Origin of the sequence: Methanosarcina sp. Kolksee (assembly GCF_000969945.1) — an archaeon.
GTDB classification, from domain to species: domain Archaea; phylum Halobacteriota; class Methanosarcinia; order Methanosarcinales; family Methanosarcinaceae; genus Methanosarcina; species Methanosarcina vacuolata.
Window position 1 is genome coordinate 403,700 of record NZ_CP009524.1, and the last position, 57,671, is coordinate 461,370.

General features: G+C 38.2%; 53 protein-coding genes and 2 pseudogenes (2 of these 55 running past the window's edge). 23 read left to right on the forward strand and 32 right to left on the reverse strand.

What is annotated here, in order from left to right:
- Positions 1-182 carry the end of a hypothetical protein gene (locus MSKOL_RS01820; RefSeq protein ID WP_048153372.1) on the forward strand. The gene continues 874 nt to the left of window position 1, outside the view, so 182 of the gene's 1,056 nt are visible here — the last part of the coding sequence; its start codon lies beyond the left edge, outside the window; the stop codon is at positions 180-182.
- Between the two features lie 345 nt (positions 183-527).
- On the opposite strand, the gene MSKOL_RS01825 is transcribed toward MSKOL_RS01820, so the two are convergent.
- Positions 528-1,004, reverse strand: coding sequence for a peroxiredoxin (locus MSKOL_RS01825; RefSeq protein WP_048153373.1), 477 nt, complete (start codon positions 1,002-1,004; stop codon positions 528-530).
- A gap of 902 nt (positions 1,005-1,906) precedes the next feature.
- Entirely contained in the window at positions 1,907-5,443 is a 3,537-nt protein-coding gene (locus MSKOL_RS01830; RefSeq protein ID WP_052725303.1) for a PAS domain S-box protein, read from the reverse strand.
- 366 nt (positions 5,444-5,809) lie between these two features.
- Between MSKOL_RS01830 and MSKOL_RS19700 the strand changes: the two are divergent.
- Positions 5,810-5,953: pseudogene (locus MSKOL_RS19700) on the forward strand (transposase); the annotation flags it as partial.
- Between the two features lie 86 nt (positions 5,954-6,039).
- Here MSKOL_RS19700 and MSKOL_RS01835 read toward each other — a convergent pair.
- The 8 genes from MSKOL_RS01835 to MSKOL_RS01870 all read right to left on the reverse strand — a co-directional run bounded on the left by MSKOL_RS01835 (position 6,040) and on the right by MSKOL_RS01870 (position 12,819).
- Positions 6,040-6,579 carry a flavodoxin family protein gene (locus MSKOL_RS01835; protein ID WP_048158091.1) on the reverse strand — a complete coding sequence of 180 codons (540 nt, stop codon included), beginning with the start codon at positions 6,577-6,579 and terminating at the stop codon, positions 6,040-6,042.
- 99 nt (positions 6,580-6,678) lie between these two features.
- Positions 6,679-7,311 carry a carboxymuconolactone decarboxylase family protein gene (locus tag MSKOL_RS01840; RefSeq protein WP_231592357.1) on the reverse strand — a complete coding sequence of 211 codons (633 nt, stop codon included), beginning with the start codon at positions 7,309-7,311 and terminating at the stop codon, positions 6,679-6,681.
- A 232-nt stretch (positions 7,312-7,543) separates the two neighbouring features.
- The gene (locus tag MSKOL_RS01845) at positions 7,544-8,683 is read right to left on the reverse strand and encodes an aldo/keto reductase (RefSeq protein WP_048153374.1); all 1,140 of its coding nucleotides are present in this window, start codon (positions 8,681-8,683) and stop codon (positions 7,544-7,546) included.
- 51 nt (positions 8,684-8,734) lie between these two features.
- A complete protein-coding gene (locus tag MSKOL_RS01850) occupies positions 8,735-9,274 on the reverse strand; it encodes a flavodoxin (protein WP_048158092.1) in 540 nt (179 codons plus the stop codon).
- A 55-nt stretch (positions 9,275-9,329) separates the two neighbouring features.
- On the reverse strand, positions 9,330-9,965 hold the full coding sequence (locus tag MSKOL_RS01855; protein ID WP_048158093.1) for a flavodoxin family protein: 636 nt from the start codon (positions 9,963-9,965) through the stop codon (positions 9,330-9,332).
- A gap of 82 nt (positions 9,966-10,047) precedes the next feature.
- Positions 10,048-10,467 carry a cupin domain-containing protein gene (locus MSKOL_RS01860; RefSeq protein WP_048158094.1) on the reverse strand — a complete coding sequence of 140 codons (420 nt, stop codon included), beginning with the start codon at positions 10,465-10,467 and terminating at the stop codon, positions 10,048-10,050.
- A gap of 398 nt (positions 10,468-10,865) precedes the next feature.
- Positions 10,866-11,993, reverse strand: a complete 1,128-nt coding sequence (locus tag MSKOL_RS01865) for an MBL fold metallo-hydrolase (RefSeq protein WP_197078808.1) — start codon at positions 11,991-11,993, stop codon at positions 10,866-10,868.
- A gap of 247 nt (positions 11,994-12,240) precedes the next feature.
- Entirely contained in the window at positions 12,241-12,819 is a 579-nt protein-coding gene (locus MSKOL_RS01870) for a TetR/AcrR family transcriptional regulator (protein ID WP_048117371.1), read from the reverse strand.
- 186 nt (positions 12,820-13,005) lie between these two features.
- On the opposite strand from MSKOL_RS01870, the gene pyrH reads away from it, so the two are divergent.
- The 6 genes from pyrH (at position 13,006) to MSKOL_RS01895 (ending at position 20,485) form a co-directional block, all read left to right on the forward strand.
- Positions 13,006-13,707, forward strand: a complete 702-nt coding sequence (gene pyrH, locus MSKOL_RS01875) for a UMP kinase (protein ID WP_048117373.1) — start codon at positions 13,006-13,008, stop codon at positions 13,705-13,707.
- A gap of 294 nt (positions 13,708-14,001) precedes the next feature.
- Positions 14,002-14,715 carry a hypothetical protein gene (locus tag MSKOL_RS20845; RefSeq protein WP_231592360.1) on the forward strand — a complete coding sequence of 238 codons (714 nt, stop codon included), beginning with the start codon at positions 14,002-14,004 and terminating at the stop codon, positions 14,713-14,715.
- Positions 14,712-15,179: a hypothetical protein gene (locus MSKOL_RS20850; protein WP_231592362.1), complete on the forward strand. Its 468-nt coding sequence runs from the start codon at positions 14,712-14,714 to the stop codon at positions 15,177-15,179. Before MSKOL_RS20845 ends, MSKOL_RS20850 begins: the two co-directional genes overlap by 4 nt.
- Before the next feature lie 74 nt (positions 15,180-15,253).
- On the forward strand, positions 15,254-16,438 hold the full coding sequence (locus tag MSKOL_RS01885) for an ABC transporter permease (protein ID WP_231592365.1): 1,185 nt from the start codon (positions 15,254-15,256) through the stop codon (positions 16,436-16,438).
- Positions 16,431-17,198, forward strand: coding sequence for an ABC transporter ATP-binding protein (locus MSKOL_RS01890; protein ID WP_231592367.1), 768 nt, complete (start codon positions 16,431-16,433; stop codon positions 17,196-17,198). Before MSKOL_RS01885 ends, MSKOL_RS01890 begins: the two co-directional genes overlap by 8 nt.
- Before the next feature lie 683 nt (positions 17,199-17,881).
- The gene (locus MSKOL_RS01895; RefSeq protein WP_048153375.1) at positions 17,882-20,485 is read left to right on the forward strand and encodes a nitrous oxide reductase family maturation protein NosD; all 2,604 of its coding nucleotides are present in this window, start codon (positions 17,882-17,884) and stop codon (positions 20,483-20,485) included.
- Between the two features lie 405 nt (positions 20,486-20,890).
- On the opposite strand, the gene MSKOL_RS01900 is transcribed toward MSKOL_RS01895, so the two are convergent.
- Positions 20,891-21,424, reverse strand: a complete 534-nt coding sequence (locus tag MSKOL_RS01900) for a GNAT family N-acetyltransferase (RefSeq protein WP_048153376.1) — start codon at positions 21,422-21,424, stop codon at positions 20,891-20,893.
- 343 nt (positions 21,425-21,767) lie between these two features.
- Between MSKOL_RS01900 and MSKOL_RS01905 the strand changes: the two genes are divergently transcribed.
- The 4 genes from MSKOL_RS01905 to MSKOL_RS01920 all read left to right on the forward strand — a co-directional run bounded on the left by MSKOL_RS01905 (position 21,768) and on the right by MSKOL_RS01920 (position 27,444).
- A complete protein-coding gene (locus MSKOL_RS01905; RefSeq protein ID WP_048153377.1) occupies positions 21,768-22,844 on the forward strand; it encodes a hypothetical protein in 1,077 nt (358 codons plus the stop codon).
- Between the two features lie 663 nt (positions 22,845-23,507).
- The gene (locus tag MSKOL_RS01910) at positions 23,508-25,205 is read left to right on the forward strand and encodes a histidine kinase N-terminal 7TM domain-containing protein (protein WP_048117388.1); all 1,698 of its coding nucleotides are present in this window, start codon (positions 23,508-23,510) and stop codon (positions 25,203-25,205) included.
- A gap of 407 nt (positions 25,206-25,612) precedes the next feature.
- Positions 25,613-26,638, forward strand: coding sequence for a methylcobamide:CoM methyltransferase MtaA (gene mtaA / locus MSKOL_RS01915; protein WP_048153378.1), 1,026 nt, complete (start codon positions 25,613-25,615; stop codon positions 26,636-26,638).
- Between the two features lie 95 nt (positions 26,639-26,733).
- Positions 26,734-27,444 (forward strand): cupin domain-containing protein, encoded by a 711-nt coding sequence (locus MSKOL_RS01920; protein WP_048153379.1) that lies wholly within the window; start codon positions 26,734-26,736, stop codon positions 27,442-27,444.
- Positions 27,445-27,647: 203 nt separating this feature from the next.
- Here MSKOL_RS01920 and MSKOL_RS01925 read toward each other — a convergent pair whose 3' ends face one another.
- On the reverse strand, positions 27,648-28,250 hold the full coding sequence (locus MSKOL_RS01925; protein ID WP_048153380.1) for a YigZ family protein: 603 nt from the start codon (positions 28,248-28,250) through the stop codon (positions 27,648-27,650).
- 425 nt (positions 28,251-28,675) lie between these two features.
- Between MSKOL_RS01925 and MSKOL_RS18585 the strand changes: the two genes are divergently transcribed.
- Entirely contained in the window at positions 28,676-29,008 is a 333-nt protein-coding gene (locus MSKOL_RS18585; RefSeq protein WP_156150932.1) for a hypothetical protein, read from the forward strand.
- A 207-nt stretch (positions 29,009-29,215) separates the two neighbouring features.
- On the opposite strand, the gene MSKOL_RS01935 is transcribed toward MSKOL_RS18585, so the two are convergent.
- From MSKOL_RS01935 to MSKOL_RS01950, 4 genes are all read right to left on the reverse strand, one after another.
- On the reverse strand, positions 29,216-29,551 hold the full coding sequence (locus tag MSKOL_RS01935) for a hypothetical protein (RefSeq protein ID WP_048153381.1): 336 nt from the start codon (positions 29,549-29,551) through the stop codon (positions 29,216-29,218).
- Positions 29,552-29,658: 107 nt separating this feature from the next.
- A complete protein-coding gene (locus MSKOL_RS01940) occupies positions 29,659-30,636 on the reverse strand; it encodes a dimethylarginine dimethylaminohydrolase family protein (protein ID WP_048153382.1) in 978 nt (325 codons plus the stop codon).
- 32 nt (positions 30,637-30,668) lie between these two features.
- A complete protein-coding gene (locus tag MSKOL_RS01945; RefSeq protein ID WP_048153383.1) occupies positions 30,669-31,694 on the reverse strand; it encodes an L-histidine N(alpha)-methyltransferase in 1,026 nt (341 codons plus the stop codon).
- A gap of 251 nt (positions 31,695-31,945) precedes the next feature.
- Entirely contained in the window at positions 31,946-33,088 is a 1,143-nt protein-coding gene (locus MSKOL_RS01950; protein WP_082091008.1) for a radical SAM protein, read from the reverse strand.
- 258 nt (positions 33,089-33,346) lie between these two features.
- On the opposite strand from MSKOL_RS01950, the gene MSKOL_RS01955 reads away from it, so the two are divergent.
- Both MSKOL_RS01955 and MSKOL_RS01960 read left to right on the forward strand, forming a co-directional pair.
- Positions 33,347-34,177 carry a hypothetical protein gene (locus MSKOL_RS01955; RefSeq protein WP_048153384.1) on the forward strand — a complete coding sequence of 277 codons (831 nt, stop codon included), beginning with the start codon at positions 33,347-33,349 and terminating at the stop codon, positions 34,175-34,177.
- Between the two features lie 246 nt (positions 34,178-34,423).
- Positions 34,424-35,404: a radical SAM protein gene (locus MSKOL_RS01960; protein WP_048153386.1), complete on the forward strand. Its 981-nt coding sequence runs from the start codon at positions 34,424-34,426 to the stop codon at positions 35,402-35,404.
- 152 nt (positions 35,405-35,556) lie between these two features.
- On the opposite strand, the gene MSKOL_RS01965 is transcribed toward MSKOL_RS01960, so the two are convergent.
- The 8 genes from MSKOL_RS01965 to MSKOL_RS02000 all read right to left on the reverse strand — a co-directional run bounded on the left by MSKOL_RS01965 (position 35,557) and on the right by MSKOL_RS02000 (position 45,757).
- The gene (locus tag MSKOL_RS01965; protein WP_048153387.1) at positions 35,557-37,026 is read right to left on the reverse strand and encodes a right-handed parallel beta-helix repeat-containing protein; all 1,470 of its coding nucleotides are present in this window, start codon (positions 37,024-37,026) and stop codon (positions 35,557-35,559) included.
- A gap of 105 nt (positions 37,027-37,131) precedes the next feature.
- On the reverse strand, positions 37,132-37,464 hold the full coding sequence (locus tag MSKOL_RS01970) for a carboxymuconolactone decarboxylase family protein (protein ID WP_048117413.1): 333 nt from the start codon (positions 37,462-37,464) through the stop codon (positions 37,132-37,134).
- A 473-nt stretch (positions 37,465-37,937) separates the two neighbouring features.
- Entirely contained in the window at positions 37,938-38,507 is a 570-nt protein-coding gene (locus MSKOL_RS01975) for a GNAT family N-acetyltransferase (RefSeq protein WP_048153388.1), read from the reverse strand.
- A gap of 371 nt (positions 38,508-38,878) precedes the next feature.
- A complete protein-coding gene (locus MSKOL_RS01980; protein WP_231592371.1) occupies positions 38,879-40,621 on the reverse strand; it encodes a hypothetical protein in 1,743 nt (580 codons plus the stop codon).
- 126 nt (positions 40,622-40,747) lie between these two features.
- Positions 40,748-41,452 (reverse strand): class I SAM-dependent methyltransferase, encoded by a 705-nt coding sequence (locus tag MSKOL_RS01985; protein WP_048153390.1) that lies wholly within the window; start codon positions 41,450-41,452, stop codon positions 40,748-40,750.
- A 1,051-nt stretch (positions 41,453-42,503) separates the two neighbouring features.
- Entirely contained in the window at positions 42,504-43,568 is a 1,065-nt protein-coding gene (arsB, locus tag MSKOL_RS01990) for an ACR3 family arsenite efflux transporter (protein ID WP_082091009.1), read from the reverse strand.
- Between the two features lie 249 nt (positions 43,569-43,817).
- Entirely contained in the window at positions 43,818-44,156 is a 339-nt protein-coding gene (locus MSKOL_RS01995; protein ID WP_048153391.1) for a helix-turn-helix transcriptional regulator, read from the reverse strand.
- Between the two features lie 122 nt (positions 44,157-44,278).
- Positions 44,279-45,757 (reverse strand): flippase, encoded by a 1,479-nt coding sequence (locus MSKOL_RS02000; RefSeq protein WP_048153392.1) that lies wholly within the window; start codon positions 45,755-45,757, stop codon positions 44,279-44,281.
- A gap of 436 nt (positions 45,758-46,193) precedes the next feature.
- Here MSKOL_RS02000 and MSKOL_RS02005 point away from each other — a divergent pair, with 436 nt between their 5' ends.
- Positions 46,194-46,340: a DUF6951 family protein gene (locus MSKOL_RS02005; RefSeq protein WP_229397034.1), complete on the forward strand. Its 147-nt coding sequence runs from the start codon at positions 46,194-46,196 to the stop codon at positions 46,338-46,340.
- Between the two features lie 698 nt (positions 46,341-47,038).
- The gene (locus MSKOL_RS02010) at positions 47,039-47,482 is read left to right on the forward strand and encodes a universal stress protein (RefSeq protein ID WP_255351986.1); all 444 of its coding nucleotides are present in this window, start codon (positions 47,039-47,041) and stop codon (positions 47,480-47,482) included.
- Between the two features lie 276 nt (positions 47,483-47,758).
- Here the strand turns inward: MSKOL_RS02010 and MSKOL_RS02015 are convergent, their stop codons facing one another.
- Both MSKOL_RS02015 and MSKOL_RS02020 read right to left on the reverse strand, forming a co-directional pair.
- Positions 47,759-48,394 carry a cytochrome c biogenesis CcdA family protein gene (locus MSKOL_RS02015; protein WP_048153393.1) on the reverse strand — a complete coding sequence of 212 codons (636 nt, stop codon included), beginning with the start codon at positions 48,392-48,394 and terminating at the stop codon, positions 47,759-47,761.
- 3 nt (positions 48,395-48,397) lie between these two features.
- Positions 48,398-48,787: a co-chaperone YbbN gene (locus tag MSKOL_RS02020; RefSeq protein WP_231592373.1), complete on the reverse strand. Its 390-nt coding sequence runs from the start codon at positions 48,785-48,787 to the stop codon at positions 48,398-48,400.
- A gap of 818 nt (positions 48,788-49,605) precedes the next feature.
- Here MSKOL_RS02020 and MSKOL_RS02030 point away from each other — a divergent pair.
- The 6 genes from MSKOL_RS02030 (at position 49,606) to MSKOL_RS02060 (ending at position 53,045) form a co-directional block, all read left to right on the forward strand.
- Complete coding sequence (locus MSKOL_RS02030) at positions 49,606-49,965, forward strand: helix-turn-helix transcriptional regulator (protein WP_052725306.1); 360 nt, start codon at positions 49,606-49,608, stop codon at positions 49,963-49,965.
- Between the two features lie 372 nt (positions 49,966-50,337).
- Entirely contained in the window at positions 50,338-50,637 is a 300-nt protein-coding gene (locus MSKOL_RS02040; protein WP_229393824.1) for a helix-turn-helix transcriptional regulator, read from the forward strand.
- A gap of 250 nt (positions 50,638-50,887) precedes the next feature.
- Positions 50,888-51,859 carry a permease gene (locus MSKOL_RS02045; protein WP_048153394.1) on the forward strand — a complete coding sequence of 324 codons (972 nt, stop codon included), beginning with the start codon at positions 50,888-50,890 and terminating at the stop codon, positions 51,857-51,859.
- Positions 51,860-51,953: 94 nt separating this feature from the next.
- Positions 51,954-52,187, forward strand: a complete 234-nt coding sequence (locus tag MSKOL_RS02050) for a thioredoxin family protein (RefSeq protein ID WP_048117452.1) — start codon at positions 51,954-51,956, stop codon at positions 52,185-52,187.
- A 67-nt stretch (positions 52,188-52,254) separates the two neighbouring features.
- A complete protein-coding gene (locus tag MSKOL_RS02055; RefSeq protein WP_048117456.1) occupies positions 52,255-52,638 on the forward strand; it encodes a putative zinc-binding protein in 384 nt (127 codons plus the stop codon).
- Between the two features lie 86 nt (positions 52,639-52,724).
- Entirely contained in the window at positions 52,725-53,045 is a 321-nt protein-coding gene (locus MSKOL_RS02060) for a DUF6951 family protein (protein WP_048123570.1), read from the forward strand.
- Positions 53,046-53,241: 196 nt separating this feature from the next.
- Here the strand turns inward: MSKOL_RS02060 and MSKOL_RS02065 are convergent, their stop codons facing one another.
- From MSKOL_RS02065 to MSKOL_RS19705, 6 genes and pseudogenes are all read right to left on the reverse strand, one after another.
- The gene (locus MSKOL_RS02065; RefSeq protein ID WP_052725307.1) at positions 53,242-54,267 is read right to left on the reverse strand and encodes a transposase; all 1,026 of its coding nucleotides are present in this window, start codon (positions 54,265-54,267) and stop codon (positions 53,242-53,244) included.
- A 357-nt stretch (positions 54,268-54,624) separates the two neighbouring features.
- Complete coding sequence (locus MSKOL_RS02070; protein WP_048153397.1) at positions 54,625-54,897, reverse strand: hypothetical protein; 273 nt, start codon at positions 54,895-54,897, stop codon at positions 54,625-54,627.
- A 252-nt stretch (positions 54,898-55,149) separates the two neighbouring features.
- Positions 55,150-55,704: pseudogene (locus MSKOL_RS02075) on the reverse strand (tetrahydromethanopterin S-methyltransferase subunit A); the annotation flags it as partial.
- Between the two features lie 81 nt (positions 55,705-55,785).
- Positions 55,786-56,532 (reverse strand): arsenite methyltransferase, encoded by a 747-nt coding sequence (locus MSKOL_RS02080; RefSeq protein WP_048153401.1) that lies wholly within the window; start codon positions 56,530-56,532, stop codon positions 55,786-55,788.
- A 480-nt stretch (positions 56,533-57,012) separates the two neighbouring features.
- Complete coding sequence (locus MSKOL_RS02085) at positions 57,013-57,372, reverse strand: carboxymuconolactone decarboxylase family protein (protein ID WP_048153403.1); 360 nt, start codon at positions 57,370-57,372, stop codon at positions 57,013-57,015.
- A gap of 243 nt (positions 57,373-57,615) precedes the next feature.
- Positions 57,616-57,671 carry the end of a hypothetical protein gene (locus MSKOL_RS19705; protein ID WP_156150933.1) on the reverse strand. Its footprint extends 112 nt past the window's final position, so only the last 56 of its 168 coding nucleotides appear in the window; the start codon falls outside the window, past its right edge; its stop codon occupies positions 57,616-57,618.

Genomic DNA, 57,671 nt, shown 5'->3' on the forward strand with positions numbered 1-57,671 from the left:
CATCAAACAACACAAAAATTGCCAGAAAATACTCCTGGATGGCAGCTGTTAAAGCCGGGGGAGACAAGCAGGTTAGCAAAAGAATCTGGCAGGTAGAGGTCCGCAGGCTCAGGATCGCACTGAGGGAACTCTTTGAGGGGATTGATACGGAATTAAGTAATATGGGATTTACAATGGATTAAATCATATAAATCCTAGGTTCCTCATTTTTAGGCACACAAATGTCTCCTGATATCGGAGTATGCGCTTAAGTTTAAACACATGATCTTTGTAGTAAAATTCTCAAAATCGGGATCTTATGACCTCACCGATTCTTCTTACTACCGATATGCGCTTAAGATTTGGGAACTAAGGATAAATGGATAATTATGGGTAAATTAAATGAAAAAAGTTGAATAATTATAGAACTGATGGATTTTCTGACCTTTTTCTTTTTCCCGCCTTCATTCTATGATTCGTAGTTTACTTTTCCCCTTCTTTCTTCCCGTAATTTTATTACTTACTTTATCTCTCTATTGCTTTGTTTTTTAGAGCTGAACTTTACTACCTTGTTCCAGAACTTTTACAATCTTTTCCATATCGGGAAGTTCATGCACAGGATATTCTTCGAAGAATATAACCTTCTGTTCCTCGTCGATAATTATGTTCGCCCTCTGAGATACCCCTTCTTTTTCTCTGAATATTCCATATGCTCTGGCAACCTCCCCATGAGGCCAGAAGTCTGAAAGAAGCTTGATGTGTGTAATTCCAAGTTCCTTAGCCCAGGCTCTTTTTGAAGGTATAGGGTCCACACTTATGCCAAAAGCCACCGTGTTCAATCTGGAGAACATTTCGTGATTTTCCTCAAGTGATTTCATCTGTTCTGCACACACGCTTGTCCAGGCGAGTGGATGGAATGATAAAAGAATCTTCTTGCCAGCGAAATCATAGAGGTGCACCTCTTTTTGTTTCTGGTCTCTTAGCCTGAAATCCTGAATTTTGTCTCCGATTTTAATCTCGCTCATGATAATTTCCCCAATTTAATAAAATCCCCTATGTTTAATAAATTGTCTGTCTGCTGACCTGTTTAAACTGCTGGCAGTTTGACATTTTTGACAGCGAGAAGTAAAGATTGGAATGCAAAAAAGGTTCAAAGCGGGAGTAACATATAAAAATAACTTGAAGGGCAGTTCATATTAAAAAAATAATGGAAAACAAAAAAAAGTAGTAAAAATAAAAATGACGACGGAATGATTCAATTATAATATCAAAGTATTTATTGCCAAGAATCATTATTGGGATACTGAAATTAAGGGTCAGTTCCTGAACTGCAAATTTGAGGTTATATTTTTATCATTCCTGAATAATCAACAGTCTTTAATTGATTATAAAAACTTTGTTTTTCTTCTCTATATAAAGCGTATCTATATAAAGCGTATAGTGAACTTGAAATCATGGTAAAAGTAATTTTCAATTTTATTTACTTAATTCTCCGAATTTTTTCTCTTGAGAAGGTTCTTGCATTTTTCAATTATACCTTCATTAACTGATTCTGATTTGTTATTATTTACTCTATTGCGTTTCATTTGATCGTGTTCTCTACGAGACATCGGTTTAGAAGTTTTTTTAGACATTGTTAAACACCGTTTAAAAGTAATAAAATCAATCTTTCTTAGGTTATGTCCGTGAATTGTCAATCAATTATAAAAAATGAGTGGATTTGTTGTTTTTGAGTAAACATATGCAAATTTATATATATGTTGTTTTTCGATAACTGACAGACACTGTTATTCTTATTTATACTCGAGTTGGTGCAATAACCCGGTATAATGTTAGTGACTCTAACCTTTTCTTAAGATTGAAATTATACACCCATATTTACTGTAAAACTTAAATATAAGAGTAACGAAAGTCCCTGAGAGAATTCTTATTCCTTCACTGGTATTGCAAACTTTATAGTAAATTCAGTTCCGGAGTCTCTTTTTAGTTCAAGTTTACCTTCTAGCTGATCTACAAGGATAGCAATTAATTGAAAGCCAAGGGTATCAGAACCTTCTATATTAATGTTTTCTGGGATACCCACTCCATTGTCCGAAACGGTTAAGATAAAGTTAGCAACCTTATTTTCGTAATCACCTTTTATGCTTCCTGATACATCATTTAAAATACCTGTGTCTTCTTCCTTACAAAGCTCCTTACAAAGCTCCTTACAAAGCTCCTTACAAAGCCTGATTTGAATTATTCCGTTAGTTCTGCCTGAGAATGCATACTTTAGAGAGTTTGAAATAATTTCGTTGACAATCAGCCCTAGAGGAACTGCAATATCGATATCGAAGAAAATGTTATCTTCAAGATCCATATCTAAGCCAATGTTCATATCTTTAAAACTGTAAGCCTGGAAAAGGTTCTTAACAAGCTTCTCAAGATATGGAGAAAAGTTCAATTCATTATTTCCATTGCCTTCATGCAGTTCTTCATGAATCAGGGCAATTGAGATTATTCTGTCCTGACTTTCCCTGAAGGCCTCAAGAACTTCCAAATACTCAACGCGCCCTCTACTTTTGAATTTTTCAACCTCAAGATCCAGCAGGGATGAGATCACTTGAAGGTTGTTTTTAATACGATGATGGATTTCCCTTTTACGGGCATTTTCGATATTCGCAAGGAAAATTTCTGTCTTTTTTCTTTCTGTGATGTTTTTAGATGCCCCAATAATCCTATATGCATTCCCGTTCTCGTCTCTCTGACAGATGAAGTTGTCCTCAATAAAAATATATTCTTCATTCTTATTTCTAAAACGGTACTCGATTCTGTAAGTATCTTCGGGCATCTGAAATTTTTCGTGATTTTCAAGGAATAGATTTCGGTCTTCCGGATGAATACGGGACAGACAGAAATCACGACTCTTATTTCTTAAACCGATATTTTTAAACTCATCAGGAGTAAATCCTGTTATCTTCTCGACATCGCCTGCCCAGGCAAAAGTATCTTCCTTAATATTATACTCGTATATGATCTGTCCTGTCTGTTCGGCCACTATACGGTATCTTTCCTCGCTTAACCTGAGCGCTTTTTCAGTTTTCTTACGCTCGGTAATGTCCTGAAGTATACCCCTAATTCTAACAGGATTATTTTCCTCGTTAAAAGTGATTTCTGGCTGTACATGAACTATTTTTTCTCCTCCGCCGGGTAAAATAATCCGATGGTCAATGCTGAAAAGTTTCCCATTTGAAGCTTCTTTAATTGCATTAATCACAACGTCTCGATCTTCAGGATGTATATAACTTAAAAACTCATTATAAGTTGGAGTTGATCCCTGGGGTTTAAGTCCAAAAATTCTGTAATATTCATCAGACCACCATATTTCATTAGTTATAAGATTCCAGTACCAACTTCCAAGGTGTGCTATTTTTTGAGCTTCTGCAAGGTTTTTTTCGCTTTCCTTCAATGAATTGTAAGATTTCTCAAGCTCTGACGTACGCTCTTCAACCAGTTTTTCTAAATTATCATGCGCTCTTTTTAAAGCTTCTTCTGCCTTTTTAAGCTCTGTAATATCACGTGCGGCAGCAAAAACCCCAATAACCTTACCATTCTCGTCTTTATAAAATGAAGCATTATACAAAACAGGAGTTATATGCCCGTCCCTGTGATGAATTCCCAGAGAATAATCCCTAACTTCACCATCTAGAAACACCTGTTGGTATCCTGTAAGGGCTTTCTCAGGTTCAGTGAAATAATATGAAAAATCAGTTCCAATCAATTCGTTTCTGGAATATCCAGTAACCTGTTCTGTAGCGCCATTTACATCCGTAATTTTGCCGTCAGGCCCGATGGTTATTAATGGGTCCAGGCTAGCTTCAATCAGGCTACGATTATAAAGATTTGAGAATTTCAGAGCTTCTTCCGACTTTTTCCTTTGCAGAGCCTGCGTCACTGCCGGTGCGATAGCTTCAAGATCCTCCTGCTGCTCGTAACTATAGCCGTTTTTACGGTTTGCAACCGCAATCAATCCTATTGTTTTCCCGTCCTGAACAAGGGGCACTCCAAGAAACGATCTGATTGGGGGATGCCCTTCCGGCAAGCCTCTGCTGTCTGGGTGTGACTGCGGATCATTGGTAAAGAAAGCGTTCCCTTTGTTAATGACACTGCCGTAAAGACCATGAACAGCAAATGGACTACGATGCTCTGTCTTGTCGTACATAAGGCACTGTTCCCATGCAAGCTCGCTTTTTGCAACATCGTGCAGCAACCCGTCGGCATCCATTCCATTGATGAAACCAAACTGGCTGCCGGTCATTTTCAGGGCGACAGATAAACACGTATTTCCCAGTTCTTCTTCTGTTTTTGCCTGTACTACATTGCTGAAAATTTTATTTATTCCTTCAAGAATTCGGTTGTATCTGCAAATACGGTTCTCTTCTTGCTTGCGCCTGGTGATGTCAGTAAACATGCCTATAGAGCCTGCAAACTTGCCATCTTTGCCAAAGCAGGATCTAGTATTTACAAGAGTCCATAAGGGTGAGCCGTCTCTGCATATTAGTTTAAATTCATGGCTCTCACCAATATCTTGCTGTCTTTTTTCAATATTCAGTATGGAAACAACTTTATTTTCTTCATCTATGAAATTCCACCCAGATCTGCCAATCATTTCTTCCTGGCTAAATCCTAACATATCTGTCATTTTTTTATTTACATAGATAGTCTTGTTTTCAGCGTCAACTACCCATATACCCTCGTTTGCTGTCTCTACGATGTTGCGGTACTTATCCTCGCTCTCCCGCAGCGCATCCAGCAGAGTATCGCATTCGGCCAGCGATTGTGAAAGCTTGAAATTACTGTGGCTTAGTTGCGAGATCATGTTGGCAAGTTTCATGAAGAAGGACATGTTTTTGTTCACAGCCTGTCTGCTAAGCCGTGGAACTTTTTCAAGCGCTGCTATATACTCCTCTTCATTGAAGCCGTATTTTCTAGCCTGGAACCGGAAAAATTCATATTCAAGAGGTTCATCCTCAAAAAAGAAGTGCCCTGAGAAGATATTGCCTATATGCTGGCCGCCCACAATAAGAGGAGTCGCGACATCCCACATGTTATTTTTGCACCTGTACAGCTTAAGTTCTCCAGGAGCAACACCCAGGGACAGTTTTGTATCACTTTCTACGCAGTATTTGCAGGTTTCGGGATGAAACCTGTGGAATTTTGAGCAAATCTCTTGCCGCCCAGCAATTGCAGGAACATTACCTTTGAGGTCGACCAGTGCTGTAGTAATGTGAGTAAGTTCATATAAGTCATCCATGAGAGACTGAATCGCTGGAATATCAAGAATATCAGCCAGCTCAAGGTTTTCTGCCATCCTGGAAGGTGAGAGGTTATTATCTAACTTCAGCCCAACATATTGCTCATTCTGGCTCAGTGCTTCCTCTACTTGCTTCTTCTCAGTACAAGGTTTCCTCAATTTTTCTCCCATTCAGAACCTTCTCCGAAAATCAAGGGGTCACTTTGTTTGTTGCTTTAAGCAGACTAGATCAAAAATGTACTCACCATTGGGCCTAAGCGAATTCTATCTTGATAGCAATTAAATCATTTTAAAGTTATAAAAACAACTGCAAAATATCTTTATAATAATGATATTGCACAAATTATTTAAAGAAATTGTACTTTTTTTAAAAAAAGTTTGAATAGAAATAGCCTTTCAATATATAGAAAAGTGTTTTATCCCAAAATTGTTTTATCCCAAAATTGTTTTATCCCAAAATTATTTCGCTTTTTTAATTTCTGTTATTACATTTATGTATCGTATACAAGTGACCCATTACTTCACTCCAACTTCGATAATGTGTATCAACCTGCAGATAAATACCACAACGGAAGAATCACAAAGAGGGGATCAAAGGGAGCAAGATGGATTCTGACGCAAATTGCTCAAGCAGCGGCAAAAAAGAATAACAGTAAGTTAAAAGAGTTTTTTAACAGGAAAACTAGTTTTTATTTAGACCTTTACAGATAATTATTCAAATTTCTGTTCGCATGATTTTGCTTTGTTAATTGTATCTTGTCCTTCGATTAAACCGTTTTTCCCATTTCATATGCCTGTTCCATTGCTTTTGTTTCTTTGATGTCTCCAATGTTCCAGGCACCGGTTCCGTAGATAATACCCTTTTCCTTTGCTCCTTCAAGGCAGGAAGTAAATCCCCTGAATCCTTCAAATGTTCTCTCCATAGCCTGCTTACTATCGTCGGCTGCCGTCGCAATAAAATAAAAATCCTTATCGCCGATTTCCATGTAACGGGAGCAAGTGCGGTCAATTAGAGTCTTCATTTGACCGTTCATTGTGTAGAAGTACACCGGCGTTGCCATTACAATCGCATCTGCCGCAATCATTTTTTCCAGGATTTCTGCCATGTCGTCTTTTTGGGGACAGCCCTCTCCCATGTTAAAACAGGTTCCACATCCTGTGCAGTAATTGATTGTTTTATCTCTCAAAAAGATCTTTTCTGTCTGATTGCCTGCTTCTTTTGCTCCAAGCATAAACTGGTCGCACAACATGTCGGAATTTCCGCCTTTCCTCGGGCTGGCGGACAGTATCAATACTTTTTTACTCATTGAAATTATCTCCATATCTTGAGTTATCCTGATTTCTCAAAAGATTGTATCCAGCATCCTATTATGGATTACCACATGGATTTCTTTGTATCATTAGACCTAATCGGGTATTACTTCATTTAAACACGCAATCGCATTCAATGTCCTGGGATATCCGATATATGGCAATAGCTGCGTAACTGCGTTAAGCAATGTTTCTTTATCGTTTCCAACATTTAGATTGCCCTGTATATGCCCTTTTAACTGGGGCTCACATCCTCCCAGGGATAAAATCACAGAGAATGTCAAGAGTTCTCTTGTTTTTATATCCAGTCCTTTTCTGGTGTAGTAATCACCAAAACAGTTTCCAGACAGATATTTTTGAATATGGACCTGATCTGCTGGTGCTGCCTCATACATTTTATCGATTATGTCACCAAATATTTCCTTCTGAACTTCCAGCCCTTTTTCAAATCGTGTTTCCGGTGAAGTTGTAGACTGGCTTTCTAAGGGTAGTTTTATTCCCCTGCTTTCCAGTATTTCATTTGTGGCATGGATAAAATCAAATGCTTTTGCCATCCCGACATATGGTACGGATTGATATACAATCTCTTTAACCTCGATTGGAGTCACACCGACATTAAGTGCAGCACCAAGCATTACTTTATATTCGCTTAAAGTCTGGCTTGCGATTAGAGATGCCAAGATGACCATCAATCTGGTTTTTGTATCTAAATTTCCATAACTGATCACTTCATCAAAAGCAAAATTATCGAAAACTTCTATGTTCCGGATCTGTTATTTTTAGTGTTGATTTATGATTGGGAAATAATTTTTCATGGTTCTTGTTTGCTGTTTCACTGATACTCATAATTTACCTCTCTTTTTGCCCAGGCGGATATTCGGAATCCTTTTCACCGTTTCACCGTTTCCTCCTGACCGCCAGTTTGTTCTGAAAATTATTCGGTCAAATTCTCATTCATCTTTATTTTGTCGGTAATCCCGGTCCGGCCTCAAATTCCGCTGACACATCTTTTAAGTACTCTGTTATCTTCAGATGCTGAGGGCATGACTTTTCACATTGTTTGCAGTCTATGCAATCGCTAGCCTTGCCATGATTTGAAGTAAGGTTCAGATAATAAACAAACTGGCTTGAGATATTATCAGTTACAGCACGCTTTGCACTATTATACAATGCAAAGTAATCAGGTATTGCAATATTCTCAGGACACCCTGCTTCACAATATCTACAGGTTGTGCAGGGAATCGCAGTATCTTTATTTATAATATCAATTACCTGGCTGATGGTCCTGTATTCTTCCTCATTCAGAGGCTCGAAGTCTGCCATATATGAGGTATTATCAAGGATCTGTTCCATGGTATTCATACCGCTAAGGACCATCATGACGCCTTCCTGACTGGCAGCAAATCTGATCGCCCAGGAGGCAATGGATAATTCAGGATTATATGCTTTCATCAATTCTTCTGCTTTTTCTGGAACTGATGCAAGATTTCCACCCTTGCAGGGTTCCATTACAACAATTGGCTTGTTATGTTTTCTTGCCATTTCATAGCATCTTTTTGACTGAATGCCTGGATTCTCCCAGTCAATGTAATTGATCTGTAACTGAACAAAATCCAGTTCAGGATGAGCAGTTAGAATTTCATCCAGTAATTCCGGCGTGTCATGAAAAGAGATGCCCAGATTCTTTATTTTGCCTTCTTCTTTTTTCTTCAAAGCAAAACCAAATGTATCAAATTTGCATGCCTGCTCATAAGCACTCACACCAATATTGTGAAGCAGGTAATAATCAAAAAATTCAACACCACAATTTTCCAGTTGCTCATTAAAAATTCTATCCTGATCTTCCACTGCTTTTAACATTCTGGGAGGAAGTTTCGTCGCAAGAGTAAATTCATCTCTGTCATGTCTTTTTACTAAAGCTTCTCTAACAGCTTCCTCGCTCTTGAATCCATGGTATGTATATGCTGTATCAAAGTAAGTAAATCCTCTTTCCAAAAATGTATCTACCAATTTGTTTAATGCTTCTGTGTCAAATGATGTCTGATCATCTTTGTCCAGAAGTGGTAATCTCATACAGCCAAAACCTAATCGTTTTGCCATTTTATCTCCCCTTGCTAAATGATCCACAAATGTCCTGTGGACTCGACCAGCTCACAAGGTCATACTGATTTTATTCAACCAATCTGCGACATCTTTTTTCGCTGCACTTACACGAGAGCCCTGGATCGCGAGCCCCTTCAAAAGTGTTGCTTTCGGACAAAGTTTTGCAATGTCTTTTTCACTGCGGCCTAATCCGCTTCCTTCATGTGTACAAAATGGAACAATGGTCTTTCCGGAAAAATCATATTCTTCCAGGAATGTAAACACCGGCATTGGCATCGTTCCCCACCAGTTGGGATAACCCAGGAATATCACATTATAAGAGTCCATATTTTCTACATGGCTGGAAAGCTCAGGCCTGGCATTGTCATTCAATTCTTTTTTTGCCACGTTGGTTGTTGCAGTATAATCCCTGGGATAAGACTTCACTGTATCAATACGGAAAACATCGCCTCCTGTTATTTCCCGGATCATGTCGGCTACTACTTTTGTGTTGCCGACAGGCAAATTCACGATCTTTCCACTGACATAGTTATTCCCCTCACGTGAAAAACAGGCTATCAGGCATTTCTCTTCTTTTAAAGTCGCCATTCTTTGTCCCTCGCCTTCTTTTTGTTTATTCATATCCAAAAATTTTAACTAATGATTATTCCCGGATGAAATTTGTATAGATGCTTTTTTCTTTCATCGGCAACTGTACGCCAGCCTTCATGCCAGCCTCCTTGCATTTCAGGAACCATGCCATATTCCTTGCAAGCACACGCATGATCTGCAATCCTTCCAGGTCTGTTTTCACATCTTCGGGTTTTGCTCCATGAACCATATTCCAATAGCGGGAAGAAACAATAGGCATCTCCGAAATGGTGAAATACTTGTTAAGCTGGTCAAGTGTGGCTGTCGTCCCTGCTCTCCTTGCAGAAACAATTGCTGCCGCTGGTTTCAGATAAAAAGACTGTCTGCCTCCTAGCAGATCAGCATAGAAAACACAATCCATAAAAGACGTAATCGCTCCACCTGCAGCTGCATAATACACAGGGGAACCGAAAATAAATCCATCTGCATCTTTAGCAATGTTAAGAAAATCGTTGACGCGGTCATTAAATGCACAGAGCCCTGTTTTGGCACAGCTCTTGCAGGCAGTGCACCCGGTAAGAGGCTTTTTTCCGATCCAAAAAATTTCTGTGTCAATCTCTTCTTCATTCAAGGTCTTTGCTACTTCTGAAAGAGCCGTATAGGTACAGCCTTTCTCATGCGGACTTCCGTTTACTAATAATACTTTCACTCTTATGCCACCAATTGCATTTTTTATCTTTTTTAACTCTCTATTCTGTTTCCAGTGATTTTTATTTTTGATAGTGATGCTATCATAAATTGTTATATTCTTCATACGTTACTGGTTCCAGCCATTCTGCCGGGCCTGCATCAACATTTGTCTCAACGGAAATATGTACAAACCAACTGTCGGGTGCCGCTCCATGCCAGTGCTTTACATTTGGAGCGATTTTTACTACATCACCGGGATTAAGTTCTTGTGCAGGCTTTCCTTCCTCCTGATAGTAACCACGTCCGCCTGTTACTAACAGGATCTGTCCCCCCGGATGCTTATGCCAGTTATTCCGACAGCCGGGTTCAAATGTCACATTGCCTATGGGACAATTAAATTCATTATCCCTGTCTACCAGCATGCTAAGCCATGCTTTACCTGAAAAATACTTGCTGAACTGTTCCGGAAGTTCTTCTCCTTTCGGAAAGATCACGCTTTCACTTAAGTTTGATTTGTCCATATTTTGGTCCCCCTTTTCATTTTTCATGATGCTTAATTTCTTGAATGTCAAATATTCTTACTGAAAAGTCTACTAGCCGTAGCCTACCGTTAATACCGACAACTTTCATAATGTTCTCTCTTATTTTACTTTCATTATGATTGTCACAATTTTCTTTCTTAATCGTTTACTCGATCAACTACATGAGTGACTGATCAGTCATCGTATAAGATTTAATGGTATATAAAAGTAAGCCATACAGAGAAAGGTAAAATGTAAAAAATTGAAAAATAATTTTTCAACATGCCTAGATTCTTCTCCTTCGCTCAAACCGCTTTTCTCATTCATATCCCAACTCTATGCTTTGTTTCCTCTGATATCCCCCCATTCCAGGCATCATCTCCTTAGATAATGTTCTTTCAAAAATCCCACCAGGGAGTCGAAGGCATGTGTAGGTCTGAATCTAATAGAACGGTTTCACCAATTTCCGGGGCAATTATGTTTACTTCTCTTTTTTTTGCCTCCTTTTGTGCTCTTTCTATTGGTTCATTCCAACCATGATTAGCTAATGTAAATGCTCCCCAATGCATCAACATCATGGTCTCACCATTCGCATCCAGATTAGCCTGAACAGATTGTTCCGGTACCATATGAATATCCGACCAGCTCGGATCATATTGGGCACCTTCGATCAAGGTTATATCAAAAGGTCCGTATTTATTTCCGATCTCCTTGAAATGTGGACCGTATCCACCGTCTCCACTGGTATATATTCGAGTTTTATTTCCCAGGATGACCCATCCACCCCATAGAGTAGTATCGATATTAAACGGATCTCTTCCGGAGAAATGTCTGGCTGGTGTCAAAACAACGGTTAAGCCCTGATATTCCGTTTCTTCCCACCAATTGAGTTCCGTAATTTTTTCTTTTGGAATACCCCATCGAAACAGATGAGCACTAACTCCAAGAGGAACAAAGAAATGTGATACTTTGCTGTTTAGTTTAACAATAGATTGATAATCTAAGTGGTCATAATGATCATGTGTAATAAAAACTGCATCAATAGGCGGCATTTCATCAATAAGATGCAGCATAATATCTTCACTGTATTCATATCTTTTAATTCCCACAAATGAAACCGGCGAGGCAATAGGACTCAGCATAGGATCTATCAATAACTTTTTATTATCAATACTAAGCAGAAAAGCAGAGTGTCCAAACCAGGTCAGACTATCATTTTCACTTTTAATTTTGTTCCAGTCAATGGCAGAAACAGGAATTGGACCACTCGGGTTGCGGTCTTTAGCCTCTGAAGCAGAATCCTCATTCATTAATGAAGCGTCTGAGGAATTTATAACAAACTCTGTAGGATCCTCATTAATAAATTTCCCATCAACATAATTATTTAAATGTTGATACATTTCTGTTTGTTCTTTTGTTGGATTCCCACCGAAAGCCGGGTCTATGTTTATAAACAAGATAATAAAGACACCCAATAGAAGCAAAAAACTGAGTAAATATAACCCCATTTTTTTAATCCTTTTCATATTTTCACTTCTGTAATTCCAATTTTACGCAGCCAATTGGAGATCCCATTCTGCGCTTTTTTACGTTTCTACTCAGGACTGCAAAACCATCCAGAATAGGGCAGGACGACTCTTACTGTATACACTGAGGAGTTATTATGGTACGATGGAAAGGAGATGCCTTTGATTTCCTGTTTATTTTATAGATAGTGAATATCTTAATCGAGCATATGACTGACTAATCACTTTAATATTGAGTGAAAAAAAATTAGTTATTAGCCAGACCTTTCCAAATAATCTGGAATCCATCTTCTATAACCTTATTTTCATCCAGTGATAAATCTGAATCAATGATAAGGTTCACTACCGCCCTGCTACCCTGATAAAACATTGCAATGGTAAGCTCCGCAGAAAAATCTCTGATTTCTCCCGCTTTTATTCCTTCATCCACAAGCTTATGGAGGAATACATACTCTTTCATCACTTCATCACGTGTAAACTTTGTGATGTAAGGAGATGAACAGAACTGCCCGACAAAAAGGAATTCTTCCTGATTTGCTACTCCCCATTTGATTAGATTTGACCATATTTTTTTTAATTTGTCCTTGAAGGTATTCTGTGCCTCAATTTCTTTTCCCATACTGCGGCTTAAATCTCCCTTTACCTCAAAGTACAGGCTGTTGATAAGGTCTTCCTTTGTAGGAAAGTAATTGAAAAGTGTGCCTGTGGCTACACCTGCTTCTTTTGAGATTTGTGCAGTGGATGTACCGTGGAAGCCTCTTTCTGTGAAGAGCTTTAAGGCTGCTTCCAGAATGGCTGTTTTTTTGTCTTTGACCTGTTCTTTCATGTATTATCTCTATAATTGACTGATTAGTCATTTATGTTTTAATATTAAGTTATTATAAATACTTTATGGCATTTTATTCTTGGCTTTTAGCAGGTATTGCAGTACATAAGGGATTTTTGGCAACTTAAATAAAAAATATCCAGCGATACATTTAAAAATCCGAATTGTTAATGTGTAGAGATCATCATGCTCATAGTACTCTCATTAGGCGGTTCAATTCTCGCAAAAAATCTAGATCCCGATCGTTTTTTAAAATATGCGGATGTTCTCCGTAAGCTCTCGAAAAAGCATACCCTGCTTGTAGTAGCCGGAGGAGGAGAAGCGGCAAGGAATTACATCGAAACTGCAAGGGCAGTTGGTGCCGATGAAGTTACATGCGACTACATAGGTATCGAAATTACTCGCCTGAATGCACACTTGCTTGCTGCAGCTCTTGGGCCCGATGCCTCTCCGGAAATTCCTACAAATTATCTGGAAGCTGCAAAGGCTATACGTCCCGGAAAGGTAGTCGTCATGGGAGGAATTACCCCTGGTCAGACAACGGATGCCGTCGCTGCAATTCTTGCGGAGTTCCTGCGGGCAGACCTGCTGGCAATTGCAACCTCGATTGACGGAGTTTATTCCGCAGACCCTAACTGTGACCCTTCGGCAGTAAAATATGATAAAATCTCTCCTGAGAAGCTCATAAACATAGTTATGGCAATCGAGATGAAAGCAGGCTCCAAATCTCCTGTTGACCCGGTAGCCGCAAAAATTATAGAACGCTGCAAGCTCGATGCACTTGTCATGGATGCCCGGAATCCTGCCATGCTCGGAGAAGTTCTCGATGGGGAAGCCGTCAAAAAATCTCCAATATCCTGCGGGACCTGGATTACGACAAAGATGTGAGGCTCAAAACTCAAACCAATCAAGACTTAAAGTTCAAACCAATTAAGACTTAAAGTTCAAACCAATTAAGGCTCAGACCAGTATTAACAGCCAGACAAGATAGAGTTCGAAAAATAAAAGCTGGCTTCAAAATCTTTATTTTTACAGAAAATGAAAACTTAAACATAGAGGTTCCGACATATATCCCAATAACAGAAAACAGACGGAAGTGTCGGTTTAGAGTTTAGAACTCCTACAAAGCCAGTTTCCTGAAGTTTCTGTCCTGATATTTCTTAAAGGGAGGAGGAGTCGGGTTTGAGCTTGCCTGAAAGAAAGAGTTCTTTTAGACAGAGAGGGTTTATTTTCCACTTTTTTTTCATTCTTCTATTCCTGATAATCTTCTGCGCTGATCTCATTCCTGCTTTCGCTGCAGTAGATGGGACAGCCTTTGAAAAGGAAAGGCAGAGAGATGCCGTTATCATGGATTTTTTCTCGGACAATGTGCTCGCGGATACTACAGTACGGTTTGAGCTGCCTCTTGAAAATGCCTCTCTTGTTTTTACTTTGAATTCGGAGACGAAACTGCTGAAATCGGAAACTTTTCTTCTAGGGCCTGTTAAGAAAGGGCAGGAAGTTACAAAAGTACTTTTCTGGGGAATTGAGAATGATTTTGTAAAAGATACGGACTCTTATACAGCGCAGGTTTATGTTAAAAACGGGAATGAACGCCTTGCTTTCAGAAAACTTTCATTTTCCGACCGCAATCCTATCCTTTCAAAACTTAAACTTGTTGACTTCTCCGCAGATTCCGAGAAAGCTTCAGTTTTAATGAGTCTTACAAGCCCTGCTAACCTCAGGAGTATACAGGCGCCTGAACCCGGCGTTATCGACCTTGACCTGAAACTTCTCTCAGGAACGGAAATCGTGTATTCTGAAAAGCATAAGAATATCCCTGTTACAAGCACTTATTATAATGCAAGCTACTGGCCTTCCTGCTTGAAAAAGATAAAAACTACACTGCTCTTTTGAAGGTCCATTCCCACTCTCCTGATGTCACTGCAGCCTACAGATCGGATTTCAGAGCCGAAGAAAAAGTGGAAATTGTTGACCGGGATATCGATGTAGATGAATACGGAGCAAGTGTCACTATTATAGGAAGATCCCAGGTGCCCTTTGACGGATTTGTAAGGGTTGTGCTGACGCCTGAAGATGGAAAAGCGCATGTTTTTGAAGAGACCGCAGATATCCTTACATCAGAAAAAGAGGATACGGTAGGGATAATCTGGCAGGGAGTCCCGAAGGGAGATTATAATGTAAAGATCTATGTGCTGAATTCCGAAGGAGAAATTCTGGACAGCCATGAAACGGTTTTGAGGGTTTTTGAACCTGTTGCTGAAGCAACCCCCGTCGAAGAATCTCCGTCTATTTGCTTCTTCACAGTTCTGGGGATTTTTCTCTGCGCTGGAATCTTGTCTGGAAGGAAAAGGAAATAAAGAGTTCTGAAAAAGGAAAATAAAAAGTCCTGAAAGCTTTGAAAATCTTGAAAGATTTGGAAGCTTTGGAAGCTTTGGAAGCTTTGGAAGCTTTGAAAGCCTTGAAAGCCCAAAATAGTATAAAATTCGAATGCAGGATCATCATGTTTGACCTCATCATCCGAAATATAATGAACAGAAAGGTCAGGAGTGCACTGACAGTCTGTGGGATTGCCCTCGGGATCTTTGCAGTTATAGTTATGGGTGCGATGTCCGAAAATTTCCATCAGACTTTTGAGCGTTCCATGAGTGTGACCAGCGACAAAATTCGGGTTTTTGCCGAAAGTGGAGTCTTTGGAGGGGGGCTTACGGACGATAAGGTGAGTGACGTACTCCGGGTGGCAGGGGTGAAAGATGCATATGGGCTTTTAATGACTACTTTTGATGAGGACAAAATGGGAATGACCGGAAAGCAAATTCTGGGAGTCCCACCGGAGAAATCCAGCGTTGCCCTTTATCCCGTAGAGCTGAAAGCAGGCCGTTTTCTCAATCCAGGGGATTCTTATAATGTTGTTGTCGGAAGCAACATACAGAGGGAATATAAACTCCAGATCGGAAGTAAGTTTGAGATCCATGACAAGTATTTTACAGTTGTAGGAATTCTGGATTATACCGGCTCGATTTTCGATAACGCGGTAATCATACCTCTTGAAACTGCGCAGGACCTCTACGATGTTGGCAATTCGATTTCCTATATCTTTGCGGTGCCTGATGAGCGAGTGGATGCCGAAATACTCCCCAAACGCATAGAATTGAGTGTTAAAGGCACAAGTACCCTTTCTCCAGGGGAACTTGAGGTGCAGGCGAGACAGTCCTTTATGATTTTCAGCGTAATTACTATCAGTTCAGGGCTCCTTGCAGCAATCATAGGCGGCCTGTGCGTGATGAATACCATGCTCATGTCCGTTGCCGAGAGAACAAGGGAATTTGGAATTTTAAAAGCCATTGGAGCCGAAACAAAGGATATTTTGCTCCTGACACTCGGAGAAGCTTCATTTATGGGCCTTTTCGGCGGAATCCTCGGAATTCTGGTAGGTTCCGTGGCTGTCTATATTATGAATGCATGGCTCGCAAACACAAGGATAGTGCTTTTCCTGATAACGCCCAGGCTTCTTGTAATTGCCATGCTTTTTGCCTTGCTGATAGGTGCTCTTTCAGGGCTTTATCCTGCGTACAGGGCCTCGAAAATGAGCCCTATGGAGGCTTTGAAGCATGCATGAGATCGAAATCGATATTGAGGGGGAAGGGCTTGAGGTCTCGAATAAGCCGGAAAAAGAAGATAATAAGCTTAATTGGGGTAACGAAGACCAGAAAATCATACTTCAGGTTGAAAACCTTTCCAAAACCTATTTCCAGGGTAAAATCCCTGTCCATGCCCTCCGCTGCGCCTGCATAACTGTAAGAAAAGGGGAACTTCTTGCGATAATGGGGCCCTCAGGTTCCGGAAAATCTACTCTCCTCGCTCTTATAGGCACACTTGAAAAAGCAACTGACGGTAAAATAATTCTTGATGGGACAGACCTTACATCTGTGCCTGAAAAACTGCTTCCCCGCGTGAGAAGAGAAAAAATAGGCTTTATTTTCCAGCACTATAACCTTATCCCTACACTTTCTGCACTTGAAAACGTTGAGCTTTCCATGCGCTTTTCCAGAGTGCCCAAAAAAGAAAGAGGAGAAAGGGCCAGAAAGCTGCTAGAAGAACTTGGCCTTGGAGACCGACTTTCCCATAAGCCTTCGGAATTATCAGGAGGAGAACAGCAGAGAGTCTCTATTGCCAGGGCGCTTGTGAATAAGCCGGCGGTTATACTGGCGGATGAACCCACAGGTGAGGTGGACAGCAAAACCAGGGATTCAATTGTGCGAGTCTTCAAAGAGTTGAGCGAAAAAGGGCAGACGATTCTTGTTGTAACGCACGACCCTGAGGTTGCAAAGGAGTGTTCGAGGGTGCTCAGGATTACGGACGGGGTCATTAAAGATTAACCATCATACAAATCAGGTTTTAAAATACTGTTTTTTCTTCAGAATTATAAATCTATGTAGTGTGATGTTACACTTACTTTTATCACTATATTTTGGAACTGAATCCCCGTAGAGAGAAGTCTATAGAGAGTCTGTTTTCCTATTTTGATCAATGAGAAATTCTAAATTTGGCTGTTTTAGTGTTATGATTTCTATCTTTTTGAGCGCATTCTTTAACTCTTGGGTTAATTTTTTATAACAGTATAAATTTTTTATATATGCTGTTAGTTTCAAAATTTATACAGTTTCCTGCTGAAAAACGCTGTTCTTCTACGTTATAATTACAGCTAGCCTGTCAGGACAATAAACCGGATAAGAGTCAGAATAAAAAAGATTGTTTTGAGTATTTGATTTCTTTCGTCTTTTTTATTTGACCTCAAAGTCTGGAGTTATGGGGACTATGAGCAATTCCATACTATTCAGTCAAATTACCTGGCCGATAAACCAGTCAAAGCGGTTTAACCGATAAACCAGTCAAAACGGTTCAACCGATCTTACCGATCTAATTGATTTAATCTCAATTTCCTCGGTTATGAAACATCCTGTAATACCTCACATAAATTTTCCGTATCTAGCTATTAACTGCAATAGTTGCTGTAAAAGAGGAATCCCACAACTTATGAAATTTTAATATGGGGCGTATTATGATGTATGTAAAAGGAATCTTGAAAATTATCTGTTTAATAATTCTCGCACTTCACCTGATGACTGCAGGAAGTGCAGCAGCTAATGTGCTTTCTGTAAGTAACGACACTGGTCAGCCTGCAGATTTTACTACCATCCAGGCGGCTGTAGCTGCTGCAAATCCAGGAGATGAAATAGTTGTCAAACCCGGTATTTATGAGGAGAATATTGTAATTAATAAGAACATATCTATTGTTTCCGAATCTGGAAATTTCTCCGATACTGTAGTCCGGGCAGCCGACGTTTCTCAAGATGTCTTCAGTATCTGGGCAAACGACGTAAGCATTAAAGGTTTTGGCATAAGTGGGTCCAATTCCGCAGGTATTCATGTTTTTGAATTTATTGAATGCCACATTGAAAACAATGAATTGTTCAATAACAGCTGCGGTATCGATCTATATATACTGAGCTCAAGCAATACGCTTGAGAATAATGAAATTTCAAACTGTCTGACCGGGATTAGTATTGGCGGCGGCATGTACAATAATTTGAGCAATAATTCAATCTCAAATTGCAGTAATGGAATTTCACTTTTTGACTCCTCTATCAATGTCCTGGAGAATAATACAATTTCTAAAAACATAGAAGGTATTTATCTTACAGGCGAATCAAACGGCAACACTCTAGCAGGCAATACTGTAACCCTCAATAAGAAATCAGGACTGAATATTTACGGAACTTCAAACAATCTGATTTATAATAACTGTTTCAATAATACGGTAAACGTAGAGTTTGAAGAAGTTTCGGGAACAAATACCTGGAACACAACTAAAACCGAGGGTACCAACATAGCTGGCGGCCCTTACCTGGGAGGCAATTTCTGGGCAAAACCTGATGGGACTACATATCCTGAAAAAGCCAGGGACATTGACCTTGACGGAATATTTGATTCCCAGTATAATATCGAAGGCACCCAGTTCATAGATTATCTTCCCCTTAAAGGATTAGAGCCGGTAGTGATTACTGTAAATAATAGTACAGGGCCGGTTGCGGATTATACTTCTATCCAGGCGGCAATAGACAACGCACTCCCTGGTGACACAATCCTTATTTTCCCGGGCGTTTATGAAGAAAACGTCGACGTATACGTAACGAATTTGACCCTGACATCCCAATCTTCCAGTTATGGGGACACCAGTGGAGATACCATTGTCAAGGCAGCCAGCAGTCTGGATGATGTTTTCTATATTATTGCGGATGGAGTGACAATTCGCGGGCTGAATATAATCGGGCCTGTAGACTACCCCAGTTCAGGCATTCATCTTAATGGAGTTAAGTATTGTAATATCGAAAGCAACCAGCTCTCTAACAATTACATAGATCCTACTTCAAACCTTTTCAGTGGGAACAATTCCTCTATTAGCAATAACTCAGGGTCGGATACAGGGTCCGGGATCCGTCTTGATTCTGCCAGCAACAATCTCCTGAACAATAATACAGTCTCAGGGAGCGGAATTTCGGTTCTCCTGCGTAACTCCGCGGAAAATACGCTTCTCAATAATTCGGTATCCGGTAGTAACTACGGTATCTGGGTGGATTCTTCTAACAATAATACGCTGGAAGGAAATATTCTGTCAAACAATAAAATCGGGGCCTATCTGAAAGTTTCGAGCGGAAACGTACTTAACAACAGTAAGGTATCAGGCAGCATAAACTCTGGTATCAATCTGTGGGATTCTGTGGAAAATACATTAAGCAATTCCACAGCCTCGAATAACAGTGTTTCTATCGTTCTGAGGAATTCCAGCGCAAACCTGCTCAGTAATAACACGGTGTCGGATAGCAATTATGGTTTATGGCTGTACTCTTCGAGTAATGATAATAAGCTGAACGACAACAGGGCATTAAATAACCAGATCGGTATCTATGTAAAGACATCAAGTGGAAATGTTCTTACAGGCAATACTGCGTTAGACAGCACCGTGTCCGGAATCAGTGTCTGGGAAGCGACCGAAAACACGTTAATTAATAATGAAGCTTCGAACAATTATGTCTCCATTTATCTGCAGAATTCCAGCGAAAATGCGTTTTCCAACAACTCGGCCTCAGACAGCAATTACGGGATGTGGATTGCCTATTCCAGTAACAACAACCTGAGTGAGAATGACGTATCGAATAACAAATTCGGTTTCTATTTGAAAAATTCCAGCGATAACAGGCTGTCAGGTAACCAGGCAAATTCAAACTCCAGGCATGGGATCTATCTGGGTTCTTCCAGGAGTAATATCCTGGACAGTAACAGGGTTACTTCAAACTCGGAGTATGGGCTTTTCCTTCTTGATTCGGGAAGCAACTCGATTTATAATAACTATTTCAGCAACGTAAACAATATTTACCTGCAAGGTTCTAACACAGGTACGAGCCTGAATACAACCTTGACACCGGCAAAGAATATTGTTGGTGGAACTTACCTTGGTGGGAATTTCTGGGGTACTCCAAAAGGAGACGGCTTCAGCCAGATCCATGCAGATAAGAACGGAGATGGTATCTGTGATGCAGCTTATACCGTGAATACAGAGGGTATTGATTATCTGCCTCTTGCAGATTCTCGTGTCACAATCTAATCTGGAGTGCTGAAAAAGAAAATCTCCTGAAAAAATGTCCTGACTGTTATGCATATGGGCAGCAGGAGATTAGTGGCACACTGAAAACAAGGCTGTACAGTTTCTTAGGAAATAGGAGGCTGTACAGCTTCTCAGAAGGGTTAAAGCGGCTCTTAATCATTCCCTCTGGATAAGATGGTTTTCAATTAAGACCGCATTGGTTTTTATGAGAATATTATGAGGATATCCACACAAAACAAGAAGAGCCATATTATGAGGATATCCACACAAAACAACGAAAAGCCATAAAAATAAACCATATATTATATTGGATGAAACCTTTGTGACTCTGATGCTTCTCCAACTTTGTATTATTTAATAACATTTATATATTTCTAATAATAAAAAGAAAGATCTGAACTTCAATCAGTCTTCTCCCAGAAACTTCTGAAACCACACAATATCAAAATACTTCCCGAACTTCGTTCCTGCATCTTTAAATCTGCCGCATTCTACAAACCCATGTTTAAGGTGGAAGTTCAGGCTGGCCTGGTTTTTCGAGGAGACGTTTGCAAGGAGGTTTTTCATATTCTTCTTTTTAGCTTCCTGACACAGGAAATCCAGCAGCTTTGTTCCCTGGCCCTTTCTTGTGTATTCTGGCAGGATAAAATATGAGAGTACTCCGGTGTGCTGGAAGTTTGGGAAGGGGAGATAAGGCCTCAGGGCTCCGAGACCGATCACTCTGTTGTCTTCTTCCATTACATAAAAGGGGTAAGGTCCACTTTTATTCGGTTCTCCCTCATCGTGTGAAGTCTTGAAAAATTCCGGCCCAACAGGGGTTTCGAGGTAGGCTGCAAAACTATTATCTATATAGTAATTAAAGATTTCAAGCATTTCCTGAGTATCTTGCGGCGTAGCCTCTCTTATTACAAGGGATTTGAGCTGATCTCTTTCCTGCATATGCTATAATCGGAATGTAAATATTTAAGCTCTTTTAGTCAGTTGCAGTACGAATCCTGTTAAATCCTCTTTTATCTGGACTCCTTATTTGTCATGATTTATATTTATAATTTATTATCAGTACGATTATATTTATATACTTATGCTATTGTAGTATTCCATGCATTAGTACCCAAATCTACCCTATATTTCAGGTGGACTTTGATGTTAAAATAGGGGTCTAGAAGTCCAAAATTCTTGAGTCGTCATACAATTTGTATGATTCCTTCAGGAATTTCTTCCTGAAAATAAAAAGCACAAGAGAACACATTTCTCAATGTACTTTTACAGAAGTGAAAAATAGATGTTTGTTAAACAAAACAAAATTGTAGAACAGATCTGTGAAATCCCGGTAACACTTGGAGATATCTCCGAGAGCATCTTTGGGGGTATTAACACACAAAACGGTCTACTTCACAGGCTTGCCCTTCCTGAGGAAGGCGGTTCCGACTCATATTATCTTTGCGAAGGCCTCTGCAGTCCGGTATTCATAGAACCCGAAATTATTTACCCGTATGTATCAGGAGCCTTTTCCGAAAAATTTGCATTTCGCCCTTCACCTTATCGTTTCATGCTGCCTTATGAATTGTCCACAGCGGGAATAAAGAAAGAATACAATGTAATTCCTCCCGAAGAACTCAAGACAAAATTCCCTATGGCTTACGGGAGAATTCTGGAATTCAAAAGAAAGTTCCTCCACGATACCACTCCCCTTGTATCTGCAGACTATAGCATAAAAGGCAGAAAATTTCTGGAATACTTTAATACTCCTAAGATTATTGCTACTGAAGGCTATCATCTGCAGGCTGCATATGATGCTGAAGGAAACCATGTATTTGAGAACGGATGCGGCATTGTCCTCAAAGATCCAGGCAGGTATGCCTATATTACTGCAGTGCTTAACAGTCCGATTGCCAGACTCTTTCCTTCAATCTGTAAGTCTAAAATGGCATATTCGAGCTACACAGCTCCTGCAATGATAAAACGTTTTCCAATCGTGTTTCCTGATAACAGGCTAACCGAAGATCTCATAGATACTATATCCAGTTACCTTGCGTTCCTGAACAGGGAAAAGTATGCGAGAGATTACGGAGTTCCAGACTGGCTTCGGGAACTTACATCATTCTACGAGCAGATCTCGAGTCTTCTGGTTCTGGATACTTACTTCGTAAACGACCTTGATCCAGGGCTTCTGAATGCCCTTGAAGAAAATATCCATCCCTATGCCGGAGACATGAATTCTGAAGACAGCGATAGTATTCTGAATGCACTGTACTATATAAAGCAGCAGATTCTTGAGGCTTCAAGTTCTGAAAAATGTAAATTTAATCTGGGACTTCCTGAAATTCTCAATTTACCTTCGAGCAGTGAAGAATTCTAAGAATCCCTTTTTAAATTTTTTATCTTAGAAAATGACAAATTTACTTTTACTAAAATTCTGAAACTTTTTTATTTTTCATCATTTACATTTAATTTTTTTATCAATAAGTTTGTGCACTTTAACTCCCCCTGAACCATAGAGTAAAAGTGCTCCCAGAGCAAAAAGTTAGTTTTCCAGCAGAAGGTTGAGACAGTGAAAGACACCTTTGCTGCTTCAATGAGTGAATTCTAGCTCCATGCTACGGAGTCCTGGAAGCTAACCAAGCAGGTTATTCCCTCATTAATGCTCGAAAATTTTGAAATGATTTCCCCTGAGAGAATTTTAACCTTGATTGAGCGGAAATTAAGATGCTCTGAATTTATAACTGCATTTCGAATTTTCAGGATTTCTCTGTTTCAGGCAACGTTTATCGTTCTAATTTTTATTATTCTTTCTCGTCGTTCTGACTCGTTGTCTTTCATTTCCTTTAAAACGTAATGTTTTAGTAATATCAGTTTGTGGACTTTCTCACTTAATACATAAATTTATATATTTGGGCTTTGTGTAATTATTAGAACATTTAATTTTTTTTTAACTTCGTTCTCCCAATTCTCCGCCTGATATTGATTAATAAAGGAAGGTATTCTTATCAGTCTGCTAATCCCTGCCGCTGCGTTTCCCTATATGGGAGCATTAATTTTTTCAGGAGTTATGTCGACTTTGCTTGCAATCAAAGCCTACAACGCATTCAAGTACCGCAGGATGTATTTCTCAAAATATTTCATACTTATTATGCTAAGCATGTCTCTCTGGTCCATTAATTATGCCTTTGAGGTCGGATTCATGGACATTGAGCTAAAGTATCTCTTTGCTCGCCTCGAATATATTGGGATGGCCTTTGCTCCGGTAGCGTGGTTTTTATTTGCATCGGAATACTCAGGGGTATGTAAAGAATTCGTAAGGGAACATCAAAAAGCATTTTTCATAATGCCTTTGCTCATAATCCTTCTGATGCTTACAAATAGCTTTCATGGGATGTATTTTTTAGGTTATTACCTGGACGGCTCAAGGGGTTTTCCTCTTCTTGTGCTTATACACGGGCCTTTTTTCTGGGTGTTTTATATATATTCTTTTACTCTAATTTTTCTTGGAGTTTTCTTCTTCTTCAATCAGTTTGTCCATCTAACTGTACCCTACAGGGCTCAGGCAGCAATTGCTCTAACTGCAGCATGTATTCCAGTCCTGGGGAATATTCTCCATATCGCAGATGTAGGTCCTTTTGCATTCCTCGACCCGACTCCTTTTGCATTTACAATTACAGGTTTGATTCTCTTCTGGGGTATCATGCAGCATGAATTTCTTAACATTATTCCGATTGCAAGAGAAAATGTAATCGAATCCATGAATGACGGATATATCGTAATAAACCTTGCAGATTCCATAGTAGATATCAATAAGGCTGCTCTTGAACTGGCAGGGAAAACAAAAAAGGAGGTTCTCGGGAAAAACTTAAATGAGCTTTTTGGGAATGAAGTACAAATGCCTCAGAGTGAAGCTCATGAGGGCAATTTCAACAAAGAAATTTTCTTGAAGAGCGGACTTGAAACAAAACTTTTTACTCTTAGTGTCAGCTCCCTCCTAACAAAAGATAATGAAGAAGGCAGGCTACTGATGATGCATGACACTACTGAAACTTATAGGTATCAAGAGGCTCTAAAACAGGCTAACAAGAAGATAAACCTCATGAGCAACATTACCAGACATGATATTCTTAACCAGGTGAATGTACTTTCCGGGTACACCGAACTAATTTCTGAAACTCTTCCTGAAAATGTCAAGAATGATCCCCGAATAGTGAAGTATCTGAAAAATCTCAATAAAGGTATTGAAACAATCCACAGCCAGATTGTTTTCACCAAAGACTACCAGGAACTCGGAGTAGTTTCTCCGATCTGGCAATCCGTAAGTAATACAGCAAAAGAAGCAGCCTTTCCCTTCTCCGGTCAGAACTTGAAGTTTTCTATCGAGGAAAGTCGAGCTGAGATCTACGCTGATCCACTGCTGAAAAAAGCCTTTTACAATCTGTTTGACAATGCAAGGTCACATGGAGAACATGTAACTGAAATCAGTGTTAGTTCATGCAGGGTTGATGACAATCTTGTAATTGAAGTAAAAGATGATGGTATCGGAGTTTCTTCTGAAATGAAAGAGCTGATTTTTCAAAAATCCATCGGGAAAAATACAGGGCTTGGGCTTTTCCTTGTAAAAGGCATTCTTTCCATTACAGGCCTGGAGATTAAAGAAACCGGAAATGAAGGGACAGGTGCGAGATTTGAAATTATAGTACCACCCGGGAACTGGCGAGAAAAAGCTTCTCAATAAGCGTATCAATAAGCTTCTCAATAAGACTCTCAATAAACTAATTTTAAGTGTTTATATTAAGTCGAAACTCAATTTTTCGCATCATGTCAACATCAATCCAATTTTTTACATCATATTCGGCATCATTCAAACTTTTTGCATTATATCTAACATTACTCATATTTTCAGATTATATTCACATTATTACAATTTCCAGATCGCACCAACATTATTTAAATTCCAATACTGTTTTTCACTGGAACCGATCTTTACTTCCTACCATTTTTGACTCAATACATTATTTTTATTGTCTCGGTGAGTTCTTTTCATTCATATATTTTTATATCTTTGTTTCAATACATTGTTTCTCTGAATAGATTCTCTCAAAAGCATATTCTTTAGCCGATAATTACATTCTGGTGATAAAAATGAGCAAATTTACCCTGAGAGAGAGGTTTGAAAAGGCACTCAAAGGAGAAGCTGTAGACATTATCCCTGTCTGTTCCGTAACTCAGACAGGCACTGTAGAACTAATGGAAATGACTGGAGCATACTGGCCCCAGGCAAATTTCAATGCCGATAAGATGGCTGCGCTTGCACTTGCAGGGTATGAGATTGCAGGATTTGAGAATGTGCGCTGCCCTTTCGACATTACCGTACTTGCAGAGACCCTTGGCTGCACAGTAGACGAAGGAAGTATAGATATGCAGCCTTACATCACGGATTTCCCCTGCAAAAACAAGAAAGATGTGAAGGATATAACGGTTCCTGATTTGCTTCTTGAGAGCAAGAGGACCTCAGTAGTCCTGGAAGCAGTTGAAATTCTGAATGAAAAAGTAGGAGAGACGGTACCTGTTGTTGCAGGGGTTGTTGGCCCTGCCGGACTTGCCTTCATGCTTGCCGGAATACAAAATTATATTACATGGTTTGTGAAGGATACTGAAGTTGTTGAGGGACTAATGGGAGTTCTTAACGACGCCTGCATAGAATATGCCAATGGACTGCTTGAAAGAGGCGCACATGCCATAACCCTTATAGATTCCGAAGCCGGACCTGATATTATTTCCCCCAACATGTTCGAAGAATCGGTCTTTCCCCTTTACAAAAAATTTTGCAGGAAAGTAAAAGGCTTGAAAGTCCTTCACATGTGTGGCGACGCCACAGCCGTTCTCAATTCTCTTGGAGATGCAGGTTTTGACGGAATAAGTATTGAAGAAAAAGTAAGTGTAAGTTGCGCAAAAGCGACTATAGGCGGTCGGACAAGGCTTATAGGAAATGTTTCTCCTTCTGATACCCTGCTCGCAAAAGGGCCTGAAGCAATTCTCATTGAAGCTACTGCCTGCCTTGAAGATGGAATTGATATCCTTGCACCAGGCTGTGGGCTTGCCCCACATACTCCACTTGAGAATATAAAGGCGCTTGTCAGGGCAAGAGATGATTACTTCTCACAGTAAATCTTCGTCTTACAGTAAACTTTCGTTGTTTTCCTTTGAAGTTTAATCGCTAATCGGCTAATCTTAAACAAAAGTTACTGTAACCGGGCAAAATTATGACCGAAAATAATTCAAAAGCAGTTCGGGATCTTATACCTGAAATTCTCAGACTTTCAGGCAGGGAATACATGATCCGTGAACTTTCAGACTCCAGTTTTCTTCCTGAGCTTGAAAATAAGCTTGAAGAGGAACTACAGGAGTATCTCGAAAGCAAAGAGCTTGAAGAGCTTGCAGACCTGCTTGAGGTAATTTATAGAATAGCAGAACTGAGAGGCTCTTCAAAAGCGGAACTTGAGACAATAAGGCAGCGAAAAAAACACGAAAAAGGTGGATTTGAGAAAAATCTTCTCCTTGTTAGTCCTCTCGAAGAAAGCTCTCATCCGGAGTTATGCTCTGCTGGCCCTACCGAGTCCAGACGTGTGGTTTTCAAGCCTGAGGATGCGGCAGTAATTGAGAAAAAAGGAGTGAATATGAGAATCTACATCACTAAAGCCGAATCCGAAAATGCCGGCGTACTCTATCAGGAAACGCAGAAAGGGCACACAGAGGAGTTCCTGCATGAAAAAAGCGATTTTATATATTATATCCTTGAAGGCAACGGGGTCTGGATAGTTGAGGACAGAGAATTTGAGGCCCAGGCCGGAGATGTAGTTGTCGTGCCTGCGGGAAAACGGTTCTGGTTCCGTGGAAATCTCAAGCAGGTCTGCATAACTGCCCCAGCCTGGGAAGAACAGTACGAGCGCCACATAAGAGATCTTGAATTGTGAAGGTGTAAATTCGTTTCAGCGTTACAGTTACACCAGGATAATGCCGCAAGAAGGGTCGACGCCGCAGAAAAATATTAAAAGCTGACTTCTCTGTGGTTTTATATTATGGGCTGACTTCTCTGTGGTTTCAACTTTTTTCTTTTCGGCCTAAGGTTCTTTTATTCCTGAGTCATCTGTCAAGAGTGCAAAATTGATTGATGAAGTTAAAACCTTTCAAGTGCTAACTTATTTTTTGTCTGATCTATTATTTTTTTAATGAATTCATCTTCAAGATCCCCTCTTACAAGGAGGATGAGTTCCACGGCATCCGAGTACTTTTCTTCCTGGATTACTGAGTATTTCTCTATCAGGTTTCTTACTTTCTGACTTTCTGCATACCCCAGGCGTATTCTTAATCTGACCTGCTCGAAAACTTCAATAACTTCTGCTTCTTCAATAGCAGAGAGTGCCGTATCTCGGTATGCTCTTGAAAGTCCTCCAAAACCCAGTTTTATTCCCCCAAAGTACCGGGTCACGACTACAGCCGCGTTCTGGATTTCTTTTGATTCGAGTATTTTAAAAACAGGCTTTCCTGAGCTGCCTGCAGGCTCACCGTCGTCATCATATTTGAGAGCAAAAGAGCTTTTTTCTTTTATAAAATAAGCCGAAACATTATGGTTTGCATCGAGGTGCAATTCCTTTATACCTTTTATGAAAGCTTTTGCCTCAGCTTCACTTTCCACAGGTCTGGCATAACCTATGAACAGGGAATTTTTGAATTCCTTCTGAGCCTTACCACAGCGTTTAAGAGTTTTGTAATTTTTCAGATTTTATCCTCAGAATGCTTTCAGATCTTGTCCAAACCGGGTGTTAACGGGTTTGAGTTTTCTCAACTGAGGAATATTGCATCAAATTAAAATACTTTTCTCCCACCAGGCGGTTCTTTTATAATAACGTTCTGTTGATTTATTCTCTTTCTAGGGTTTATTTCAAAAAAAATTAATATCAATTATCTAAATAGTTTATACTAACTTAAAAAATTCTGAATTTGCTCATTTTGGTGTATATATCCTAACTAAAGAGCCCATTTTGCAGTATTATTCTTTTATCAAATCGAAAAGTTTTAATGTTATTGACTGGTCATGCATAAATATCTCATATGAAAAATCCCATAATTTTATATGAGCTGGGTGTAAAAAGGAAGAGAACTTTAGAGGTATTATTAATGAAAAAAATGTTAAAGATTATGGCAATGCTCCTTGTTATTAGTGCTGTTGTCTTTGCAGCTGGCTGCTCTGATAAGACGGCTGACACAACAGCAGAAAATGGATCTCAAGAAGAAGTGACTGACCAGACTCCAGTAGCAGACAATGGAACTCCATCCGACAATGTAGCTGCAGAAGTTCCACCAGCCGAGAACGGTACATTTGGAAACGACTCTGACAACATGTCTGTCGACAACATGTCTGTCGACAACATGTCTGATGACAACATGTCTGATGACAACATGTCTGATGACAACATGTCTGATGACAACATGTCTGATGACAATGACTCTATAATTGGCAATAATTCTAGTCTTTAATTTGACAGAATAAAAAAGGAATTATCCAAGTAGCCTTTCTAATAGGCTACAATTTTAGTTTTTTTAAAACGACTTGATATAAATTGACTCTGATTTTATATCTCTTCACATCGAAAATTTCCTAGAAAATTTTCTCAATACAGTAATCTGCAATTTTTTTACTGCTGCTATCAGAGACTACGTTAACATATATTTAACAATCTTATCTTATAACAATAGCTTCGAGCTCAATGAAGTTAATCTGAAGATCCTTTCGTTTCTTGTTTTATCCTGATTTATTTTATCCTGATTTGTTTTATCCTGATTTGTTTTATCCTGATTTGTTTTATCCTGATTTGTTTTATCCTGATTTGTTTTATCCTGATTTGTTTTATCCTGATTTGTTTTATCCTGATTTGTTTTATCCTGATTTGTTTTATCCTGATTTGTTTTATCCTGATTTGTTTTATCCTGATTTGTTTTATCCTGATTTGGTGTCCTCTTCAAATTGTATGGGTAAAAGTAAATTTCATGTATTTTCTGAAAATTTATGAATTCTATCAAGTATGATAAACAACATCAAGCGATGCATCCAACTTTCTAACTAGATGATAAAATTGTGGCATATTTATTGAGTTGGAAAATTCTCCATTGAATTAGAAGAGGACACATTAATTCTTAATTTTCCTTCTGCAAAGCCTCAGAGTATGGCAGCGCAGGCTCCCTCCTCCTGCAAGCAAGGCATCCGGGTGAAAAGAAATAATCTCAATACCTTCATTTTCAAGGTCTTTCCTGGTTTTCTGATCAAGTGCGGTATCGTAGTGAAAAATAGTTCCGCTCTCTAGAGGAACAAAAGAACAGGCCAGGCGGCTTTGCTCGGAATCCGAAACAGAAATGATTTCCATCCCCTTCTCACGCATGAAAGCTTTAAAATCGATTTTTTCTCCTGAATCTTCCGTAAACAGACAGCTTTCTTCAAATGCAGGTAGATAAGCAAGAGCAAGATCTTCCCTTATCCTGTTGAAGACAGTATCAGGGTGCATGTACCTCCTGGCTTTCGGAACCCGGACGTAAATAACTTCACTGAACTCTTTGAGAATGTTTGAAACAAATTCTCTTATAAATGGGTAAGTGTGCCTTTCAGTATCAGCTACAAAGACTGTTTCTTTTGAGAGCAGGAGGCAGCCTTCGAAAAACCCTTCATCTCCATTGAATTCGCTGAGAATGGGAATTCCCAGATTATTCAGGGCTTCCTTTACAACAACTTCTTCCTTCTCTCTTGCAGGTGGACGCATTCTTGAGAGAATAGCCCCTTTTCCGGAGATAACTGCGGTATCATGCAAGAAAGTTAAATTTGGCATCTTCTTAATTAGGCCAGTGTTTTCGTCCACATAATCTTCAAGTTCATAGACCCTGACCCCATTTGATTCCAGCAGCTCCTGATAATTTCTATGCTCTTTAATATACCCGGAAATTTCAGGAACCTTATCGTATAGCCAGTGTTTATAGTTCAATTTGTTGAGTAGAGAAAGTTCTTCCCCAGGAGTATGCATTAATACGCTTTTCAGCCTCCCAAGTTCCTCGCACCCATAATCGATACCTGATCTCGTTTTCCTGGCTCTACCCAGTCCATTTATCTCGCAACCCATACCCTGAACCTACCTTTTGATCCGTTTCATCCTCATATACATTTTTTTGCAAGGATTATGGCATTTGCCTGGTCTTCACTCCGGAAAGCCTTGAGGATTTCAAACCCGCAAATTTCCAGGAAAGCTGTAATCTGGTCATATGTATATTTATAAGTAAAACCCATACGGATGATGTCTCCTTCCCTTAAGCCTATGGTTTCTGTCCCGATTTTGAGTTCGGTATCCTTCAGGATATACAGACTCTTCCTGGTTCTGTATAATCCCCCTATCCTTGAGTTTACATGCGCAAGCAAGAGTTCAAAATCAAAATCCTCAGGAGCCATTCCGTACTCAAGCAGGGGATACATATTGAAGAGGGCATTCTCTCTTGAGGCATATGTGCCCAGTACGGACCTCCTTACAGATTGTCCCTCTGTGCCTTCAGTAGGTAGCAGGTTGGCATCAAAGAAAAAAAGGTCTCCCTGCTCAAGGTTTTCATGGACAAGCTGAAGAATGAACTCTGGCTCGTAATTGCAAAAAGTATTTCCTAAAACGCAGAACAGAATCGGAAGGCGCCAATTTTCTTTAAGAATGGCTATGTCCTCTATGAAACCAACTATTCCCTTCTTTTCAACAGGCAGGTTCTCGACCTTTTCAAGAGCGATATCTACAAATTCACTGTTTATATCGATGGGGTAATAGCGCATCGACACTTTTCCTGAGGAAGGGTTTTCAGCCAGATTCTTTCTCACTAGCGCCTCGAGAAAAATTCTTTCCTTCTCCCCGTTTCCCACTCCCACACTTACGAGACTCATACCTGTCGGAATAAATCTTACGATTGAGTCCAGATTTTTTTCCAGAAGGACTTTGAGTTGCCTGGCTACAGGAAATGTCTTTGCCTCATCAAGTTTCAGCCAGTTTTTTGCTCCTCCAGTGCCCATATATAGAAGGTAATCAGGCAGTTCATGGTTTTTCAGGCATTGACAGAGTCTTTTTTCGATGTCCTCCTTACTGGTCATTACTATCTTTTCATTATTTTCCGAAACCTGTCCAAACTCCACTCTTCCTGTACTGTTCAATTTCTCACCATCTCCTCAAATTATTCAACAGTACATTTCTTTATTTATTTCTTTTAACTTATTTATTGCCTGAGGTTTGTTTTTACCGTTCTTCTACCGTTCTTCTACCGTTCTTCTACCGTTCTTCTACCGTTCTTCTACCGTTCTTCTACCGTTCTTCTACTGTTCTTCTACCGTTCTTCTACCGTTCTTCTACCGTTCTCTTACCGTTCTTTTATCATTCTTTTACCATTCAATTACCAATCTGTCATTTATTTGAAACACTGCTGGCACTCCATCCTGAGGGCTTTAAGAGGGTCGATGCCATGTTTGATTCCTACGCTGTAAGCATATCCCCTGCAGCCTATGCACTCTTCATTATGTTCACAGTTCCTGCACCTTCCCTCGAGCATTTTATCGATGTTTCGGACGTATGTGAAAAGATCGGAATTATATATCTCCCGAAGGCTCATTTTATTTACATTATAGGGATATTCCCCACCAACTCTGAGCGCAGGATGTTCGTCCAGTTTTGTAGGTGCACAGGGCCGGACATTTCCTTCGATATTGATATACAGGCTGTATAAGTGTTGAAGGCAGCCGCTTGCGGTAATTGGTGTGTAGGGCAGCCAGTCATACCCGTAATATTTCTGGTCAATTTCCAGCAGTTTTAATTTATATTCCTTAATCTCGTCAGCCGTGAGTAGCTTATCCTCAAGTTCGTCATTTGCCCTGCCCGTAGGCGTTAGAATTTCCATATTGGGAAAAATATTGTTTTGCCTGCAGAAATGCCAGATCTCCTCAATTTCTTCCAGATTCATTTTGTTACTAACGAAAGAAACTCCCAGACGGAGTTTTCCAGGCCCTGCCGGTTTTGAAAATCCTGCTTTGAGGAGATTCCAAAGTCCCTTCCTGATATCTTCGTAGGCTCCTGCTCTTCCTGCCAGGTAGTCCTGTACTTCAGGCTTAAGGGAATCTAGCTTTCCCATTACTGAGGCATTGTGTTTGTACAGGAATTCTGCAAGTTCTTCTGTCATCAGAACCGTATTCGAAAAAATCACCGGGATTATTTCCAGGGAATCAATATAGGCTATTAAATCCCTGAAACTCGGGTACAGGGTCGGTTCTCCTCCCCCAATTACGACCACAGACCTGATCCCGAGTTCTTTTGCCTCCTGAATAATACGCTTGAGATTATTAAAATCGGCTATTTTTGCCGAGTCCTCACCACTCTGTGCATAGCAGTAGCGGCAGCGGAGATTGCAGGATTTGTTCGTTTCAAGACGTATGGCTAAAAGCTTGTTTGAGTTCCGTGCCTGATGGGCTTCCTGTGCTCCGTACATGTACCCTTTCAACATCGGAGGAGGTGAAAACAAGCTTAACGTATCCAGGTTCTTCGGTTTTTCCTCCCACATGTTAAAATATATATTTAACGTTCCTTATCAAATTACAAGAAACTAAGTGTTTTTTTGAGTCTAATCTTCTAATTTATAAAAAGTAATTTGTTGCCAGTAAAATAGTGTATTCCGGTTACTTCGGTTCTTTTTGTAGTTAATTCATACAGTGCGACAAATGCGTAACAAATTCATGATTATTCTTCTTGTTAAATTTAGCAAGGTTTAACTATCTCTCTCACATATTTGTTTTCAATCTTTAGGGGAGAATGACTGACAATGAACAGAAAAGTAACAATTTTTGGAGGGATTGTATTATTTATTCTTCTTTTGCTTGTGCTGGGTTCAATCTATCTGGAGACTCAAAACGAGGAAATGTATAATGATAGTCTTATGAGTAATTATGAATACAATATAATTATAGAAAGCAACAGCACGCTGCAAAATGTAACTTTATATTTGCCGGTTCCTGTTTTTGATAATGAATCCGAGGTAGGACTGGAAATGGTGAATGGTGATTATTACAATAAGCCTTCAAATTGGAATCTTAGCCTTACAGATACTGAGCATGGACCAATGTTCAAAATAGAAGCTGCCGAGATTAAACCGGTTTATCATTCCCTTCCTGTAGCCGTACCCGAGCCTGAACCTGGGTCCGAGAATATTGAAGATGAAGTTCAGGAAGAAGAACAGATAGTTGAGTCCAATGAATATTCAGAAGAAACCCCAGTTTTGACATCTTTTGATTTCGGGACTAACGTAAGGGCTGACCATATGATTAATACCAGATTCCCTGTTGGTAATGAGTCCGTGCTCCTGCCCAAAAATAATCTCCGAGAATCCGAAGAAGGTTCGGAAATTCCTCTACCTGAGCATATCAACCCCGAATATTTTGATTATGAGAGCCTGGTATATGCACACTATGATGCGTCTCCTGATACCGAGGTTCAGATTTTTCTTCAGATGGATGGCCGAAACGAATGGTGGATCTACGGCTGGCAATCTAATGGTTACAGTGATAGGATTTCTATCCGACTTTCAGGCCCTCAGGAAGGATGGGTAAAGGCTGAAGGAAAACTTATTACAGGAGATGGAGTTTACAAAGAATAATCCAGAGACTAATTCCAGAGACTAATTCCAGAGACTAATTCTAGGGAATAATTCCAGAGACTAATTCCAGAGAATAACTCTAGAGACTAATTCCAGAGACTAATTCCAGAGACTAATTCCAGAGAATAACTACTGAGAGTAATATTCTCTTTTTCTACTTTTTGGAAATTTCTTTCCTGCTACAAAGTTCTTTTAGGTTTTCTGTTCTTAAGTTTATTATAGTTCTCAACCCTATCTTATTTTGGGATGTTCGAAGAAATCAAGGTTAAAAAAGCTCTGAATCGGATAAATAAATCCAGCAGGATTAATCTACCATTTCATTGGGATTTGAATATTTACAGGGGCTGTGAACACGGTTGTAATTACTGTTATGCAATGTATTCTCATAGCTATCTGGAAGAAAAGAAGAAGTCTGCTTGTGCAGAGCCAGGATTCGGGAGAGAAAGCTGTTCTTCCGCAGTGGATAAAAAATGTGCTTTTTTTCAAAAAATTTACGTAAAAACGAATGTTGCAGAAGCTCTTGAAAAGCAGCTTGCAGCACGAAGCTGGAAAAAGGAAGTAATTAATATAGGCGGAGTCTGCGATAGTTATCAGCCTGTAGAAGCAAAGTACGGATTGATGCGCGAGGTTCTGGCGCTGATGATTAAATACCGAAATCCTGTCACTATATCTACAAAATCGGACCTTATCCTCAGAGACTATGACCTTCTTTCAGAACTTGCTGAACTAACATCTGTAAATATTGCAGTTACGGTTACAACGGTGGATAAAAAATTAAGTGCTCTACTGGAACCCCTGGCTTCGTCACCTGATAAACGGTTTTCAGTCCTGCGGGCTTTTAAAAACACATCTGCTGTTACTGGAATCCATATGATGCCAATTCTTCCTTTTCTTACTGACAACCCTCAGAATCTCGAACAAATTATGTCTCTTGCAACCGAATGTGGTGTGGATTACGCTCTGCCTGGAGTTCTGAACCTCAGGGGCGAAACCAGAAAGCATTTCTTCGGTTTTCTTGAACTTAACTTTTCCGAACTTGTGGATCCTTACCGCAAATTGTATGCAAAAGGAGGAGCTGATATGGCCTATAAGGCCAAACTTTATGAAATGCTCAGCTCTCTTATGGAAAGATATCATTTGTCTGGAGACTACATGAAACCCATGCAGGCAAAACTTTACCGTTCAAAGCAGCTCACGTTAACGGATTTCTCAGAAAATGATTCTTGATTTTAGTAAGCACTACAAGTGCAGGTACTACATTTCTGATTTTTTAGTAAGCACTACAAGTGCAGGTACTACATTTCTGATTTTTTAGTAAGTACTACAAGTGCAGGTACTACATTTCTGATTTTAGTAAGTACTACAAGTGCAAGTACGTATCAGTCATACCTTCCTATGTTTATCTTGTTTTCATTCTCATCTAGTTCTTTTGATGAATTTGATGGCACGTATCCCGCACCAATACAAGGGGAGTTTGATTTCAGATGATAATCATGCTTATTATGGTTTACAAAGAGAGGATTTACATATATGTCAGTGGTTGAACTTGCATTTTTATAATTTCCACCTGTATTATTGTACAGACAGTTGTTTTCCAGCACAAAGGAATGCGTTTCAGGCAGATAATTAATCACTGAGTATCCTGTCCCATCAGGGTCTTTTTTACGCTTCTGGGTATCAATGATTATGTTATTACGGACAATCGTTTTGTACCCTGTACCCTGAGGTGAAAGATCAACTGAATTGTCTGTGTCTTCGGAAGAAGGAGGATACATCTGGACAATGGCTGCATGATATACTCCGTCAAACACATTCCTCTCAATCAGGGTGTCATAAAACCCGCTGGTTACAACCCCTCCTACCCAGTCAATACTTGGATTAGTACCTGTGTTATAGAGGGTATTCTTATAAATGTGGACATTCTGCGCCTCTTCCTCGGGATAAGTTTCTCCATAACCTATCAGCCAGATTCCGGGACCATAGGTATTATTGATAGTATTATTATATACCTCAACATCGTTGACGATACCTGTTGTTTTCTCAATCTGAATTCCAGAGCCACCTGCACTCCAGTGGTAAAAGGAATCTATTACGTTATCATGGAATTTTACATGGTTTGAGTTCCAGACTCTAAGGCCGCTGTTGGTCCTGCAAGTGATTCTATTGTTCCAGGCTTCTACATTCAGGCAATCGATGGCAAAAAGACCATCATGTCCCAATTTATACACTCTATTATTATAATACGTGATATTAGCGCCTCTCTCTACTCTTAACCCGTCTCCATGCCCGTCGTGCATATACATATCATTAACGTCTACGTTTTTAGCGTCAAGGAACTTGATCATGTTGTAATATCCTTGTCCTCTTTGCCTATCTTCATTCTTGTCATGATTTCCATCTATTTCAAATCCTTTTATAGTGACTCCATAGACTCCATCGCTGCCCATCTGTGTTATCATGGGATTACCCACTGGCCAGTTTGCGTTATCCTGGAGTTTTACTACAGCCGTGTCGTCTCCTTCTAAGATTGTATTATTTCCAATTAGAATACTGTCAGAGATGACGTATGTATTTGGGCCTTTCAAATGAACGGTTGAGAACTGTGAATTTTTTGCAACATATTCAAGAGCTTGATTTATCTCTACCTGATCGTCAATTCCATCGCAGGTAAAGTTTCCACTTCCGTCGCCAGCTACGTACACAGTATTGTTTGACGACTTAGGAGGAATGTTGGACTCCATAGTAGAGAAAATGAATATTCCCAATGCGACCAGGAATATAAAAATTACAATGGAGAGTCCTATTTTTTTCCGGTTTTGCTTTAAGTACGTCAGATATTTTTCGTCCATTTTATTCCTTACTCTTAATTATAAACCTCAGTCTTGAAAAATTCTTAAAAGCGAATTCTTGGACCGGGTTTGAAAAATAAACTTGAAAAAGTTGTTATTGCAATCTTACTTCTCATCTCCTGCGCAACTGCAGGAAATATTACCTTTCAGGATTTCTTTCCAGTCCCCAAGTACATCATGGGTCCAGCAGTCATCGGCACCTGCGGCTTCTCGCATGACCAGGGCAAAGATATACGAAAGTTCCTTGACTGTAGCTCCTGCTTCGAGGGCGCCTTTAAAATGCTTCAGAACGCAGGGTTTTGACCTGGCTTTGATGGAGAGAGCAAAGCAAATGAACTGATAGGTCTTTTCGTCAATCATCCTTTTTTCGGCGTAAAGCTGATCAATTTCGTCCAGTTTCTGGGTAAACTCCGGGAAAAATTCTTCAAGCATTCTCATTTCTATGTCTCCTTTTTATCAATGTGGCTTTGATTTCAAGCTGCTAAGGTAATTTGTAATATGATAATTTTATATTTATGGATTGGTTCAAATCATTTTGAACTAATCGGCAAGGTGCCAATTATTCTGTAAAACCACAAATCTCCAAAAGTTACAAAGTAAAAAATTCCATAGCGGAAGATCAATTTTCTCCATCGTACGCAAAAACTTGACTTCAAATTTACAGCAAATTTGAGACACTGCATATGTCAGATACAAGTACATTGACAAAAACAAATTCTATGTAAACATGAGACAGTTAATCCCTGAAAGTAGTCAAAAAGGAATAGATAAACCAAATAACCATTAAACCAAGTAACTATTAAACAAAATAGCCATTAAACAAAATAGCCATTAAACAAAATAGCCATTAAACAAAATAGCCATTAAACAAAATAGCCATTAAACAAAATAGCCATTTAACCAAATAACCATTAAACAAGACTCAATTCCATTTCATAACATCTTTCGTTCTCACCACAAATATTTGTTGTTTCCCTTATTATTCGAAAGCCCACTTTTTCATATAATTTTATAGCAGAAGCATTATTTACACTTACATACAATAATACCGAAGCTATTTTGTTTAACCTCATTTCCTGGATACTCTCTTCTAATAATTTCTCGCCAAACCCCTGTTTTCTGAAGTTTCTGTCAATTGAAATCGAACAAACTACTGATTTTTTCTTGAAGCCTTTAAAGGTAGGTATTAGTAGTATGTAGTATACTGAGTAACCTACTACTTGGTTCTGACTCTTTATTACATAAAATATTTTCTTGAGTTTTGTTGAATATCTTATAAGCATATCCTGTCTTTGATTTTCAAACCCTTCTCCTTGAATTCTAAGGACTTCAGGAAGCATAACGCCCTCTATAGGCATAATGTTTTCCTTTTCCATCTGTTTCCAGTCCCTTATAAGAAGAGCTCCGATAGTATCACGTATGAGTCTCTTAAAACTCGTTAAATATGCAATGGGTTTAGTGTAGATTTTAGAGAGGCTCATGAAATCACTTATATTGTGAATAATGCTGTTGGTGAAATTCTCAAAGATAATTATAATTGTTTCGGAATTGTGATAAATCTATCTTAAATTATACTTCAATTTTTATCTAAATTTAGTTGAATTTCAATTTTTATCTAAATTTAGTTGAATTTCAATTTTTATCTAAATTTAGTTGAATTAGTTCTAATAAGAAATAATAAAAATATAACTTCAAATTTGCAGTTCAGGAATTGATCCTAATTTCATTATCACGATAATGATTCTTGGCAACAAATATCTTGATATCCTTGATATTATACTTGAATCATTTCTCAGCATTACAGATAAATAAAGTTTAGATCACAAAAATATCTGTGTAGAACACCATTCAATCACTGTTCATCGCTGTTCAAGTATACAATATAGTTATGGTTGTTTTCAACCCAGAAAGTAATTGAATTATCCTGTTTTATGTCATAATCAAGAAATTCTCCGGATGTGTTGTCGTAAACCTGAGTATCTCTTCCAGCGTTTATGTTTACATTTACAAGGGCAATGCCACCATTTGTGTGTACATTAAACACGACAGAGTTTTCAGTATATTGCAGATTATCAAATGTGGCATCATATGTATTTCGACTTATTTGGCTGTACTCGTGAAAAGACACTATAGACATATTGTTTGACTCATAATTCTCTACCCAGTTATGAAATTTTGAGCGGCTAATTGAGTATTTTATGGCTGGGTCCTTATCAAGTTCATGGGTAAAAACCGGGTGTACCATACCTGCTTTAGATGCTGTTTCCCACCATTCCCAGGTATCATCTTCCAGACTTCCAATATATTTTTCCGTATGGATCCCCGAGTCTCCATTTCTCCAGATCATCCCTAAGTTTTCGTATGCATAAAGAGCGTGCATAATATTATCTCTGTTTCTCATGGAGCACCAGCTTGTCGGTTTTCGCCCTATTTTTTCATACACATACAGATGTCCTTCATCCATTATCCTATACGCCTGTTCCAGTGGGAAGCTGTTTAATTCTTTTGAGTAATGTACACCTACATCCCATGAATTATTGATGACCAGCCCACGCAAGTATTCAATATCCTCTTCATTGTACTGCTCAAGGAGCTCTATATCAAACCATATTGTTCCTCTATTTTTTTTGCTGTTAAGGTAGCGTATTCCCTGCTCGGTTGTGTTTCTGACATGCGGGCCATCAATTCCGAAAGCCAGCATTCTGTTACTTCCAATCGCAGTTATGAGTTTTCTTTCTGAGGTCTGGCTTATACTGTATATATCTAAATCAAGGTGCGTTCCTTTTCCAAGTACAAAAGAAGTGAACTTAATGTACCCATTTGAAACATCCACATAAGGTAATCTCTGCCTATCGGTGTTATAAAATGGAGTCACGATACAGTTGCCATCTTTTACAAGAATAGTGTTTGTTTTGTTATATCCATCAAAAATAATCTCAAAATCAGATTTTTCTGCCGCATTCCCGATGGATATGGATTCACATCTGATATTCTCTGAAGAATCTTTAAAATAGCTTTCTAATATAATATTATTATTTACTTTTTGGAGAATCAACTTTGAACCCGGGGTATTAAGCTCAACAAAGCTTTGAGGGTCATCCATCTCTAAATCTATTGAGATCTGGTAAGTGCATTTAACCATCGGTATAAGCCTGCAGATGTAAAGTGATCCAATCTGCCTTGGTTGCTCCATATAGTGAATTAGTGGGATGGAAGCGACTTCACAGAACCGATAAGTTTCTGAAGATTTAACTAAATCTGCCGTATATCCATTTATTCCGGATTCTAAAACAGTGTCTGCAACTGGAAACAAACTGTACGGACATGAACAGGAGCCTCTTCTTACTTTATACTGCAATACTTTTGAGGTCTTGAAAGAAATCTCTGACTTAAGCATCCCGTAAATTGCAGAATATAATTTATCATAGATCTTATTACCCTGAAGTTTTGCAATAAAAACATTTTTCGGAACGCTGTTAGATTTGGAGTAGTTTTGCGAAAATAAGGTAAGAATGCCTTGATCAATATTCTCACGAATTTTTGTAGTCTCCTTACAGGGAAAAGCTTCAGCTCCTCCAATAAATAAACTACCCATTACAAACGGTATTAGAAAAAACATTTTTAGGCGATTACGGCTGTTCACTAAACCACCACATAAATTTTATATTCTATTTTTTATCCGACTTGCTTCTTCTAATTCAATAATCATCTGAACAGCCTTTCAAGTCCGAAACATTATTGTATGATATTTGTACTCGTAATACATTGAACGTACACAAATCATTTTAAAACCATGCTTATTTGCAATTTTTTCGATTGTGTAGGGGTTGTGGGCAAATCCAAGGATATCTTTTGGACTATTTTTCAGGCGTGCCGATACTGTAGTCCGAAACTCGAAGCCTGTTTTGCATAAAATTCTCAAGCCGTTCGTGTTTTGTGAGAATAGGCCTATCTTCCATAGTGGATATAGGCGGGAGTCCAGGATGTCAAAAAGTACTATTTTGCCATCTTTATTTAGATGCTTTGACGCATCAGAGATGAATTTATCAATTTCCTGAAATGTCAGGTACTGAATTACACCAGCTGCAGTTATTCTATCGAAGTTGAAATGCAGTTTATCCCAGAGTGTTTCATGGTCAGCAAGAAGCAGATCTATGTTTTGACACTTTTTTTTCTCAATCCTTTTACTTGCTTCTTTTAACATAGATTCGGAAAAATCCACCCCTAAAAGTTGTTCATACTCCGGAGCATAGTACGTCAAAAGTTCTGCGGCACCGCATCCAAAATCAAGAAGTGTTCTGCCTCCTTCAAGGTGGAACAGTTTTTCCCTGGCTTCCATAGAAAGAAACTCCTCAGATGAGTATCTGTGCCCTCCATGTTTCTTATCTTTGAAAAAATCTTTCCAGACATTTTTTGATTTTGACATGCTTTTCGGACTCCAATATCTTGCTCTTTTCGATATCTTTTTCCAGGCAATCTGTAACTTCCAGATTACCGTTTTTTAACTATTTATTGACTGATTCGAGCTATAAAAGAAATTAATAATTTTTCTGATTTTACACATATGCGCATAATTATATATACTTTTCTAATCAAATTTCAAGGTCTGTATCACGAGTTGTCAAGATAACTAAAGTATTATCTTTACCCATAATAAATTTGAAATTCGTCCCCTCTGCTCCTGAAGTGCATATTTATTAACATTAATTTAAAGGCTTTTAATATGCTATATAATTCAAGTTTAATATATATTTGAAATAAATATTAAAAAATTTCAGTTAATTTTAAATTTAAATATTATACATAATCTATTTGTCCATTTTATATTAAAGACTGCCTATTGCTAAAATCAGTTATTTGCTGAAAATCAGTTATTTGCTTATAATCAGTTATTTACCTAAAATAAGTTAGATATTCTCCCAAAACAACTAATTTGTATAAATTATAAATTTGACATTATGTCTTCATTACATCGGTGATGTTTTATGGGAATCCATAGAACATTATCACCTGCCGCAAAACCAAATACAAAAGACCTTATGCAGACTTATGAAAATTAATAAACGGAATCTTATATGCAGTTACACAAGGTTGTAAGTGGAAAGATATTTCTCCACACCTAAGAAAAGAAGATAGCCAATAAAAGTGGACTGGGTCAATTTCAAAAAGAAAATCACAATACAAAAGTTCTTTAGCTGGATAAGATTATTCAAAATCTCTTGCAAAGATATGAAATCAAAGAATCGCATACCTTATGTTCTAATCTTATCAGCAACAACGAAGGTAAATTTTGGTAGCCCACAATCTAATTAAGATTCTTTTACCACTACCCCTGTAAATGCAGAGTTTATAGGCTGTAAATACAAAGTTGATTGGCTGTAAAGCAAACTGCAAGGTTTCTTTGCCATTTCCAAGTCATTTAGCATGAAAGTTTTTTCAAGTACTTTCGTTTCTTTGTGCCTGTGATTAGAAGAATTTCATATGCGTTTTTTTGTAAAGTATTTTCTTCTCCAGTGGAGTGCAACATTGACAAGTCCGATCATTACGGGCACTTCAATTAGAGGGCCCACTACCGCTGCAAACGCCTGCCCGGAATTGATGCCAAAAACCGCTACTGCTACGGCAATTGCCAGTTCAAAGTTGTTACTTGCTGCCGTAAAGGCTAGAGAAGTTGTCTGTTCGTAACTAATCCCCATTTGTTTACATATAAGGAAAGATACCCCAAACATAGTTACAAAATATATTAAGAGGGGTATTGCAATCCTTACAACGTCCATTGGCAGTGCAACAATGTATTCGCCTTTTAACGAAAACATAACAATAATCGTGAACAATAGAGCATAAAGTGAAATCGGGCCTATTGTTGGAATGAGTTTGTTATCATACCATTCGGCTCCTTTTGAGGGGCGCAGGAAATAACGGGTTAAAAAACCAGCAATGAAAGGAATTCCCAGATAGATCGCAACACTTTGAGCAACCTCTCCCATGGATACATATATTTCCATACCACTAAGTCCCAGCCATTCAGGCAGTATGGTTATAAAGAAATAAGCAAAGACGGAGTAGAAGACCAGCTGAAAGACTGAATTGAAAGCAACAAGTGCAGCCGCATATTCATTATCCCCATCTGCCAGGCTGTTCCAAACAATCACCATGGCAATGCACCTGGCCAGACCTATTAGAATAACACCTACCATATATTCTGGATATTCTCTGAGAAATACAATTGCCAGGATAAACATCAAAATGGGGCCGATGATCCAGTTCTGGAGTAAGGATAAACCCAATACCTTATGATTTCTGAAGACCTTGCCTAGCTCTTCATATTTGACCCGCGCCAGTGGCGGATACATCATAACTATTAACCCGATAGCGATGGGAATGGATGTGGTGCCAATAGACAAACTCTGTAATAAGTCTGCAAAGCCCGGGAAGACAAAACCCAGAGCCACGCCGATAAACATAGCCAGAAAGATCCACAGGGTTAAATAACGATTTAAAAACGATAATTTTGATACAGCAGTTTCTTCCAGAACGAACACCCTCTATTTTTCAATAAATATTTTATAAAAATGTAACTATTCAGCCTATAAAAACATGTCTATTGATATTGATTCTAGTGAAAGTAATAAATCAAAGAAATAACCTATAGAAGAGGACGAAACGCAGTCAGTTGCCAACAGTTCCATAAAATCAATTTGCAGAAATTTGTCTATTTAATTTTAACAAAGATGGCTATTGATTCTGTTTTATATAGACTGAATAGTTACATAAAAATAACTATTTTTTGATCACTCGCAACATCTATCACTTGCTTTAAGCTTTTCTAATAAAACTAAATCGTCTTTACAAACGTTTATTTTCTCAACTTCATAACCAATAATAATTGAGAGGAAGGGAAATTTTTGAAAAGTAGAATCGTTGAGTTGATAATAGACCCACTGGGATTTTTTTACAGAAACAATAATTCCTGCCACTTTCAGTTTATTCAGATGTCTGGAAGTGTTAGATTGCTTAATGCCTAAAACTGCTTCAATATCACAGACACATAGTTCTCGTTTTTTTAAAAGATTTAGTATCCTTATCCTGTTTTCATCAGCCAACGCCTTAAGTATGTAAACAATATCCATGGGCACCACCAACTCTAAATGAGTATATGCAATTATACTCATATACTATTTAAAAGTACGGTCTTATTTTTAATTGTGAATTCTACTTAAAATTCTATCAGTAACATTATATAATCAACTGTTTAAGCCTCAATTATTTTGGTGAGGTTACTTCTGATTCTAAATAAATGTTTTTTTATTAAAGAAAGCTCGTGATCGTTGAAACCTCCCAACAGAAACATCACAGATAGATAAACAAGAACGCCTATTCCTGCAGCCACGAGAAGCTTATAGGTGGTCAATATCTCAAAACGGGAAACAAAGAAGTACATAGCCGTTGAGGATAAAATACATTTTATGATATCATAAAAATAAAAGTTATGTTTGAAATGTTTTAGAGACATGTGTGTGCAAAGAATAGCCATAAAAAAGTATGAGAATAAGGTTGATAGAGCAGCCCCGACAATGCCTACCCAGGGTATTAGAAGAAGGTTAAGTAACACGTTCAAAACCGCCACAGCAAAATTAATATAAGTTGGTACTTTCGTTTTTTTGACAATTAATAGTGTATTGATAAAAATTTGAGCGATTCCTGCTAGAAGGCCAGAAGAAGCTATAACTGGGATCACAAACCAACCTGAAACAAAGTTCTCTGTTGTAAATATTCCAAGCAAAGGTTTTGCAAAAGCTGAAAGCCCAAAGACTGCAGGAATAGAAATAATAAGGAAATATCGCAAGGAATAAGACATATAAACTGTTAATTCATCAATTTTATTTTCATCAAACAGTTTTGAGAGCTCTGGGAAAAGAATAAGCTGAAGAGGGTTTATAAGAAATTGTATAAGGTTCCCGAAGGAGCAGGCTGCCGAATATATGCCTACACTATTGAGACCGAGAAAATAAGTAACTAAATATCTGTCACTTGATTCTGTAATCCATCTTACAAGAGTATTTGGGGTTAAAGGTAAAGAGAATCGCAGGTACTCCCTTAAATAAGTAAATCGAGGGATAACAAGTCCTATCTGTTTAATAATGATCAGAATAGCGATTAAAGTAATGACGCCCTGTACCAGTAATGTGGCTACTATTACACCAAGTAGCCCATATCCAATTTTGAGAAGAAAGAGAATAAAAAGTAATTTTCCAAGTGCTTCAAAAAGAGTAAAGTAAGAAAATTCCTTAATCTGCCTGAACACTCTGAAATAATAAAGAGACACAGGCTCGATTACATTCACGAGAATCAAAAGGGAGCCTGCCTTGATGAAATAGGCCGCATCTGGATCCTTGAAACCGAACGTTGCTAGAGGTTCGGCAAGCATATACAGTGAAAGGGAGGCCAGAAGGCCAGAAATAGTCACGAAAAAAAGAATGGAATAGACAGCCTCCTTTATCACTTCCTTCTCTGTTTCAGAAGATAAAAATCTGACAAGACCCATTGAAAGGCCCATAAGTGCAAGAGGAGAGATTAAGGATACTGAAATGTTTATCTGCGCCCAGAGCCCGTAATCATACGTCCCAAGGCTTTTTGTGATTATTGGGATTAGAAGGAAGGTACTTAAGTTTGTAAGTACCTGAACCATTCCGATAAGGCCGACTTCTCTTGCAAATTTTTGATATGACACTATAACACCTAAAACTTAGTCTTGTTTAACTCTCGGACTGGAGACTAATAGAAGTAATTTTGAGATGAATTGCTCTAAAAATACAATCGCCAAAACGGTTTGTTGTCCTGCTACCTTCAGCCTAATTAAATATATAGAAGTGTTAGATTGCTTAATGCCTAAAACCGCCTTATATCGCAGACACACAATCCCTCATTTTTTAAAAAAATCCCATCTCCTTATCCTGTTCTCATCAGCCAGAGCCTTAAATATAGAAAACAATATCTGCGGGGATCATCACTTATATATGAGTATATGAACTTATACTCATATGTTACTTATATATGTTGATTTATATTCCGTTACTAATTATAATTCTTCTGGTTAATGCTGAGGTAATCTTATTTAGGATTCGTCAAATCATGCCGAGAATAATTGGAAAAATAAAGGTTGTGTATTGACCGTTATTGCAGTAAATTCTACTATTTGTGGCTTTGTTCACAAAGTCCATGGAAGCAGAAAAGGAAACAAAATTGTTGTTGACATCGAAACTCCATATGAAAAGATAAAGAAGTTTTCTCACATGGAAATCCCCATGAAATAAATTATGGACATCAAAGATAACTACGTGATTGATAAAGCACAGGAAGTTAAATGCTGCTCAAACTGCTTAGAGCCTATCCGAAAAGTGGTTGCCTGCTATAACTTTTACAATATGCAATATGCAAAATCAGAACGGACGCCCGGATATTTAGACCTATTGTAACTTTTCGATATGCATTACTGAATTTTCGGATAAGCTCTTAGTACCCTGTGCAGTACTCGACCTCTGTAGACTTGATAGTGGACTCATTGCAAAATATCTGGCAAAAAAGGCGAGCAGTATCAGTGTTGAATTTAAGGATGTTTAACTGTCTTCCCTGCTTCGTAGGTCTTAAAGTTTATCAAAATTAATAACTATAGTCACAAAAAGATAATTAATAGCCAACAGCTATCAAGAATTAGTCCAGAGAACTTCGATAAACCTCTGATCCCAACAAATTACTTAAATACCCTTTATAAGCAGGTAGCTAAAAAGTAGGGTTTATCGAAGTACTCTTCATATAAATTTTTTCTATTGAATCTAATAAGATAACGGTTGATCTTGCTTTGTCCAGGCTGAATATTCACGCATATCTTTATTTGCTTTTATCATAGTACTATAATACTTTTGTTTGCATTTAGCTGAGGCATCAAAGCAACTCAATACTATTCTGGAACGGGGGGAGGAAAATAAATCTTAAAGATACTTTTCGAAGAATACTGATTGCAACAGACGGGTCTAAATATAGTCAAACTGCCGTACTGCAAGGAATGGAACTTGCAAAAATTATGGGTGCGAAGGTCTATGCTCTCTATGTGCTTAATAAAGACGCATATGTACCGTCTGTACTGGAAACACCGATTCATCTGGGTTCTAGCTGGAACGTCATGGAGGAAATGTTGCGTCAAGAAGGAAATGATGCTATCCAGTATGCTAAGAAGGTTGCAAAGGATAAGGGAATAGACTATGAAGGTGTGGTTGTAGAAGGCGATCCTGCGAGTGCAATTCTGGAGTTTGCAGAGCAGAACAAAGCAGATATTATAATAATGGGAACCCTTGGTAAAGGAGGATTAGAAAGATTTTTGCTTGGAAGTGTAACATATAAGGTTGTAAGGCATTCAAAGGTTCCAGTTCTTGTTGTTAAGAAACAAAAACCGAATTAAGGTTATAAAAGGTCCATTATTGGAATACTTAATGTCACCTGTATATAGCTTACGCAGTTGCTTACTTTGCAGACAACTTTTGAGGTTCCATTATTTTCGTGCTAAGCCTGCTTTTGATAGGTTAACGTAAAAATTCATTTTATTACATGGGAAGAACAGAAGATTAAGAATCCTCTGTCTTTTAGGTTGTAGTGAAGTGAATCTTCGTCTCTTTTTTGTTTCATTCAAACCACATACATTTCTTCTTTGCAAAATGGGAGTTCTTGGTACTATAGGTCAGAAATGGTTTCGATAAACCATATAAAAGCCGACTCCCATAATTACAAAGCCTGCAACTTTTTTTAAAGGGAAACCATATTTTGAAACTTTCTTAAGCTTTGAGGAAGAAAAGCTTGCAGAATAAGCAACAAGAAGCATTGGAATGGAAAAGCCGAGGGAATATATGAAAAGCATCAACGCTCCATAACCAATCTTACCTGAAACCGCAACCATGGTGAGGATTGAACCAAGTACTGAGCCGACACACGGAAGCCAGACAATCCCGAGAGAGAAACCAAGTAAAAGCCCTCCTAAAAGGCCTTCTCGTTTGGAGTTCGCAAGGGATGAAAAGTTTCCAAAAACATTGAAAATATTGAGATCAAAAATCAGAGCAACGCCCATAGTTATAAGAAGAATTTCGGCGAAGATGTTAAGGTAACCGAGATAAGCCGTGAACGTAGCCCCTAAAATGGAAGTAATGATCCCCATGCAGGTGAAGGAAAGGGACAAACCTAACACAATCGCAAGCGGTCTGAACTTTCCTTTCTCAGTTGAGTAAGCAAAAACTGCCGGGATTACGGGCAAGATACACGGAGAAAGTACACTGACTACCCCTGCAAAAAAAGCTGCAATTGGAAAAAAATCGAAAAACATAGTTTATTCCTCTGTTTTCCTGGATTCAATAGCTTTCTCAAGAGTCTCTGAAAGGATTTCTTTGTCGGTAACACCTAGGAACCTTGCGCTTGTTCTTTCTTGGCTTTTGCTGCCGTCCTGCCGCATATACATGTATTTTCCGTTTTCGATATCCATAATAATACAGGTATCCGGAATAACTCTTACTCCAAATTCTGTTGCAAACTCGGGATTCTGCTTGATATCAATAAGCATGAATGAGGCAGAATCCTGATATTTTGGAAGTAGCTCTGAGAATATTTCTTCCTGTTCTCCACAGGGAATACAACCCTTTGAGCCAAGTTTCAGTACAACAGGACCTTTTTTGAGGGCTTCATCAATCTGGCTCAAGTTCGTAACTTCAATCAATTCCATTCCAGTGCCTGAGTCACTAACGTTCTCCGTAATTTCAGCAAGGTCTGTTTCATTATCGGAGCTGTCAGAATCTGTGCAACCAGAGCTGAAGATCAGGAAACAAAAAATCGCTAAAGTTGAGAGCGATTTTATTAAAGTAGGTAATGAAAAATGAATTCGTTTCTTACCTTGTATTCTATGCAATCGCTTCATTATAGTTCTCCAAAAATTTTCATATTCTATTTTATCGTCAAGAAGTAGAAACTTATTATAAAATATCAAGATATGTTGATATACTCAAATGTAACAAATATTATAAGTATTTTGTCAAATTACTTGTGAGTATCAAAAATATGAGGAAGATCCTTGTAGTGATTAACTCGATTGACAAGAGGAAATATTCTGTAATTGATCAGTCCAGTGAGAAATCAATCTATTTTCCCTTGTTTACCTCTTCTCTGCTTGTTTTTGATTCAGTGCTCGCCGAGAATATTCATCTACACAGAACTGGCACGTTATACGGGCAGAAGGTACAACAGCAACTACCTCTTTGATTTTAAGATCAAATGCCTTCTCCATAAAGATAGTGCGGCATATATTTACAAAGATTTCAGGAACTTTTGGTAATACTTTATTCAAAAAGGGCAGCTTAATCCTTCAAATTGATTTAGAAATCCTAAGTTATAAAAAACCGCGATGTATATATCAAAAAATGTTGATATATTGTAATTTAAGATTTTTAAAGTCCCAAAAAATATTGAGTATAAATAATAATATGTTAGATATCTAAAATAATTGATATGAAAACCCTTATTTAGAAGGCTTAACTTCTTTTATTTATGAGCTATTGTTGTCCTGCTGACCCTGAGAAAAAGAAGGAATGGGAAGGGAAAATGCTCCAGGAAATCGATTTTCTGGACAATGACATAAAAAAAGCCAGTGAGATCTTCAGTGCTCTCGGACATCCTATAAGACTGAAAATTGCTTATTTTCTCTCTCAACGAGATCACTGCGTTTGTGAATTGATATTTAAATTGAACGAAAGGCAGAACCTTGTTTCTCATCACCTTGCAATCATGAAAAACTGCGGGATCGTCGAAGCCTACAGCAGTTCAAAATGGCATTTTTACAGGTTGAATCCTGAATTTGAAGATATTTTTGATATTATTAAGCAGTTACAAAACAAAAAATCCGAATAAACCTGAAAGAAAATATGAATGAACCTGAATGAAAATCAGAACAGGGCTTAATTAAATCTGGAATGAAAAAGATTTAAAAATGAATATGACTGGGGTTTTCGTCCTTAAAGCAGCAACAACAGTCTTCTTCTCATCTATTTGTATTTTCTTCTGTCTATGTATCTTTTGTATTTTTTTTCTGTCTATGTATCTTTTGTATTTTTTCTGTCCATGTATCTTTTGTTTTTCCATTAGAATATGAAATCTACTTTATTTCGTTAGCCTGGAAACTATGTGAGTTAAAAATAGCCTTTACTCCAAATTTACAAACAATATGTCTAATTTCCAATTTCGAAAAATATATATAATTCTACATATTCAATAATTGTTGATATGATTAATGAAGAAAATATACAGCTTTTCAAGGCTCTAAGTGAAGACACCAGGTATAGAATTATTAAGGCTTTAATCGAATCTGAAAATAAATGCAGAGAAAATAAATACGGTAACAGAGGAGAGCTATGTGCCTGTGAGATCCCGGAAATAATCGGGAGGACTCAGTCCAATACCTCAATGCACCTTGCAAAATTACAGGACTGGGGGATAATTAAGGTAAGAAAAGAGGGGAAAAAGAGGTTATATTCTATCCAAAACGAAAAAATCAGGAAAATTCTGGAGGTACTTGAGGAATAAGATTTTGTACTATTATAAAAACTCAAAAGAAGTTGGTTCCTCGTTGTTTTGTGTGTATATCCTCAATATTCTCATAAAACCAATTCGGTCTTGAATTGAAAATCATCTTAAGTAAAAGTATATGGGGTTCAAAATGGATTAAATATTCTGAGCTTCAGGGAAATATTTAAATAATATTAAGTATCATCATATATTGATATATTTGTAAATTGAAATATCGTTCAAGAAGTAACATAATGGAGGATCCAAAATGGTTGATATATTCTATCCTCTTCAATGGATTGCTGATAAACTGACATATGAGGTGTTTAAAATTGCACCTGACACGCACCTTGCAGCCAGTGTTAACTTTATCATTTATGATGTGCTGAAAATTTTCTTGCTGCTTGCCGTGATGATTTTTGTTGTTTCCTACATCAGGACCTATGTAACTCCAGAAAAAACCCGAAAAATCCTTGGAGGCAGAACAGGATTGCAATATCATCTATTAGCCTCCCTGCTAGGAGCGGTCACGCCTTTCTGTTCCTGTTCATCAGTACCTCTTTTTATTGGTTTTGTTGAATCTGGAATCCCACTTGGAGTGACTTTCTCATTTCTTATTACCTCCCCCCTGGTAAATGAGGCTGCAGTTGCTGCACTGTGGGCCACCATTGGCCTTAAGGTAACCCTGATCTATATAGTATCAGGTGTTGTACTCGGAGTTTTTGGTGGGTACTTAATAGGCCTTCTGAAAATGGAAAAATATGTGGCGGATTTTGTTTACAATATAAAGGTAGGGGATCAAAATAGAGGTCAGGAATCTCTGAAAATAAATGAAAGAGCTGCTATTGCCTATGACAATGTTAAAGAAATCGTGGAAAAGGTCTGGATATACATAATTATTGGAGTTACTTTGGGAGGAATCTTCCATGGATATGCTCCCGAAGGTATCCTTGCACAATATGCAGGGAAAGACAATTTGCTTGCTGTTCCAATTGCAGTCGTTATAGGGGTTCCTCTATACTCAAATGTTATGGGTATGATCCCTATAGTGGAAAGCCTTATTGGAAAAGGGCTTCCTGTCGGCACTGCTCTAGCCTTCCTTATGGCAGTTACTGCACTTTCGCTCCCTGAAATGATTATCCTGAAGAAAGTACTTAAAAAAGAGTTGATTGGAGCTTTTGTTTTAATTGTTACGGTATCGATAATATTTACTGGATATCTATTTAACATTATTCTATGAGATTAATGCATTTACAACTCGAAAAGACAGTAAAATGTTCAAATAATGACAGTAAAATGTCCAAAATGATAAAACAAAACACGAGGTTAAAAAGATGAAGATCGAAATTCTCGGAACTGGTTGTCCAAAGTGCAAAAAAACAAAAGAAACGATTGAAAAAGTACTGAAGCAGACTGGCGTAGATGCTGAAGTAATTAAAGTTGAGGATATTGAAAAAATACTGAACTACGGCGTTATGGTCACTCCTGCAGTTGTTATTGATGGAGAAGTAAAAGTTGCAGGTAAGGTTCCAGACGAAAAAGATATTCGAAAATGGGTTACTCAATAAAAATGGAATCGTTTACTATTCAATTAATTAAAATAAGAAAAAACAAGCTTATGAGGAGGATAAAATTATGGCAGAAGAGACAAAATGCGCATGTGGTTCGTCAAACGTGGCAATTTTCCCATGTACTGGGGCTTCAAATGTGGGACAACTTTCAAATAAGACCGCAATAGAACTCGAAAGACAAAACTTTGGAAACCTGATGTGTACCGTAGGAATTGGGGCTAGAGCTCCCGGACTCATGAAATCCGCCGAGGCTTCAGAAAGGATAATTGCAATTGATGGCTGCCCGGTGAACTGTGCAAGCAAAACTCTCGAACTTGCAGGTTTTAAAGTGGATCAGCATATTGTAATTTCGGAGTTCGGAATTAAAAAGAATAAAGACAAGGATCTCAAAGACAGTGAAATCTCAGAAGCTCTAGAAAAAACCCTTGAAATACTGCAGTCTGAATGATTTCGGTTTCAATTAACATTATGCATTGCTAAGACCATATATCTTAATAATCAGAAACTTAAATGACCAAAATTAAAGGTGGCAAGTTGACTGAATTTACTGTAAATTCTACTATATGTGGTTTTGTTCACAAGATACGTGGAAGCAAAAAAGGAAATAAAATTATTGTTGACATTGAAACTCCATGTGAAAAAATAAAGAAGTTCTCTCACATGGAAGTTCCCATGATGGAAATTATGGATATCAAAAACAACTATGTGATTGATAGAGCACAGGAAGCACAGTGCTCCTCAAATTGTCTTGTGCCCTGTGCAGTGCTCAATCTCTGCAGACTGGAAAGTGGTTTCCTTGCAAAATCTCTAGTAAAAAAGGCAGGTAGCATTAGCATCGAGTTCAATGAAGTTTAAAAAAGGAAAAATTTACCTCCTTTTCAATTTCCAATTTAATACTCAAGAGGCAAATTCCTTTAAAGGAAAGAATTTCTTTATGGTTAAGTGAAAAACCTGTTAAAAAGAGCTTATCCTAAAACTTCGAATTATATTGCCAGATATTGAATAAGGAAATTAATTAATTTGTATCCTATTCAAATTGAGTGGAAATCTCTCAATTTCCACTCAATGAACTTTTTTCTCTGATTAGTTGCGCCAGAGATGGCATCTCAAATGTACCGCCGACTCTATCACATATGTAATGATATGCACTTACACCCAGTTTCTTTGCCGTCTGAACAATCGTCATAAATGTATCATTTGCCTTTGTTCCTTCATCTGTTATTGTTTGAAGGCTCACATCTCTTTTTCTGACCTTTGCCCTTGCTGCTAATTCCGCTGCATTGTTATGCAGCGGAACCTCTGGCAGAACCAGCACCTTTAACAACTGTTCCTTGTTCTCCTTCGTTTTAGCGATTCTTTCATCCAGCTGTTCATAGCCGGTTTTGGTAGAAAACAACTGATCAAACTTAATGGATAATTGCTCCGCTACCTCTGAATCTGGGTTTATTCGAAACTCACAAAGTTCACCATAAAAGTCCCAATAACTATCCAGAAAAGCTTCCAGCTTTTCTCTATGATAAGGAACTATTGGCCTCAATTTCTTGTAGTTTCTACCATCATGAATCCAGCAAAGAGCATGATGATATGCAATTTGCCTGAATTGACGCGCATCATCACTCAAAAGTGTGGTAACCACAGGTATGTTTGTCATCTGATGATATGCCGCAATTGCACCGGCTTCAAGAACCTTCTTCCTAGTAGTTTTTCTACCATGCAAAAAAATACAATTCAGCTTTCGATGCATTTCCTCGTCACTGAATATTTTGTTTTTTAAAGAAGAGAGTTTTTCCAGCCAGCTTTTAGAAACATTAAACGTTTTCATCAGATCAAATGCTTCAGCATTAAAGCAGTACGTTTTTTCTTTTCCACATAAAAGCACATCTAAAATGGTTTCCCGGTTCTTATTTGGAACTGTAAAATAAGCAGTATAATGAGGATTACAAAGAATCTGAGTATAATAATTGACACCATTGACTCTTGCACCTGTATCATCAATCTGCTGATAAGGCGTAGCCTTAAGACCTTCCAGAAAAATCTCGGCTTTCTCTTGATGAAAGAAATCAATATCTTTTGTCAAGATTCGAGAAATAGTGGCTTTAGATATATGAACACCAATATTTTCTAGAAATTCATGTATTTTGGGTTCTGAAACATTAGCAACATGATTAAGAATGATTATCAGGGATTTTATCCCGGGACCAAATTCACCCTTGATACCATGTGGTAATTTTCCTGCATATGTTTTGTGCTCAGAAGGAAAATAAAAAATCTCTATCCTGTAGTTGGTGTTTACAGGCTTTATTGATACATCCTGAATTATTACGTCTCTATAACCTTTAAGATACGCATCACTGGGTAAAATGGATCTATCAACGTTACATGTTTCAGTTTGATGAACCTCTATTTTGTCCAGTTTAGATTTAGACTCTTTATCCTATTGAAGTTTTATTTTTCTTCTCTCTTTTTCAGAAGAAATGTCTTCATTCTTTTTAGAGCCACGAATCTTAGGTTTGGCTTTTTCACCTTTGAGTAAGTTGATTTCATCTCGAAGCTTCTGGTTCTCTGCTTTAAGGAATTCAATCTCTTCATTCTGCTTTTCAATTATAGCAAACAAAATACGAAAAGCTTTGGCATACTTTTCATCTTTAATTTCATCAGGATTGATGTCCAGTGAAGCAAGCAATTGTTTTAAAGCTTCAAGTTCCATTTTTCTACTCCAAAATATGATAAGGGAAAAAGGAACAACTATTATATTTTTTATGCGGTTGAAAATCACTTAAATTTTAAGAGGATACCATGAAATTTACTTTTCTCCATTGAATTTGAAGAGGATACATTAATTTCCTTATTCTGAAACTTGTTTGGAACCATTATTGATCTCAAAACGAAATTGGTTTCGGGATAGGCTCATGAAATTATTTTTTAGATCTTTTTAATTAGAAGCTGAAAACTTTGAATCTTATCCTTTTTTAATTTTGGACATTACATTCTTCTTTACCTGAGATTCATATTTCTTCCAGCTATTTTCATCAATTTCGGGCATGATAAGCTCCGGAGCTTCGCTTCTTTCTTTTCTACTACAGGAATCTATTGCCTGCTGGATGACCAAAGGGTCGGTTATCCCTACGAGGTCAATGACTTCAATTTCCCTAAGAAAACGAGAGATTGCAGTCGCTGGAATTTCGTTAAGGTAAGGAATTACTCCTTCAGACCCGACAATCTTTTTTGACCCTCCAAAAGTCGAAACCCCATTTTCGGCAAGTGACAGCAGGGACTGCCCGGCAAAATGTTCACTTTCCTTCCCGCAGACGATCAGGCAACTGATGTGAGGATTTGAAAGTACATTAACTATTATCTTCTCAATTCCAAAATTTTCCGTAAAACAGGTCCCGCAGATGGCGTAGTTTTTTAAACTCAAGTCTCGATAGTCAGAAGCAAGGGTTACTACTGCCACAGGAGATTTTGGGTCTCCTACTACATAATCGCCAGAAGTTATAGGCCATGCCATGTAAAAGCTCCTTTTCTTAGTAAATTTTCATGTTAAATGGTTTTCTCCAAAGTTACAAGTTATAAAGTAAAAAAAGTAGAAATCTTTTTATTTCCAGGCTTTAAGTTTTAAGCTCTCTGCAGGCAACTCATTATATTGTCTTTTGCTTATATCCAGGTCTTCATTCAAAACTTCAACTACAAATCCGGCTCTCTTTAAAAGCCCAAGATACTCTTCCTTAAGCAAGGCACCTGCAAGGCAGCCTGTGAGCAGGTTTTTGTCATTCTTCAGGTTTTCAGGAAGCTCGGCCAGAAGAACCATGTCAGAAATATACATTGTGCCTTCTGGTTTCAAAACTCTAAAGGCTTCTTTAAAAACTTTTTCTTTATCTGGAGCAAGATTGATCACGCAATTACTGATAATAACATCCACTGACCCGCTCTCAACCGGAAGAGCTTCTATATCTCCAAGACGAAATTCGACATTGGTATAACCGTATTTTTGGGCGTTTGCCTGTGCCTTTTCGACCATAGCCTGAGTCATATCAACTCCAATAACCTTTCCTGATTTCCCTACCTTCTGTGCAGCAAGGAAACAGTCAAATCCTGCACCTGAACCGAGATCTAGTACAACATCACTTGGTTTTAATTCTGCAAAAGCGGTTGGGTTTCCACAACCAAGACCCAGATTTGCGTCTGGAACAGCATTGATATCATTGTCAGAATAGCCAATGGATTTTGACAGATCTATCGCACTCGAATCACCACAACATCCACTCGAACAACAGGACCCGCCTAACATTGCTATTTTCCCGTATTTCTCTTTAATTACTTGCTTTTTTTCACTTGCATCCACAGGTATCGCCTTCTCTCTTACTCGAGTTATTTATGCCCTTAATATAGTTCCAGGTCTCTCTTTGTGTATATAAAAAAGGATTCAATTATCAAAATATATTGATATATTCAAGTATAGTCTCTGATATAAATATTTTACTCGATCACGCAAATGAAGCAAAATAACGAAAGTATGAACCGGAATTAATGGATGGATCTGACTAAAAAATTGAGTTGTTATCAGGCAAATTCAAGTTTATTTCGTTCAATAAACACTTATTGAGCCTATTCCAAAAGCTATTTTTACAAAGTGAACCTCGAATTTATAAACAGTTTTAACATTATCTCGCAACTGCATAATAAAAAATCAAATAAAAAATCTAACAGATACCTGAATGAAAAGAAACCTGAAAGATAAGAAACCTGAAAGAAAAGAAACCTGAAAGAAAAGAAACCTGAAAGAAAAAAAACCTGAAAGAAAAAAAACAAAATGACTGGGTTTTTAGTCCTTACAGCAGCAACAACAGTCTTCTCCCTTATCTTTCCCTTCTTCTCCCTTATCCTTTTCAAAGATTTTGTCGTATATATTTTCCCTGTATATGTTTGTCCACCCTATCTGTGTACCTGCAGAAACAAACATAGCGACTGAAATCGTTTCGGCAATTTCCTCCTTTGTAGCTCCTGCAGCAATCGCTCTTTGTGAATGTGTATCAACACAAAACTGACAACGCATAAGGATAGAGGAGGCAATGGCTATAAGTTCCTTGGTTTTAAGATCCAGATAACCATCTTTGAATATGGAACTTCTCATCTGTCCAAAAGCTTCCGCAGTTTCAGGTAACATTTCATCCAAAAATGACATTAAAATCCTCTCCTACTTAAAAATTATATAAATTTGTAATCTGCAGTATAATTTAAAAATTTCAAATAAGGTATATTTTGATTAAATTACTTCAAACTGTAAAGATACAGGCAATTTACATTTACCGGCAATTTACCTTTACCGGCAATTTACCTTTACAGGCAATTTGCCTTTATAATCAGCTGTATTTTAAAATTAAGCAGTCTTCGTCTTCTTTTTTTCCCGGCAGTTCATGTCTCAGCCTTAATGGCCAGGTTTTCTGCAAAAAGCGTTATTCCAGTGCATAGTGTTGCCCCGGT

Bases quoted from the DNA above. Each gene is read 5' to 3' on its own strand.
- MSKOL_RS02055 (WP_048117456.1), top strand. From the start codon at position 52,255: ATGGCAGAAGAGACAAAATGCGCATGTGGTTCGTCAAACGTGGCAATT.
- MSKOL_RS18585 (WP_156150932.1), top strand. From the start codon at position 28,676: ATGCTCCTTGTTATTAGTGCTGTTGTCTTTGCAGCTGGCTGCTCTGAT.
- MSKOL_RS01920 (WP_048153379.1), top strand. From the start codon at position 26,734: ATGACCGAAAATAATTCAAAAGCAGTTCGGGATCTTATACCTGAAATT.
- MSKOL_RS01985 (WP_048153390.1), bottom strand. From the start codon at position 41,452: ATGTCAAAATCAAAAAATGTCTGGAAAGATTTTTTCAAAGATAAGAAA.
- MSKOL_RS01900 (WP_048153376.1), bottom strand. From the start codon at position 21,424: ATGCAGGAAAGAGATCAGCTCAAATCCCTTGTAATAAGAGAGGCTACG.
- MSKOL_RS02050 (WP_048117452.1), top strand. From the start codon at position 51,954: ATGAAGATCGAAATTCTCGGAACTGGTTGTCCAAAGTGCAAAAAAACA.
- MSKOL_RS01950 (WP_082091008.1), bottom strand. From the start codon at position 33,088: ATGTGGGAGGAAAAACCGAAGAACCTGGATACGTTAAGCTTGTTTTCA.
- MSKOL_RS02045 (WP_048153394.1), top strand. From the start codon at position 50,888: ATGGTTGATATATTCTATCCTCTTCAATGGATTGCTGATAAACTGACA.
- MSKOL_RS02040 (WP_229393824.1), top strand. From the start codon at position 50,338: ATGATTAATGAAGAAAATATACAGCTTTTCAAGGCTCTAAGTGAAGAC.
- MSKOL_RS02030 (WP_052725306.1), top strand. From the start codon at position 49,606: ATGAGCTATTGTTGTCCTGCTGACCCTGAGAAAAAGAAGGAATGGGAA.
- MSKOL_RS01890 (WP_231592367.1), top strand. From the start codon at position 16,431: ATGCATGAGATCGAAATCGATATTGAGGGGGAAGGGCTTGAGGTCTCG.
- MSKOL_RS01860 (WP_048158094.1), bottom strand. From the start codon at position 10,467: ATGGACAAATCAAACTTAAGTGAAAGCGTGATCTTTCCGAAAGGAGAA.
- MSKOL_RS01955 (WP_048153384.1), top strand. From the start codon at position 33,347: ATGAACAGAAAAGTAACAATTTTTGGAGGGATTGTATTATTTATTCTT.
- MSKOL_RS01895 (WP_048153375.1), top strand. From the start codon at position 17,882: ATGATGTATGTAAAAGGAATCTTGAAAATTATCTGTTTAATAATTCTC.
- MSKOL_RS01910 (WP_048117388.1), top strand. From the start codon at position 23,508: ATGGGAGCATTAATTTTTTCAGGAGTTATGTCGACTTTGCTTGCAATC.
- MSKOL_RS01845 (WP_048153374.1), bottom strand. From the start codon at position 8,683: ATGGCAAAACGATTAGGTTTTGGCTGTATGAGATTACCACTTCTGGAC.
- MSKOL_RS01905 (WP_048153377.1), top strand. From the start codon at position 21,768: ATGTTTGTTAAACAAAACAAAATTGTAGAACAGATCTGTGAAATCCCG.
- MSKOL_RS01975 (WP_048153388.1), bottom strand. From the start codon at position 38,507: ATGAGCCTCTCTAAAATCTACACTAAACCCATTGCATATTTAACGAGT.
- MSKOL_RS02085 (WP_048153403.1), bottom strand. From the start codon at position 57,372: ATGTCATTTTTGGATGAAATGTTACCTGAAACTGCGGAAGCTTTTGGA.
- MSKOL_RS01960 (WP_048153386.1), top strand. From the start codon at position 34,424: ATGTTCGAAGAAATCAAGGTTAAAAAAGCTCTGAATCGGATAAATAAA.
- MSKOL_RS02020 (WP_231592373.1), bottom strand. From the start codon at position 48,787: ATGGAATTGATTGAAGTTACGAACTTGAGCCAGATTGATGAAGCCCTC.
- MSKOL_RS01980 (WP_231592371.1), bottom strand. From the start codon at position 40,621: ATGGGTAGTTTATTTATTGGAGGAGCTGAAGCTTTTCCCTGTAAGGAG.
- MSKOL_RS01830 (WP_052725303.1), bottom strand. From the start codon at position 5,443: ATGGGAGAAAAATTGAGGAAACCTTGTACTGAGAAGAAGCAAGTAGAG.
- MSKOL_RS01870 (WP_048117371.1), bottom strand. From the start codon at position 12,819: ATGAAAGAACAGGTCAAAGACAAAAAAACAGCCATTCTGGAAGCAGCC.
- MSKOL_RS02015 (WP_048153393.1), bottom strand. From the start codon at position 48,394: ATGTTTTTCGATTTTTTTCCAATTGCAGCTTTTTTTGCAGGGGTAGTC.
- MSKOL_RS01965 (WP_048153387.1), bottom strand. From the start codon at position 37,026: ATGGACGAAAAATATCTGACGTACTTAAAGCAAAACCGGAAAAAAATA.
- MSKOL_RS01835 (WP_048158091.1), bottom strand. From the start codon at position 6,579: ATGAGTAAAAAAGTATTGATACTGTCCGCCAGCCCGAGGAAAGGCGGA.
- MSKOL_RS01995 (WP_048153391.1), bottom strand. From the start codon at position 44,156: ATGGATATTGTTTACATACTTAAGGCGTTGGCTGATGAAAACAGGATA.
- mtaA (WP_048153378.1), top strand. From the start codon at position 25,613: ATGAGCAAATTTACCCTGAGAGAGAGGTTTGAAAAGGCACTCAAAGGA.
- MSKOL_RS02070 (WP_048153397.1), bottom strand. From the start codon at position 54,897: ATGGAACTTGAAGCTTTAAAACAATTGCTTGCTTCACTGGACATCAAT.
- MSKOL_RS01865 (WP_197078808.1), bottom strand. From the start codon at position 11,993: ATGAAAAGGATTAAAAAAATGGGGTTATATTTACTCAGTTTTTTGCTT.
- MSKOL_RS01850 (WP_048158092.1), bottom strand. From the start codon at position 9,274: ATGGCGACTTTAAAAGAAGAGAAATGCCTGATAGCCTGTTTTTCACGT.
- MSKOL_RS01940 (WP_048153382.1), bottom strand. From the start codon at position 30,636: ATGGGTTGCGAGATAAATGGACTGGGTAGAGCCAGGAAAACGAGATCA.
- pyrH (WP_048117373.1), top strand. From the start codon at position 13,006: ATGCTCATAGTACTCTCATTAGGCGGTTCAATTCTCGCAAAAAATCTA.
- MSKOL_RS01970 (WP_048117413.1), bottom strand. From the start codon at position 37,464: ATGAGAATGCTTGAAGAATTTTTCCCGGAGTTTACCCAGAAACTGGAC.
- MSKOL_RS01825 (WP_048153373.1), bottom strand. From the start codon at position 1,004: ATGAGCGAGATTAAAATCGGAGACAAAATTCAGGATTTCAGGCTAAGA.